Source organism: Cutibacterium sp. KBN10P07758 (genome assembly GCF_050286205.1).
Lineage (GTDB): Bacteria > Actinomycetota > Actinomycetes > Propionibacteriales > Propionibacteriaceae > Cutibacterium > Cutibacterium acnes.
In genome coordinates this window covers 2120307-2176458 of record NZ_JBNNQV010000001.1, presented here as the reverse complement: position 1 = coordinate 2176458, position 56152 = coordinate 2120307, and the positions used below count along the sequence as shown (strand labels likewise).

Genomic DNA, 56152 nt, shown 5'->3' with positions numbered 1-56152 from the left:
GGCGGTCGTGCGATAGGCACCCTCTGCGACATATCGCTGGGCCGACGAGGCATCGACGATCTCCCCGCGGTGTCGTCCGTAGGCGATACCGCGAGCATTGACGACCATTTCGGTCCCCGAACCGTTGACGCCGAGAAGGACATTGTTGTTGTAAATCTTCTTGACGATGACGTGCCCGGGTCTGAGCGATCCCTGCTTCGTCGTTGCGTACCGTGAGCGATCCGGGCGTTGCACCGGGTCATCCTGCGGTGACTGAGAGCACTGACGCCGGATCATTGCTGCGTTCCGAGATGGTGAACCCGGCCGCGTTGGTCACGACCACGGGGGAGATCAGCGACGGTACGCGTGGCCGTATGCTGTCCAGGTCGACGCTCAGGAGCGGATCGCCGGTCCTGACCCTGTCGCCCTCGTTGACGTGGGCAGTGAAACCTTCGCCCTTCAGCTCAACGGTGTCGACGCCGACGTGGACCAGAACCTCCGCCCCATTGTCTGCGCGCAGGCTGACGGCGTGGAGGGTCGGCGCGACAAGCATGACGAGGCCGTCGATGGGCGAGGTGAAGTCGCCCGAGACCGGGGCGACCGCAAAGCCTGGGCCCATGTGCTTGCCTGCGAATACCGGGTCCGGTACGTCAGCAATATCGATGATCTCGCCCGAGACCGGTGCTGCGATGGTCAGGGGTGTGGCCTTGCGGCGCTTGCGGAAAATGGACATGTCGACACCTTTCAGTCGTCGATTCCGAGTTGGGCGTTGATGGCGTTCTTGTAGAGGATGGCTTTGGCTCCGTAGACGGCCTGGACTCCGCCGCCGACCTCGAAGACCTCGGTCGCTCCGAGATTCTTGAGGCTGGCTTTGCTGACCTGATCAGGCGCTTTTACTGACACACGCAGACGCGTGATGCACGCGTCGACGTCCTCGATGTTCTCGGCACCGCCCAAGGCAGTGATGATTTCCGCCGCTGTCTCGTCGATCCCGTCGTTCCTCCGCTCGGACTTTTCCTGGGACCTTCTATCGGTGGGTGTGGCGGCAGTCATGGTGTCCTCGAGATGGCCCGGGGTGGCGATCCGGAATTTCTTGATGAAAAAGGTGAAGGAGAAATAGTAGATGACGAACCAGAGCGCGCCGACAGGCAACACATACAGCCAGTGGGTCTTGGCCTCACCTTGCAGCACACCGAACAGGAGGTAGTCGATAGCACCACCCGAGAAGGTATTGCCAATACGAATGTTGATGAGGTCCGCCACCAGGAAGGAGACGCCATCGAGGACCGAATGGAACACGTAGAGCAGCGGGGCCACGAAGAGGAACATGTATTCGATGGGTTCGGTGATTCCGGTCAGGAAGGACGTGAAGGCGACGGAGGCGAACAATCCGGTGTACTTGGCGCGACGCCCCTTGGGAACGCAGCGCCACATCGCCAGACAGGCCCCAGGCAGTCCAAACATCATGGTGGCGAAGCGACCGGCAAAGTACTTGGTGGAATGGGTGAACAGTCCGACATGGTTGGGATCAGCCAGCTGGGCGAAGAAAATCTTCTGTGCGCCTACAACCGTTTTGCCGGCGACTGCCTCGGTACCGCCGAGGGGTGTGTACCAGAACATCGGATAGATCATGTGGTGAAGGCCGACGGCGCCGGCTAGCCGCATGAGGAAGCCATAGAAGAACGTACCAATGACACCCCAGTCTGCGATCGCAGTGCCGGCTGACACCATCCCGGCCTGGATTGGTGGCCAGACGACAAAGAAGAATGCGCCAATGATGATTCCCGCGAAAGCCGTAACAATGGGAACGAAGCGTGAGCCTCCGAAGAACCCGAGGAAAGCGGGGAGCTCGATGTTGTGATAGCGGTTGTGAAGCCATACGGCGACGGCACCGATGACGAGCGAACCGACGACACCGGTGTCAATTGTCCGATCGGGGTGACGGGAGAGAACGACAAGCGCCTTCGTGGTGGCTGTCATGACCAGGAAACCGGTGATGCCGGCGAGTGCCGCGGTTCCCTTGTCACGTTTTGCCAGGCCGATGCACAAGCCGATGGACAGTAGCAGGGCAAGGTTTTCGAAGATGACATTTCCAGCTGCGCTCATTACCTGGAAGATGTCTTGGAGGATGGGATTGTCGAGAACTGGGTAGCTCTTGACGGTGGTGGGGTTGGACAGCGCACCACCGATCCCTAGCAGCAGACCTGCGGCAGGGAGGATGGCGATCGGTAGCATGAACGCCTTACCGATCTTCTGCAGAGTCTTGAACATGTCAGTTCTCCAACGACGTGTGGGGGATGCGGGCGCGAATCGCGTCGATGAATTGGGTGCAGATTTGGGCGGGACGGGTGATTGTGCCACCAACGGCAACGATGTCGGCTCCGGTGGACAGGATTGTCTTGATGTCGCGAACCGAGTTGGCACGGATATCGACGGCCCCGGACTGCGCAGCTGCCGTCGTGAATAGGGGCGTGACACCACCGCTCTTGGAATATATGGGTTCATCAGGCAATGTCTGGCACGGCACGATGAGTCCCTTCGCTAGGGACTGAACGACTGAATTCATGCGAACCTCCGGCAACGTGGGGTATACCGGCCTGAACACGCTCGTGCCCGCCGGTGGATCAGGTATTGCCGAAAGTTACAAGCCTGAGATCCATGAACTGCTATTGAGACGCTAGCACAGCCTCTGTCGGTGACGTTTGGGTGGGGGAGTCGCAGTACGAGTGTGGTCAGATTTACAGCCGTGTTTACCAGTGAGCTGGGATGATGACGTAGCTTGTGTAACCTCTTCGGTACCGTCTTTAAGCTAGTAACCAATAAAGGATTCGTCACGAACCGGTGTTGATCGTAAGGGGTACTACGAGGTCTCGGGCCACGTGACGGGATTTGTGCCACAGATCCTAGTGAGGTCAAGACCGTGAAATCCAAGGACTTGACTGAAATCTGAGGTTTCTATGTGGAGTTCAGTCAATTTGACCGTGAGTACTCGTCCAAATTGACGGAAATTCCGGGTATGGGTCACATTGAGCCCGTCCAGGAAAGGGTCGACGCGAATAACAGGGCGGGTCCTGGGGCAGATGCGAGTGGAGTTTCGACGGAACCTTACGGTGCTGTCCGAGTGATCTTCGGCTTGATGACGACCCATGCGAGGGCTGCGCCGACGACGAGCGCGACGGCACTGATGGCGAGCGGGACATGAGTCCCTTGACCACGGGGGGGAAGCCACAGGGTGTAACCATAGAAACCGCCCATGAAACACACGTAGATGGCAATGAGTTGCCACACGTGTGCGCTGCGGGCGGCGGCTAGGTACCCACCGTCGCCATCGATGATGGGTTTGTTGGCCTCGTCGGCAGCCAGTTCGGCCTCGATGTATTCGCGTTCGGCGCCGGATGCCCATTTCGCATCATGAGGGTGGTCGGTCCAAGAATATCTCGGGTCACAGGCTAATGAGGCTACCTCGTCGGTGCACTAGACCGTCATCGAGTAAGGATTCCAGGCACCTCGATGCCTGATCGGGCTCGGGCCAGGCGGAAAGAGCCATCTGGACCTTCACCCCGCGAGGGCTGTTGCGCACCACGTCCATAATCACGCCGCGGCACTGGCGGTCCGTGCCCTTCCATGGCTGTCCTCGACGGGCCGGGGCATTGTCCGGCTTGCCGTCGATCACCCACCTGCAGCTATCCCGGATCGGGCAGACCTCACACTGCGGAGACCGCGCCGTGCATACCAGTGCCCCCAATTCCATCGACGCCACCGCCCACTTGGCCGCTCGGACGTCTTCGTCGGGAACCAACGCGTCGGCGACTACCCGCTCAGCCCTCGTCACCGAGGTTGGACAGTTTGCGATCCCAGACTCTGCTCTAGCGATGAGGCGACGTACATTGGTGTCAAGCACTGTGGCGCGGCCGCCAAACGCAAAGGAGACGACTGCGCTAGCGGTGTAGTCGCCAATACCCGGGAGGGCGACGAGCTCGTCGTAACTGTTGGGCACAACCCCGTCGTGCTCGGTGGCGATCGCGACGGCACAGGAATGCAGGCGTAAGGCCCGGCGCGGGTAACCCAGGCGCCCCCACGCGGCAACCGCTTCCCCAGAGTCCTCCTCCGCCAAATCATCAGGGGTGGGCCAGCGGTTCATCCACTCGTGCCACGGCCCGATCACCCGGGACATCGGGGTCTGTTGGCTCATGACCTCGCTAACAAGCACGCCCCACGCGGAGGTGCCGGGTCGGCGCCACGGCAGATCGCGTCCGTTGGCGTCGAACCAGGCACAGATTGCCTCGATGACCTGCGAAGTCAGCCCGGTGTCAGGCACTGATCACCTGGGAAGCCGCCTGGGCAGCCTTCGGCAGGGCGGCGCGGAAAACCTCGAAAGCTTCGTCGTCGTGAGCGTCAGAGAGGAACCAGGCCTCAAAGCACGATGGCGGCAGGTTGACCCCGGCATCTAGCATCGCGTGGAAGAACGCGGTGTAAGCCTCGGCATTCTGAGACTTGGCGTTGTCGTAATTGCGCACCGGAGAGTCGACGCCGAGGAATACGCTGAAGAGATTTCCGGCGTTCTGCAGGCGGTACGTGACGCCGGCTGCGTCAAGCGCGGATACGAGCTCACTGCGCCATTTCTCAGAGCGCGCATCGAGGCGCTGGTACGCCCCGGCGTCGGCCAGCTGCAGGGTTTTGACACCCGCGACGGTGGCCAGCGGGTTACCGGACAAAGTGCCGGCCTGGTAGACGGGGCCGGTAGGAGCCAGCAAATCCATGACCTCGGCGCGCCCACCTAGGGCAGCCAGCGGCATACCACCGCCGACGACCTTGCCGAACGTGAAAATATCGGGAGCGAAGTCCTCGCCGGCCTGCTGTTGCAAACCCCAGAATCCCGACGGGCTGCACCGGAATCCGGTGAGTACTTCGTCGGTGATCATGAGGGCACCGTGCTCGGTTGTGAGGCGACGAATCGCGGCATTGAAGCCGGGTTCGGGGGGAACAACTCCCATATTGGCCGGGCAGGACTCCACGATCACTGCAGCAATCTGGTCGCCACGCTCGGAGAACACCGCGTCGAGGGCGGCGACGTCGTTGTAATCCACCACAATAGTGTCGGCCGTCGAGGCGGCTGGCACACCGGCCGAACCGGGCAGGCCAGCCGTCGCCACGCCGGAACCGGCGGCGGCGAGCAGGACGTCAGAATGGCCGTGGTAGTTACCGGCAAACTTGACGATGACGTCACGCCCAGTGGCGCCACGGGCTAAACGGACCGCAGTCATTGTCGCCTCAGTGCCTGTTGAGACGAAACGCACCTTCTCGACCGGAGCCATCCGCTCGATGATGGCATCCGCTAGTTCGGTTTCGGTGCGGGTCGGGGCGCCAAAGGACAGCCCTTTCGACGCGGCCACCTGAACCGCAGAGACGACCTCGGGACGGGCGTGCCCAAGCAAAGCCGGACCCCAGGTGCACACCAGATCGACGTAGCGCGTGCCCTCGGCGTCCCAGATCCACGGGCCTTGGGCCTTCTCAATGAAGCGAGGAACCCCGCCCACCGAGCCGTAAGCCCGCACCGGGGAATCAACCCCGCCGGGAATGACGGCCTGGGCGGCGGAGAACAGTTCGGCGTTGGAGGTCATTTCTTCCTTCCGGTGTGGGGGTTTGTGGTGAGCATGATCACGACGGGTCAGAGGTCCTCGCGAAACATCTGCGCCGCCTCGATTGCCCAGTAGGTCAAGACAAGATCGGCACCGGCACGCACGATCGAGGTCAGGGACTCTCCGATGCAACGTCGGCGATCGATCCAACCGTTTGCGGCAGCGGCCTCGAGCATGGCGTATTCTCCAGAGACCTGGTAAGCGGCAACCGGTACCTGCGACACCTCGGCGACATCGGACAACACGTCGAGGTAGTGGGAGGCGGGCTTCACCATGACCAGGTCGGCTCCCTCGGCGAGGTCGAGAAGGGTTTCGCGCAGGCCTTCCCGGCGGTTCGGTGGATCCTGCTGGTAAGTCTTGCGATCACCCTTAAGGGAACAGTTGACGGCGTCGCGGAAGGGGCCAAAGAAGGCTGAAGCGTACTTAGCTGAATAGGCCATGATGGACACATCGGTGAATCCCTCGCGATCCAGAGCATCGCGAATGACAGCGATCTGACCGTCCATCATCCCCGACGGGGAGACCATGTGGGCTCCGGCGCGCGCTTGGGAGACCGCCATCGCGGCATATAGCGGCACAGTGGAGTCATTATCGACGCGACCATCAGGGGTCAGAGCTCCGCAGTGTCCATGATCGGTGAACTCGTCTAGACAGGTGTCGGCACAGATCACCAGATCGTCGCCGACGGCCTCGCGCACCGCGGAGATGCCGGCGTTGAGGATGCCTTTCAGGTCCCAGGCCTGAGAACCGATCTCGTCTTTGTGCTCCGGGATACCAAACAGGTCAATACCACCAATACCGGCCTCGGCAGCTTGGGTGGCGAGCTCCTTGATCGACTCGGTGGAGTGCTGGAATTGGCCGGGCAGGCTGGTGATCTCGACGGGGGAATCGATCCCCTCTTTGACGAACGCCGGCAGCATTAACTGGGCGGGGGCGACGCGGGTTTCGGCGACCATCCGGCGCATCGCAGGAGTGGTGCGTAGTCGACGCGGACGAGAAACAGGACGCAGCCCCTCGGGCAATGGCTTGACCCCAGCCATGCGGGGATCACTGGCATCAGGCAGGTACGGGTTCATGATCAACTTCCTTCGCGAACGGCCGTCGGTCAGGCGACCAAGGACTCAACCGCCTCAAGGACGGCTTCAGGAGTGGGGGAGGAGGCCACCGCATGCGCTGGGTGACCGAGTACTTCGAGTGTTCTTGCAGTGGGCTTACCGAGGGCGACGAGCTTCTGACGACGCCATCCCAGCGGCTCTACCAGCTCGACGAGGGCACGTCCCACCGAGGAGGCAGTGACGACGACGACCCCGACAGACGGCCACGACTGGGCGATGACCTCAGGCAGTTTCTCGACGGCAGCGGTGGTATAGATCTCCAATCGGTTTACCGTGCAGCCGACCTTCGTCAGCCCCAGCGGTACGGTATCGGCGGTTAACTGGGACGCTGGTAGGAGGATACTGGCGACTCCACCTGGCCACTCGGCGACCAGACCAGCGCCGCTGTGATTCTCGGGGACGAAGTCGACGTCAATCCCACGTGTGCGCAGCGCAGCAGAGGTAGCGGCGCCGACCGCAGCTACTTTGATGTTGGGATTCGGCAACGGGGTAGGGAGCAGTCCGACGGTGGTCTTCGAGGTGACGACCAGCCAGTCGGCCTGCCACAGGTCAGGGGCAGTAAGCCTCTCCGCATCCGGCAAGGTGACGGTGCGCGTCAGCGCTGTGTGGATCACTCCATAACCGGCCTGCTTCAAAGTCGTCACGAATTTGTCGTGGGAGTCGTCACGGGGAACAACAACTGGGGGCTTGACGAGATCGGCAGGATTTGTGGTCATCGAGTGCTTCCTGAAGCTTTGAGATCTGCAACGTCGGCGGCACCATCGTCCAGTAACTCTTCGGCAGCCGTCACCCCCAGCGTATGCGCCGCCGCCAGCGCTGGTTCGACCTCCGCGGGTAATTCGACGCTGACCTGTTCCCGAACGGTGCGGGAACCGTCGACAGCAGCCACTACAACATCCAGGGTTAACACTTGTAGGGATTTTCCCGAAACAGGCTTGAGTTGAGCTAATGCTCCGATGGGGGCAGCGCACCCCGCCTCTAGATGGGAGAGCACCGCACGTTCGGCGGTGGCGGCCAGCCTGGTTCTGCGGTCGTCAATCCGTGCCAGCGCTTTGGCGAGCTTGCCATGACGTGAATCAGCGGTCCGGCATTCGACGGCTAGCGCTCCCTGAGCAGGGGCAGGCAGTACTACCGACGGGTCGAGGAACTCAGTGACGGCGCCGCTATGACCTAGTCGAGCTAGTCCGGAGGCTGCGAGCACGACGGCGTCGAGGTCCTCCTTGCCACCGTTTTTGGCGTAGCGGCCGAGTCCTTTGACGCGACCCAGCCGGGTGTCGACATTTCCACGGATATCGACGATCGTCAGGTCCGGTCTAACCGCCAACAACTGTGCGGCCCGACGTGGCGAGCCCGTCCCGACGCTAGCTTCTTGCGGGAGGTCGTGAAGGGTGAGCCCATCGCGGGCCACCAAAGCGTCACGCGGGTCCGCTCGAGCTGGAACGGCACCGATCGCCAGTCCTAACGGACGTCCTGTCGGTAGATCTTTGAAGGAGTGGACGGCAATGTCGGCTTCTCCCTCGAGGAGGGCCGCACGGATCGCCGAGGCGAACACCCCGATTCCTCCCATGGCCGCTAACGAGGCCGTCGAGGTGTCCCCGTGAGTAGTGATCGTCGTCAGATTGACGTCCAGCCCCTCCGACCTGAGCAGCCCCGCAACCATCTCTGATTGAGTAGTGGCCAGAGTGCTGGCACGGGTTCCCAGACGGATCGCAGACATATTGCCTATTGTGGCACTCAGTACCGACGCCGATTCCAGCCTGCAATCAGACAAGTTGACGGACAGTTCGGCGGGCCTGCGGCACCAGAGCGGCAATGCCCGAACCCGATGCCCACGACCCCACTAAGCCGATCCGTCCCTGTCCAGACTGGTTCAATACCTCTAGCTGGCGGTGCAGACCATCGCGCCATGCTCGGGCCTGTGGAGTCGTCGGTGCGAGGGAACCTGTCCAGTGAATGATCTGGGAGTCTACGACCTGCTCCGCCGAGAGGTCCACGCCGAGTAGGACGGAAGCGTCCGTTAGAGCCTGATCGACGCTCAAAGCGACATTCGCTTCACCAGATCGACCATAGGAAACCCGTAGCAAGTGGAGACCTTCGGGACACGATTCTCTCAAGCTGGGCCACTTCGCCGACATGTGAGTAAGTGCCTTGGCAGTAACGGTGGTCGTTCCGGGGGCCACCAGCATGCCGTTTCCGCGTGGGCTCGAGTCCAGCGCGGGTGCCTGCAAGGCGAGATTGACGTGGCCGATCGGCGCGCCCGGTGCCAACTCGGGCCCAACGGTGTCGATGACATTGCTGAGCAGTTTTGTGGCAGGTCCAGCCGAACAGGCCACGACGACCCGAGGGGTCAGGAAGGAACGAATCTCGCCGTCGGTGACGGGGGGCAAAGATGGATCCGGATTGCGGGAGGTACCAGCGGTCTCCACTAGCCACTGATCTCCGTGGCGGGTTAGCCCGCGAGCTCCTACTCGGGTCATGGTCGTCGCGCCGGCCTGTTCTGCCTGACGACGCAGCTCGGCCGGCATGATGAACATGCCACCGGCTACCGACGCGACTGCAGGCCCCGCTGGCATCCGTGAGCGGCACAGCGCAACTCCCGCTGCTAGCGATCCGGTGGCCTGGGTGGCGGCCCTCAGACCGGGGGAGACGACGTCGACTGACAGTAGATGTGGGTCGGCGGCGTGGATTCCCCCGGCGATCGGGGTGACGAGACGCCGCAATACCTCTGACCCCATCCGGGAGGCAACGAGCGTACCCAGGTCGCGAGGGAGATCCTCAGGCATGGGTGCGCGATCAAGTTCGGCGGCGCGGGCAGCCTCTTCCGCTCCCAGGGCGATGATGACGGCTGGGTCCGACAAGTTCGCCGGGATGCCAAGAATGGCATTATCGGGCATCGCGAAGCAGGCGTCATCGAAGTACACCCAAGACGGGGCGATGGTCGGCTTCTCAACCGTCAATCCCAACTCGGTGGCCAGTTCAGCGGTGTCTGGTAGACGGACCGCCCACCCCTCGGCCCCGATGTCGTAGCTGATTCCGGCCAGCGTCGACCTGGCAATCAGCCCGCCGGTGTACCCGCGGGATTCGACAAGTACCGGGTGCAGACCTTCCTGGGTGAACTGCCAGGCGGCCACGAGGCCAGCCATGCCCCCGCCAATGACGACGGCGTCGACGTGCTGCGGATCAGAAATGTTCATCGTCGCTACTCGGCTCACAGGGAGTGCACCAGCTCCACCAGCCGTGTCAAGACGTTGGGGTCGGTGTTGGAGGGCACACCGTGACCCAGATTGACGACGTGTCCAGGGGCCTGACGTCCTGCCGCGACGATATCGCGGGTGGCGGACTCCAGCGGTTCCCATCCGGCGAAGAGCAAGGCGGGATCGATGTTGCCCTGAACCGGCATCTCCATCCCGGAGACCATAAGAGTGGCGCAGGCCTCATCAAGGCTAGTCCGGTGGTCGACACCAAGTACTGGGTACCGTGACGCAGTAGCTGCCACCTGCGCAAACTCAGATAGCAGATGGGTGGCATTGATGCCAAAGTGAACCACCGGGATGTTCGGATCGACGGTAGCCAGAGCCCGCTGAGAGAAAGGTGCGACGCTGGCTCTATAATCGCTTGCGCTCAGCGACCCAGCCCAGGAATCAAAGAGCTGGAAGGCACGCGCCCCGCCGCGCAGCTGAGCAGCCAGGAAGGCAGCATCCAAGTCGGCAACCCACTCCATCAGCCTTGCCCAGGTCTGTGGGTCTGAGTGCATCATCGCTCGGGCAGACAGATGGTCGCGGGAAGGGCCGCCCTCGACGAGGTAGGCGGCGATAGTAAACGGGGCACCCGCGAAACCGATGAGCGGTGTGGCGTCGCCTAACTCGGTGATCGCCAGGCGTGCAGCCTCCTCGATAACCGAGGGGTCCTCGACATGACGTCGAGTAATGCGGTCAACGTCGGAGGCAGTGCGGACGGGTTCGTCGAGAACGGGCCCGACTCCTGGCTCAATGCGCACCTCTGCCCCCGCCAGAGCTAGCGGCACCATGATGTCGGAGTAGAGAACGGCCCCGTCGACGTGGTGGCGGCGCACAGGTTGGCAGGTAATCTCGGCGGCGAGCTCAGGGTTGAGGCAAGACTCGAGCATCGTGGTGCCCTCTCGGGCTTCGCGGTACTCCGGTAGCGAACGGCCTGCCTGGCGCATAAACCACACCGGGGTGACGGTAGGGCGGTGCCCAGTCATGGCTTGCAGAAGCGGTGAATCTGCCATGAAGGTAGTGGTCTCAGTCATCACCCCGATTGTGCCCCACCACGTGCAGATGCCGCCCACAGGACGGTTATTGGGCGAGTTATGAGCTTAGTATGTACTGGGGTTCGTCGTTACAGCATGGTTGAATAACGCTTCGTGGGATTGTGTGTCTTGACCGTGGATCATGCCGAGCAGGGGCTTGGCGTCGTTTCCGAGGCGGCCGCGCAGGTTGACGGACTTGGCCTGGCATTGACCGATCATCCCCAGATCCGGAGCGCCCTTGTGCTGTCAACGTGCAACCGGGTGTGCCTGATCGTTGAAACCTCCCCTGAAGCCGTCGCGCAAGGGTTCGACGAGGCCGCGTTACGCAGGTGCATTGCCGATCACGGAGCAAACGTGTTAGCTGAATCTGCCCAGCTCGTCTGTGAGAACGACGCCGTTTGGCGTTTGTTCCGTGTGGCTGCGGGCATGGAGTCGATGGTTTTTGGGGAACGTGAGGTCGCCGGACAGATGAAGCGTGCTCTCAGTGAGGCGCGCCGTGAACAGACCGTCTCCTACACCATTGGTCACGTCGTTGAGGAAGCTCTCAAGACGTCACGTCATGTCGCTACCGAGACTGCGTTGGCTGCTGAGGGACGCACCGTTGTCGCGGTCGGGCTTGACCTCGTTGCCCAGCGGATGGACTTGGATGGCGCTCGGGTGCTCGTTATGGGGACTGGCTCCTATGCCGGTGCGTCGTGCGCCCAGCTGAGTTCTCGGGGAGTCGCCGAGATTCAAGTCCATTCAGCTTCCGGACGTGCCGCCGGATTCGCTCGACGCCACCGGGTCAGTGAGGCTCTCGACATCGACGCCGCGCTGGCACAAGCTGATCTTGTCGTCACCTGCCGTGGGTCGGGAGTTCCTGCGTTGTCTGCTGAGGCTGCTCGGCGCGCGGTCGACGCTCGAAGGGGCCGCGATCTCATGGTGCTCGATTTAGCAATCAGCGGGGACGTTGAGGAGCCTGTCCCCGCTGGGGTAGAGGTCATCGACCTTGAGACGATCCGGCAGGCTGTTCCCGCCTCTGCGGAAGCTGAGCGGGCCGCCGCCGAACACATCATCGCTACGGGAGTCCGTCACTTTGCCGTAGACCTCGAACGTCGTCGGATGGCCCCGGCTGTCGTCGCTCTGCGCGACGTCATTTCAGATCTCGTTACTGCTGAACTGGAGCGTCTGCCCGAAGAAGGCTCGGTCCCTGTCTATGAGGTAGCGGCGTCTCTTCGACGACTCGCTGCATCTATGGCGCACATCCCGTCGGCTCGAGCCAGGATGGCCTCTGAGCAGGGCTTGGGCGATCGCTGGCTTAACTCATTGTCGGATGTATTGGGGATTGACGTGGATATCGCGGCACCCGTCATCGACATGTCCAGCTTCGCCAATGCTGACTGCATGACGTGTCCGGTTACCGGCCTGCGGGTGGAGGACCTTGCCACAGATGCGGCCCCCGAGGTGAGGAGAGGACATCGTGACCGCTAATCCCTACGCTGCTCCCACGGACCCGTTGGCCCCTTATAGCGCCGTGCTTGTCGTTTCTTTTGGCGGTCCGCGTTCCCCTGAAGAGGTCATGCCTTTTCTGAGAAGGGTCTCCCACGGTCGCATCCCTGAAGAACGCTTGGCTGATGTCGCCCGACACTATGACCGTTTCGGCGGTGTCAGCCCGATTAACGATGCGACGGACGTTTTCGTCAACGCGATTGGGAATGAACTGCGCCGTCACGGAGTACGAGTTCCAGTGCTGTTAGGGAACCGCAACGGCACCCCCTTCCTTGAGGAAGCGCTGACTGACATGCACGCGCACGGGGTGCGTCGGGTGTTAGCGGTTGTCACCTCTGCCTACGCCAGTTACTCCGGGTGCCGTCAGTATCGCGAGGAGATCGCGACTGCCCTGGCTCACGCCAGTATCACCGATATGCAGGTCGACAAGGTACCTCCCTTTAACGAGGCGCCGGGATTCATTCGCGCTAACGCGGAAGCTCTGATGCAGGCGTTTATGCGGATCCCGCCTACTCCTCTTGAGGCTACCCGCGTCGTTTTCGTCACTCACTCCATCCCTGACTCTATGCAGGACGCATCTGGCGCTGGGCAGCCGGGGACGGATTACATTTCTCAGCACAAGGCGGTTTGTGAGAGGGTCGCTGGTCAGGTGCGCCAGGTCTTCGGGAATATGCCGCAGTGGGACTTGGCCTATTGCTCGAGGTCGGGGCGACCCAGCGACCCGTGGCTTGAACCGGACATTATCGATCACCTCCGCAGTCTTCCCGAACAGGGCGTGCAATCTGTTGTCGTCGCTCCAATTGGCTTCGTTGCTGACCACATGGAGGTCGTTAATGACCTTGATTACGAGGCCGCCGAGGCAGCTAAGGAGTCCGGGCTCGCCTTCACGCGGGCGGCGACCGCTGGCACCCATCCCGCCTTTATCGCTGATCTCGCCGGGCTCATCTTGTCCCAGGCCGCGGCGGCTCGTGGTGAGGGTGGCAATCTAACGTCGTGGCCGGCTCCTTGCGTCGCCGGTTGTTGCCGACGCTACCCGGACGCTCAGGACATTCCAGCCGTCTCCGGTGGTGATGTCGAGTCCGTAGCTGCCGGTGCCGATGTAGTCGATGCTGAACCAGGAGGTGTGGATTTTGTGCCAAGCGGCTCAGCGAGTGCAGTCGATCGCCCGGGGCCAGAGGCGGTCGAACTGGAGACTCCTCCTTCCCCCTACAACCCGTTGACTAAGGAGACCCCCATGTCTGATCATTCGAGTGCTGATTCGGTGATTGAGGGACCACGCGACGACGAAGTTCCCGCCGGCTCCTACACCGCACCGACCGATCCCCGCGATACCCCGGTCATTCCCGAGGAGGTCAACGCCTCCAGCAAGTGGGCGATGTACTCGGTATTCCGCGTCGCGACCGCGCTTCCTGCCGAGGATGACGAGCGTCGCCGCCTTGTTGAGGGCTCCGACGAGTGGGCGGGACAGTCCGGTGTCGACACCCGAGGATGGTACGACCTGTCGGGCCTGCGCGCTAACGCCGACCTGCTGGTGTGGTGGGTTAGCGACGATCCGGCGGTGCTGCAGGATTCCTACCATCGTTTCCGCGCATCTGGGCTGGGGCGCCACCTGGAACCGGTGTGGTCGAACGTAGGAGTTCATCGTCCTGCGGAGTTCAACAAGTCTCACCTGCCCTCATGCTTTGCCGGCATCGCCCCGAGGCGTTGGGCTGCGTTCTACCCCTTCATTCGCTCCAAGGAGTGGTACCTCCTTCCGGCGGCTGATCGTTCCCGCATGCTGCGCGAACACGGCATCGTCGGCGCGGCCAGCTCCGACGTCAAAGCGTCGACGTTGGCGGCATTCGCGCTCGGGGACTACGAGTGGATTCTCGCGTTGGAGGGTGACGACCTCGCCCGTATTGTCGATGTCATGAAGGACCTTCGTTACGTTGAAGCCCGTCGTTATGTCGACGTGGATACCCCCCTTCTTCACCGGCGAGCGCGTTTCTCCGGTGGTGTGGGCCGACCGTCAGATGAGAGCCTGATGACGTCATTGCGTGGTCTGACTGACCCAGTGGGGCCAGAATCTCCGCAAACATATTGGGTGCGCCGACTGATGTTGTTGGTTGTCGTGGTCGTCGTCGTGGCGTTGGTAATTGCCGGAATTGCCAAGCTGGCAGGGGGGTCGAAAGAGTCGGCTGCTCCAGCGGCTTCGTCGTTCACACCGGACCCGTCGTGGACGGACACTGCGTGGGCGTCGGCGACTCCTTCAGCAAGTTCATCCGCAGTGAGCCCAAGTAGGTCTGCGCCCCGGACGGAATCCCCATCGCCGTCGGCCTTGGCATCGACTCCGTCGGCGTCGTCAACGATGTGTGAGGGTTCGCAGCTGTCGGTGAAGGTGACCGGAGATACCAAAAAGCCCCATGTGGGTGACACCGAGACTTTCACCGTAGAGGTGAGTAGCTCAACTAGTTGCCACTGGGACACCCAGAAGGTGAAACAGACCCTCACCGTCACGTCTGGGTCGGATCGCATCTGGTCGACCGATGATTGCGGTTCCTGGGGGCCGAAGGGTGTGCACGAGATCAAGTCCAAGAACCCTTGGACCTACAAGATCTCATGGCCGACGAAGCGTTCTACGGGTAAGTGCAAGCTGTCTCAGGAGTCCCTAGGTGCGGGGTACTATGTCGCCACTGTAAATCTCGGTGGCGGCCCTAGCGGCCGCTTCGTTATGCGGATGGGTACCTGAACCCTGTCGACACACGTGTCAATGCATATGCGGATCTAATGATGATGGGTGCGCTGATCGCCTTCAAAGATCGACTCTAACCCTTGGCGAATTTCACGGGCCCGTCTGAGGCCGACCCCCTTAATATCGCCGAGCTCGGAGGTGGATGCTGACACCAGGCTTTGCAGATCGCTGAAGTGGTCAATAATCCGCTGGATTGTGCGTGACGACAGGTCCGTCATGAGTGTCAGCTGTCGATGACCGCGTGCCCGAATGGGGGAATCCAGCGGGTGTTCAGCAGGACCGAGGTTGATGGTCTCGGCCACCATGGTCACATTGAGCAGATCTTCCCAGGACAGTTTCTGTAATCCTGACAGGGAAAACCCGCCAGGAGCGACGGAATTGGGACGATAGTCATCAGTGAGCAACCGGCCTAGGTCTTCTACGCCTAGGGACAGTTCGTTGCGTTGTAATTGGACAAGGCGTCCCTCCACACCCAGAGCAGAGACATATCCACGGACCTCGGCATCGATACGACGCCACATTTCGACCCGCTGGGCGACAGCGGCGACGTCACGCACCTGGACTTGGTCGCGAATCTCTAAGGTGGTGAGGTTCTCGGCCTCGTCGATCAGACGCCCGCGGTAGCTTGCCAGGGTGGCAAGGGCCTGATTGGCTCGAGCGAGCAACTGTTCAGGCCTCTCGATCAGGTACCGACGGCCGTTAAGGAAGAGCGACATCACTGACATCGACGCCGAGACGACTACCACCGGCACACCGGTTTGTTGGGAGAGCCGATCTGCCGTGCGGTGACGGGTACCAGTCTCCAACGTGGGCAGGCTACCGTCGGGGACGAAGTGGACCGCAGCTGCTTTGATGCGCTCGTGATCACTCGAGACCACTAGCCCACCGTCCATCTTGGATAGCTCGCGCAGAGCCTGCGGGGTGAGTCTGACGTCAAGGGGGAATCCGCCGGAACAAACCCCGTTGATCTCTGGCCCATCACCGAGCACGATGAGACCACCAGTGCGTCCGTTAACGATGCGATCTAGTCCTTCCCGGATGGGCGTGCCAGGGGCCAAGAGGGCCATTAGATGGCGCACCTGTTCCGCCTGCATCTCCCGGGACGTCTCGGGATCGGGCTGGACGTCGTTCATGAGTCGACTCTAGTTCGCTGTGCCGCGGTTCTCACCTCAGATGTCCTTACTATCACTGGTTTACTTTCCGCTGTCGGCGCAGGTTAAGCACCGAAAGAGCTTCGGCCACACTCCCGACTTCGATGACGTGCAACCCGTGCATCGTCGGGATCTTGGTATGTGCCTCCCGAGAGTTGCGTGGCACCACTGCCAGGTCGAACCCCAACCGTGCCGCCTCACCCACTCGTCTCTCTAGTCCTGGAACGCGGCGCAAATCTCCCGCCAGACCGACTTCTCCCAGAGCAACGACTCGGGTCGGGAAATTGGTATCAAGAACTGCGGAGGCGACCGAGACCGCGATCGCTAGGTCAGCTGACGGGTCGGACACCCGGGCGCCACCCACCGTCGAGACGTAGACGTCTCGGTTGCTCAACGGCAAACCTGCTTTACGTTCCAGCACGGCCAGAATCATGGCCACCCGACCGCCCTCGACCCCATGGGTGATGCGACGCGGGTATTTCTCGGAAGCTGACGGAGCTACCAACGCCTGCACCTCTGAGAGTAGGGGACGGCGTCCCTCTATCGTCACCGTCACACAGGTGCCCGGCTGAGGATCGGCGTTGTCTGAGGTGAATAGGCCAGACGGGTCCGGAACCTCCATGATTCCGGCGTCGGTCATCTCGAAGCAGCCCACCTCGTCGGCTGGGCCGTAGCGGTTTTTCGTGGCGCGGACCATACGGAATCCGGAATGGCGGTCACCCTCGAAGTTGAGGACGACGTCAACGAGATGTTCCATGGTGCGCGGGCCAGCGATCGACCCTTCTTTGGTGACATGGCCGACGATGATGACTGCCATCCCGCGTCTCTTCGCCACCCGCACCAGGGCCCCGGTGACCTCCCTAACCTGTGAAACGCCGCCGGGGGAGCCGTCAGCCTGGCTGGTGCCAACCGTTTGTACGGAGTCCAACACCATGAGGGAGGGCTCGGTTTGCTCGATATGTCCAAGCACCGTACCCAGATCGGTCTCAGAAGCTAGGTAGAGTTCGTCGGCTAGCGACTTCGTGCGACCAGCCCGCAGCCTTACCTGGGCAGCCGACTCCTCCCCAGTGACGTAAAGGGTGCGCCTGCCCGCTTTAGCCCATTTGGCCGCAACGTCGAGCAACAGGGTCGATTTTCCGACTCCTGGCTCTCCGGCGAGCAAAACCACGACTCCAGGCACTAGACCACCACCCAGTACCCGGTCGAGTTCGCTGATCCCGGTGAGATGACGATTAGCGGCTTGTTCACTGACTTGACCGATGGGCACAGCCTTCGACGTGGGCGTCGATGAGGTGACCTCAGTGAGCTTCGGTGCCCCCTTTTCAACTACCGAACCCCAGGTTTGACACTCGCCGCATCGGCCAACCCATTTGGTCGTCGTCCAGCCGCACTCGGTGCATACCCACGTCGGAGTTTGCGTCTTCCTCGCCATGGCGTTTACCCTGCCAGCAGGAACCGACAGGTTCGACTACGACGGTGTTCCACGCTGTGTCCCGGTCAGCCCACCGGCGGGTAATGCGGCCACCACATGGCATCTTGCACTGCCTGGACGACGTTGCTGGGCTTTTTGGTGGCAAGGCCCTCCTCGATGGCAGCTTGCACGACCGCCACTGCAACGGTGGCCGAGGAGGCACGTAGGTTCTCCACCGCCGGTAGCAGGGATGACCCAGCCGGACGCGGGTCAACTTGGGAGGCCACCGCTTCGGCGGCGGCACGGATCATGCGGGCGCTCACCCGTTCGGCTCCCGAGACGATAACTCCTAGTCCTAGGCCCGGGTAGAGGAGGGCGTTATTGCCCTGCCCAATCTCGTAACGGGTGCCTTCATAATGGAAGGGCGCTACCGGAATTCCAACGGAAACCAGAGCTTTCCCCTTTGACCACGCAATAACGTCGGCAGGCATCGCCTCGATCTTCTCAGTCGGATTCGACAGCGGCATGATGATGGGGCGCTCGACTTCTCGGCACATTTCCTCGACGACCTGCTGGGTAAAAGCGTCGTGGTCAGTGGAGGTCCCGATGAGGATCGTCGGGTGAATTCGTCGGATCGTCTCGGTAAGACCAATGTGTCGATTCGTGTGAGCCCAATGACGAGTTTTCTCAACTGGCTTAGCGTAGGGCTCTTGGTAGTCGGGTAGGCCCTTCATATCGTCAGTGACCAGGCCATTGCGGTCGACGAGCCAAATCCGATCGACTGCCTCCTGCTGGCTTAACCCGTCACTGATCATGGCTGCGCGGATTTGGTCAGCAATTCCGGTGCCAGCGGTACCTGCCCCGTATACGATCAGGCGCTGATCAGCGAAGGATTGCCGGGTCACCTTAAGCCCGGAGATGACGGCTGCCAACACGATGGCTGCTGTGCCTTGCATGTCGTCATTAAAGATGCGGTGGTTTGCGGCATTCTGTACCAGAATGCGGCGAGCATTAGAAGCACCGAAGTCCTCGAAATGTAACAGTGCGTGTGGGTACAGCTCGCTTGCAACTTCGAGGTACTCGTGGATCAACTCGTCGTAGCGTTCCCCGCGCACCCTGGCGTGACGATTGCCAAGATAAGACGGGTCGTTGAGCAAATATGCGTTGTCGGTGCCGACGTCCAGATTGACGGCGATAGTGCGTTCCGGCCGAATACCGGCGGCCGCAGTGTAGACGGCGAGCTTGCCGATGGAGATATCGGTTCCGTTGACGCCCCAGTCTCCAATTCCCAGGATTTGTTCGGAATCGGAAACGACGAGCAAGTCGACGTCATCAGGCCCCAGCTCGAGAGTCTCGAAGGAGGGGCGGACGTCCTCGATATGGTCTACTGACAAATAGACCGCCCGGGAGCGTCGGTAGGCGTGGCTCCACTTCTTAATAGCCTCACCGACGGTGGGATCATAGATTACCGGCAACAGCTCGACGAGGTGATCGACGAGGAGTTTGTAGTAGAGGGTCTCGTTACGGTTTTGGAGCTCCTCCAGGAAGACGTAGCGATCAATATTGCAGCCCAATCCCTGAAGCTGGCGGTAACAGCGTTGGGCCTGTTGCTCCAAGGTTTCGACGGCCGCCGGAAGGCGTCCGATCATGCCGTGCTCCAACCGTTCAGCTCGGGTAAAGGCCGTCCCCCGATTCGTGATCGGGTTGGTCATGGGCTCAGGTTTTCGTGACACGGCTATCTCCCGGTGGTGGCTTCTCTTCTCACACTACCGGGAGGATCTGTCAGTGCTGAAACGTCAGATGCGAACACATCCGCGTGAGGGGGTGTCGAAGGTTACAGCGTCAATGCCAGGGTGGCCGTTCGGACTGGCGAAATTGAAGGTGATTCCCTCGACCTCGTCCGGGATCGTCTCCCCCAGCCAATCCTCTACACGCTGACGCGATCCGGACATCTCGACGGAGGTCAGGGTGACGTTGCCGCTCAGGCTGGAAGGCAACAGTTCGGTCGGAGAAGTCCACTTGATGAAGAAGGGTAACTGCGGGTCTGCCATCAGGCCCTTAATCCCGATTTGACGCCATTCGAGGTGACGACCGTCGGGGAAAGTACGCTTACCGGGCACCGACTGGCGCTCAAGGCGCTTCTCATAAGGAGCGAGATCGTCGACGGAGACGGCCCACCCCATCCAGCCGCCGCCCTGCTCTTGGCGTGCACGCACTGCCTGTCCGAAGACCGCTTTTTCTGCGGCTGGGTGATCGAGGACCTCCACAATCTCGATGTAACGCGGGCCGGACAGCGGCAAGATGCGATTGCGGGTGCCGAAGCTGGGATGGATTCCGCCGTTGATGAAGGAGGTTCCCAAGATTTCGCCGAGGCGAGCGGCGTCCTCATCGAGACCTGCGGGGCCAGCGGCGAACATGAGATGGTCGACATGCATGGCAATATTGTCCCCTTTGTGCTTCCCATGATGAAATCGGCCCTCGGCTGGCTGTCGTAATGGGGTCTAGCATCACGATTCATTGTGACGTGAGCGCAGCGCATCCGGTGCCTCCGTCACGGTATCGGTTTGGGCACGGTAGGTTGAGCATGTGCCTGACTGTTTCGGACTTTCTGAAACGACGACCACGTCTGCCTCAGTCGCCCCCCGTGTGACGTTGTCGACGACCTCGGTCTACCCTGAGTCGACCGCCGACGCTTTCGCTCGCGCTAAGGCTATCGGTTATGACGGAGTCGAGTTGATGGTCGGTATCGATCCAGTCGCCGCAGACGTTGACCGGATCGTCGATTTGTCGGCTGAGTATGGCGTCACAGTGTCGTCGATCCATGCGCCGTGTCTGCTCGTTACGCCAAATGTGTGGGGTAGTGACCCGTGGGGCAAGTTGGATAACGCCGCCGAAGCTGCTGGACGGCTCGGCTCCAAGCTCATTGTCGTTCACCCTCCCTTCCGCTGGCAGCGTGACTATGCGGGTAGATTTGAAGAAGGTATTGCCAAATTCAACGAGAAGTACTTCCCGCTCGTCTTTGCCGTAGAAAACATGTATCCGTGGCGTACTCCAGCGGGTCGCTTTGCTGCTTATTCGCCGGGGTTTGACCCCACAAACCTCAGTTACGACCACCTCGTCTTGGACCTCTCTCACGCCGCAACCGCCCAGATGAACTCTCGTACCCTGGTTGATCTGTGGGGTTCACGATTGCGTCACATCCACCTGACGGACGGCTCTGGTACCTTTAAGGACGAGCATCTTTTACCCGGCCAGGGAAACCAGCATGCCTGGGAGGTCATCGAGCGAGCGGTAACGGGTGGATTTGACGGGGACATTGTGTTAGAGGTCAACACTCGTAAGTTCTCTGGCGAGGGTGCGGGCCAAGGTGCTCGCTTCGAAGCATTGTCTGAAACTCTGACGCAGACCAGGTTGGCGATTGATCGTGGCATCTTTGCTCGCCGATCTGGCCAGGCGTGGGAAGGGGCCCGGTAGTGACGGAGAGTCGACATGATTTCCGGGGCAGAGCTCTGCTGGCATCGGGTCGACGTCTTGCGATGCGATTGGCGATGGACCCCACGATCGCTCACAAGGTGTCCCGATCTCGAATCGCTCGTGAGATTGCTGTGACGTACGTTGCGGGGGAAGACGTCGCATCGGCGGTCGATAAGGCTGCTGATCAGGTGTCTAAGGGCCTAGACGTCAGCCTGCACCCCCTTGATCCCGATCCCGCTGACCTAGCCCAGGCCCGACGAGCAATGGTCAGGCTGTGCGGGGTTATCGAGAGACTCGGCGCTGATCCGTCCTTTAATGGTCATGCTGAAGTGTCGATTAGCTTGGCGGCTCTGGGGCTGAAAGTCAGCGACGATCTGGCCCGGGACCACGCCCGACAGGTCTGCCAGGTTGCTCGCGACAACCACGTTGCTGTGACCGTTGACGACGAAGGCCCCGACATCCATGACCGCTCGCATCGCATTGTGATGGATCTGCTGAGCGAATACGAAAACACCGGCATCGTCATCCAGGCTGCACGCCACGATTCCCTCATGCAGGTTCGAGAACTGGCTGCTCCGGGACGCCGCATCAGGCTGTGCAAAGGCTCGTACACCGGCCCTCGTTCCGTTACTTTGATCCGTCCACACGACGTCGATCTGAGAATGGCGGCTTGTCTGCGCGCTCTCATGACCGGTCCTTCGACGGTGATGTTAGCCAGCCATGATCCCGTCTTTGTGGCGCTCGGTGAGCAACTTATGGCAAGTCTGGATCGTCAGCTGGAGTTCCAAATGCTGCAAGGAATCCGTCCCTTAGAGCAGCGGAGACTGGTGGACATTGGCCATCGGATGAGGGTTTATCTGCCCTATGGCCATGACTGGTACCGGTACTGCACTCGACGAATCGTCGAGAGGCCGGGCAATATTTGGCTGTTTGGGCGATCGCTGGTGGAGAGGCGTTGATGATGCGGAATAACACGAGCACCCTCGGCCCCCGCCGGTGCCTGGATGAGAGGCCTCGTCGGGGGATGATGAGGGATCGCGCGGCGGATCGGCGCCTGCTCTGGGAGACGATGTTCGTGCTGGCTGTCAGCTTGGGGCAGTCAGCGTGGTACTCAATTCTGCGGATGATCGAGCGCCTCACTCGAGGTGTGCCGATGAACCAGCAGACCTCCACGCTCAACTCCTCCGTGACTCCGGGGCGTCCATGGCTCGATCTGCTGTATCAACTGTCTGACATCGCTTTCGGAGTCGTGCCAGCCTTGCTGGCGGTCCTCCTGCTTGCCCAGGTCAAGCCGCCGCGACAGGGCGTCCGTCGCGCTTTGGGGCTGGAAGCGCCAGGATGGGGACGTGACGTCGGAGCTGGGGCGATGCTGGCTGCCATTATTGGTATCCCCGGGCTTGGTTTCTACTGGGCGGCGCATGCTCTCGGCTTCAACACCACTGTTCGGGCCGCTGACCTGCAGCATGTGTGGTGGACGGCCCCGGTTCTCATCGGGCTGGCAGGGATGAACGCAGTCCTTGAGGAAACTGTCATGATCGGCTACCTCTTTACGAGGTGGGGTCAGATCGGATGGTCGACGACGATGGTTATCTTCACCTCGGCCATCATCCGCGCCACCTACCACCTCTACCAGGGCTGGGACGACTTCATCGGCAACATCGTCATGGGCCTATTCCTGGGCTGGGTTTTCTCTCGTCGCTGTCGGCTCTTACCCCTCATCGTGGCGCACGCCTTCCTCGACATTGTCTCCTTCCTGGGATACGCCTATCTGGCTGGTCGCGTCAGCTGGTTATAAGGCAATTCGGACACTCAGCGAACCTGTCGTCCCCTGCCCGTACCATGGGGATCATGAAGCTTGGAGTCTTCGGAGCCACTGGACAGGTTGGCCGGGTGATGCGCACCCTGCTAGCCGAGCGTCATTTTCCCGCCGATGAAGTGCGGTTCTTCGCTTCCGCCCGTTCGGCTGGTCAGAAGTTGTCGTGGAATAACGGTTCGGGTGACAGCGAAGTCGTCGTTGAGGACACCGCGACGGCTGACTTTGCTGGACTTGATATTGCGATCTTTTCTGCGGGTGGCGGAACCTCCCGCGAGTTTGCCCCTCGCGTGGCGGCTGCCGGGGCTGTCGTTATCGACAACTCCTCCGCCTGGCGACGCGATCCTGACGTCCCGCTGGTTGTCAGCGAGGTCAATCCCGAAGATGTCGCTAAGCGTCCCAAAGGGATCATTGCTAACCCCAACTGCACGACGATGGCCGCAATGCCGGTGCTCAAACCGCTACATGACGCTGCCGGTCTGACTCGCCTTGTCGTCGCTACGTACCAGGCTGTTTCGGGGTCTGGGGTGGCCGGAGTACGAGCCCTCACCGACCAAACCACGGCTATTGACGATCCGGCAGGCCTGGCGCTGGACGGCCGTGGTGTGCCGGTGGCGGACCTTGGGCCTTACGTCGCACCGATCGCGTTCAACGCTCTTCCGGTGGCGGGAAACTTTGTTGACGATGGCAGCGGCGAGACTGACGAGGAACAGAAACTTCGCAATGAGTCTCGCAAGATCCTTCATATTCCTGATTTGCTGGTTGCGGGGACCTGCGTGCGGATTCCGGTGTATAGCGGTCATGGGCTTGTCGTCCATGCTGAGTTCCGTGAGAGCCTCAGCCCTGAGAAGGCCACTGAGCTATTGACGCAGGCACCTGGAGTCAGGGTCGTCGACGTCCCGGATCCCCGGTCGGCAGCCGGAATTGACCCCTCGTTGGTTGGTCGTATTCGTGCTGACCAGTCCGCACCGGCTGGCAAAGGTCTGGTGTTCTTCTGCGCTGCGGACAATTTGCGCAAGGGCGCGGCCCTCAACGCGGTGCAGCTCGCTGAGCTGGTGGCTGCCGAATGAGCGGGAAGATTGCCGTCCTGGGCTGTGGAACGATGGCTGGGGCGCTTGTTGGTGGACTCATTGACGCTGGACAAATGAAGGCCGAGGACGTCGTGGCAACCGCGCGATCGGCGTCCCATCGCGACGAAATCGCCAACACTTTGGGTGTAACTACGAGCGGTGACAACACCACAGCTGTGCGGGACGCCGACCTCGTCATCCTCGGCGTCAAGCCTTACGCGGCCGTTGACGTGCTGGAAGAAGTCTCGGGTGCTCTGAAAGCTGATGCGGTGGTTGTCTCCATTGCTGCCGGTGTCACTACTGAGAAGTTGCTCATGGCATGGCAGGGAAAGATCGTCCGTGTAATGCCAAACACCCCAGTTCGGGTGGGCAAAGGGGCGTTCATTGTGAGTTCCGCTCCCGGCTCCGAGGATGCGGCTAAGAAGGTGGGTGACCTACTCGAATCGGTGGGAGTCGTCGTCACTGTGCCTGAGGAGCTGCATAATGCTGCCACAGCCGTGTCGGGATCGGGTCCGGCGTACGTTTTCTTGGTAGCAGAGGCCATGATCGATGCTGCCGTCGCGCTGGGTGTGCCGCGCGACCAGGCTAGCCAACTTACTGTAGCGACGTTAGCCGGTTCGGCTGAGTTGTTGGCAGGAGGCGAGCACCCTGCGGTCCTGCGATCCAAGGTGACGAGCCCGGGTGGTACCACTGCGGCTGCCGTAGCCGCATTGGAGGCCGGAGGTGTGCGCTCCGTTTTCGCCGATGCGATGACGGCATGTCGGGACCGCGCCGCTGGCCTGTCCTGATGAGTTGGTGCGGCGATTTTGGATCCCATGGTCGACACAGCGTAGAGTACCCCTCTGTCCGCCTTGTCGGTGGGCCAAGAACTTCGCACCTACCTGGGTGCACCAAGCTTTCAGTTTCAACGAAAGAGGTTGACCGTGGGATCCGTGATCAAAAAGCGTCGCAAGCGCATGGCGAAGAAGAAGCACCGCAAGTTGCTCAAGAAGACGCGCATCCAGCGTCGTCGCGCCGGCAAGTGACACTTCGGGCGGTTGTGACATGTGGCGGCATCAACATGGCATGGCTGCCCTCCGCAGCGGTGAATTACGGCCCCTCGACCCGCTGGTCGAGGGGCGCGTCATTATTGTCACCCGACAGGGCTGTCATTTGTGCGATGAGGTCATCGGCCTCGTTGCACGTTTGAGACAGGAACATCGCGATCTCGTGCCTGAACCGATGATCGTTGACGTCGATGCCAATGAGGACTTTCGCTCCCGCTGGGGCGATCATGTCCCGGTAATTTTCGTTGATGGCACGCTTATCTCCTATTGGACCCTTGACGCTGACACCTTCCTGTCAGCCTTACGTGATGGCCCCTCGCTCCCGGCAGTGTTGCCCTGATAGCCGGGACGTCCAGTTGACGGGCAGGTTTGCGCCTTTCCTCACAGACCAGCACTATTGACCTCGATGCCCGATGCCGGAGCACACCGCCTGGCATGACGACAGACACCGGAAGGACTCCAGATGACTGACGAGGCTCACCAGCCGACGCCGCAGCCGGCCGGTGATCTGGGCACTGCGTCGTCTCAGGCCAGGGTGCAGTTTGTGGGTACCGGTCCAGGAGATCCGAATCTGTTGACCCTTGGAGCTGTTGACGCCATCAATCGCGCTCAGGTCATCGTCATTTCGTGCGCTGAGCACCGCATGCTGCTGGGCAGTGATTTTCTTGGACTTCGCCCCGACGTCAGAATCGTGTTGGCGGGTGGTGTTGATGAAGAAGCCGCCGTCCTACCCAGTCAGCCAGGGACTGGCGCTCCGACTCCCGTCGACGTGGACGAACACTGCGCTGACGTTACTGCCACCGTTATTGATGCCGCCTCCCAAGGCCTTGAAGTCGTTCGTCTCGTTTCTGGGGATCCTTTCCTTGATGGCGATATTGGCGCGGAGGCTGCCGCTGTGGCTCGCGCTGATTATGACGTCGACGTTGTTCCCGGTGTCACTGGCATGACCGCTGTCCCGGAGTACGCCGGACTGACCTTGCATGGCCATGACGTCCAGCTCATCGGGGACGCTGCATGTCAGCGCGATATTGCTGGACATGGTTCGAACTGGTCAGATCAGGGGCTTGTCGTCGTCAATACCGAGGCAGGCAAGCTTAAAGAAGTCGTCAAACACGCGATTGAATCTGGACGCGGTGAGGATGAGCCCGCGGCCCTTATCTGCCATGGCGCGACGACCCAGCAGACCACTCATACCGTCACCCTCGGTGAGTTACCACAGACCGCTAAGACAGCGCGCCTGGGTGACGCTGAGCCGGTTCACGTCGCCATCGGCAAAGTTGTCGAAGCCCCCGAACGTGAGCAGCTCGATTGGTACGAGTCCAAGCCGTTATTTGGCTGGAACATTCTCATCCCGCGCACCCGTGACCACTCCGCGACCCTGCCCTCGCGACTACAGAGTTACGGTGCTCATTCCCTTGATGTTCCCACGATTTCGATGGAGCCTCCGCGTACTCCTCAGCAGATGGATAAAGCTATTCGCGGTCTTGTTGAGGGACGTTACGAGTGGGTCGTCTTTACTTCTGCCAACGCGGTACGTGCCGTTTCGGAGAAGCTAGAGCAGATCGGTCTGGACGCTCGCGCGTACTCAGGCTTGCGGATTGCCGCGATCTTCGACTCGACTATCAACGCTTTGGCTGAATGGGGTGTTCGACCCGATTTCGTGCCATCGGGCGAGCAGTCCACCCGAGCTCTGGCCGCGGTATTCCCGGCCTTTGACGAGGCCCTCGACCCCATTAACCGCGTTTTCGTGCCGCGTGCCGACATCGCCACTGAGTCCCTGTCGGCCGACCTATCTGAACTGGGATGGGAGGTCGAAGACGTCGTCGGGTATCGCACCGTGCGAGCTGCCCCGCCGCCAGCTGAGACCCGTGAAGCCATTAAGACCGGCAAATTCGACGCCGTCGTGTTTACCTCCTCGACGACTGTGCGCAACCTCGTCGGTATTGCCGGAAAACCACATAAGCACACCGTGGTCGCCGCCGTTGGTATGCGCACCGCTGAAACCTGCCGTGAGCACGGCCTGACCGTCGATGTCATAGCCCCCGAGCCGACTGCGTTGAGCTTGGCTGACGCCTTGGCGGATTTCGCTGCGAAGCGCCGTGACGACATGGTTGCCAAGGGCCTGCCGGTAGTTCGGCCCTCCCAGCGCAAGCGTCGTGGCCGTCATCCGTCACGCTGACACAGCCCCATGACGTAAGGTCATGGGCAGGGCGGGGTTCGCCGCCCGCGAGGTATCGGAAAGGGAGACGATGGGCGCCACGACGACTGTCCACCTGCTGCGCCACGGTGAAGTCGATAACCCGACTGGGGTTTTGTACGGCTGTATGCCTGGGTACCACCTATCTCCGTTGGGGCGAAGGATGGCTGCCCGTGCAGCTGAGCACTTTGCCGGTGCCGAGCTATCGGCCTTGGTGAGTTCCCCTTTGGAGCGCGCCAGGGAGACGATGGCCCCCATCGCCGCGCTGCATCCTGGACTTGAGGTGCGCATCGATTCTGACGTCATTGAAGCGGCCAACGTCTTCGAAGGCCAGGTCTTTGGCAAAGGCAACAAGGCCCTGCGCAGTCCTCGTAATTGGCGCTATCTGTCGAATCCCTTGACTCCTAGCTGGGGTGAGCCTTACGTTGAGATCGCCGAGCGAATGACCCGGGCTATCATGCGAGCGGCGGAAGAGGTCCCCGCAGGCGGTCAGGCTCTCATCGTCTCCCACCAACTGCCGATCTGGATTGCGCGCTGCGCAGCCGAGGGACGACGCCTTCCTCACGATCCGCGCTTTCGTAAGTGCACCCTAGCCTCGGTCACGAGTTTTGGGGTGCTACATGGTCGCATCGTCCGCGTTGACTATTGCGAGCCGGCACGTGACCTCATTCCGGCGAAGGATCGTCGGGCCAATATCTCTGCAGGTGGTGCCCAGGGGTGAAGACTCGGCTCATCGCCACCCTTGCTGCGGCGACTCTTGTGGTGACCGGAGTTTCAGCATGTTCGTCAACCTCGGCCAGTGATGACAAGGGATTCGCAGCCGGAGACGGATCCTGGTCAAAACTTCCAGCCGATAAGCGGGAGCCTGCCGCGGTCCTCACCGGGACCGATCTGAACGGTAAGAAGATCAGCACCGCTGACGCCAAGGGCAAGGTCATCGTCGTCAATGTGTGGGGATCATGGTGCGCGCCGTGCCGTCATGAGGCTCCTGCCTTGGTGAAAGCGGCTGATAGCACCAAGAACGTCGCAGCCTTTTATGGGATCAATACGCGCGATCTTGACCCTGGACCGCCGCAGGCCTTCTCCCGAACGTTCCATATCTCCTATCCGAGTTTCTATGACCCCGATGGGGCATTGCTGCTCAAGTTCACCGAATTGCCTCCCAAAGCGATTCCGTCCACCCTCGTCATCGATCGCAAGGGCCGCTCGGCCGCCCGATTCGTGGGAGAGGTGAGCACCGCCACCCTGGTCCAGGCGATTAATGATGTTGCCAAGGAGAGCCAGTGACGCCACTCGACCTGGGATCGTGGGCAGCCGGGGCACTGACTGGATCGATGGCCGGAGCGATCCCGGTGGCGGTATTTGCCGGTTTGTTGTCCTTCTTTTCCCCTTGCGTCTTGCCTCTCATCCCTGGCTATCTCAGCTATGTGACAGGCCTGGGGGCCGCAGACGTCATTGAAGGACAGCGTCGGGCACGTACTGTGGTGGGCACAGTCCTTTTCGTGGTGGGTTTCACCGTCGTCTTCGTCGCTACTGGGACGATTATTGGCACCCTCGGCAAGGTACTCGTGGGCCATCGTCGCGCCATCGAGATCATCGTTGGAGCGCTGACCGTCGTACTCGGGGCGATGTTTGCTGGGCTTGTTCCGCTAGGTCGGCGCGAACTGCGGATCCATCGTCTGCCCCGAGCAGGGTTGGCCGCCGCACCGATTTTAGGAATCGTCTTCGGGCTGGGCTGGACCCCATGCATTGGGCCGGCGCTGTCGGTGGTTTATGGGCTGTCCTTGACCCAGGGATCAGCGGTACGAGGTGCGGTACTGGCCATTTGCTACTCGTTGGGTTTGGGAATTCCGTTTATTGCGGCGGCTGCTGCTGTGGTGTGGATGGGTCGCACGATTGACGCGATGCGGACCCACCAGCACGGTGTACAGCGCTTCGGGGGAATACTCCTGATGACTGTTGGTGTGCTGTTGGTCACCGGATGGTGGGAATCGATTATGGCGATGCTACGAGCCTGGGCAGCTAAGTTCGGGGCGGTGATCTGATGGGCGATTCCGTGACGGATTCGAAAGTGACGACGGCCTCACCGTCTGGGAACAGCGGGCTGGGTTTTCGCCCATTCATGCGTTGGGTGTGGGGCCAGTTGACGAGCATGAGGACGGCCCTCATTTTGCTCTTTTTGCTTGCGCTAGCTGCCATCCCAGGCTCGGTGGTGCCGCAGAGCGCTCAGAGCGCGATGAAGGTTTCTGACTTCGCCGCCAACCATCCGACTCTGGACCGCATATGTCGTCCGCTGGGGATGTACCACGTCTACACCTCGGTGTGGTTCTCGGCGATCTACCTCCTGTTGTTGATAAGCCTTATCGGCTGCATTGTTCCGCGCATCGTCAGCCACGCGAAGGCCCTGCGCCGTCAACCTCCCCGCGTTCCGGCCAGGCTGGACCGGCTAGCAGCCCACGCCTCGATGATCACCTCCGCTTCCGCAGCGGAGGTTAGTCAACGCGCTCAGCAGTGGTTGACATCACACCGGTATCGGTTCGTTGTTGACGACGACGGCTCCCTTCGCGCCGAGGCCGGACGTCATCGCGAGACGGGCAACCTCGTATTCCATATTTTCTTGGTCTTTGTCCTTGTTGGCGTCGGCTGGAACACTTTATGGGGGTTCAAGGGAACTTCTGTCGTTGTGGAGGGTCAGGGTTTTTCTAACAGCATCACTCAGTACGACGAATTCAAGGCTGGGGCGATGGTCGATACCGATAATCTCACCCCGTTTTCCATGAAGCTGCGCAAATTCGTGGTCTCTTTTGAGACTGGTACGGTGCAGCGCGGCGCCGCCCGTTCCTTCGACGCCACTGTCGACCTCACCATGGGCGGCAAGACGCAGACCCGAGATTTGCAGGTCAACCACCCACTGCGGATTGGATCAACAAAGGTACACCTGCTTGGGCACGGATACGCCGCGGATGTCGTCGTCCGTGACGGTGATGGCAAGGTGGCTTATTCCGGACCGGTTGTCTTTTTGCCACAGGACGCCAACTTCAAGTCTGTCGGCGTCATCAAAGTTCCCGACGCCCGTCCGGATCGTCTGGCCTTTCAAGGGTTCTTTCTACCGACTGGCGCCATCACGGCCGGTGGTCCGACGTCCCTTTTCCCCGACGCCCTTAACCCGCAGCTGTATCTGACCGCCTGGTATGGCAAACCGACTGTGGAGACGGGGGTGCCGTCAAATATTTACACCCTCGACACCACGGGACTGACCCAGGTGACGAACGGTAAGGACAAGGCCCGCTTTGTGCTATCCCCAGGTCAGAGGTACAAACTGCCCGACGGCAAGGGGTCGATCCAGTTCAATGGCTGGCAGAGGTGGGCCAAGATCCAGGTGTCCCAGAACCCGGGGCTCCCGTTGACGTTCTTGTCGGTGGTGCTGTCAGTGGCAGGGCTATGTGTGAGCTTGTTTTCGCGGTCCCGGCGGGTGTGGGTGAGGACTATTCCTGGTGATGACGGCTTGAGAGTAGAGATTGGTGGCCTAGATCGCAGTGACTCCCGATCCGGGGCTGTGGACGACGTAAACTCTCTGCTGGCTGCACTACATGGGGATAGCATGTCTGGCGATGTCGGGGAGGAGCACTCGTGAGTGTGGAGAATCTGTCTGCCGTTGGGATCGTCACCGCGGCGGTGCTCTATATGCTTGCCTTCCTCGCCCACGCCGTGGAGTGGGCCAGTGTGCGGGGGACCGAACATCCCAGCCACGAGGAGCGTCTGCGCTCGGAAACGTGGGGTCGTATGGGGCTCAACCTCACCGTGCTGGGTGCGGCTTGCGCAGCAATCGGTGTCGTCTGCCGTGGTATTGCTGCTCATCGGTTGCCCTGGGGCAACATGTACGAATTCGTTACCTCGGCGCTGTTCTTCGTCGTCATCGCCTACCTTGTGCTCGTCGCCATCCACCACGTCAGATGGATGGGTATCGCCGTCACCCTGCTGCTAGCAGTTGGTAACGGGCTGGCAGCAACGGTGTTCTACGTGGCCGTAGCGCCGCTCGTGCCGGCTCTGCATTCCGTGTGGTTCGTTATTCACATCGTTGCCGCTTGTATCGCTGCAGCCGCCCTCAACGTCGGGGCTATCGCCTCAATCATGTACCTCATCGCCACGAACGCCCAGGCAAAGGCCCAACGGACCGGAGTTCCCGTCAAGGGTTTGGTGGCAAAATTGCCTCCCCTGGAATCCATGGACGCTCTGGCATATCGCGCCCACGCGATCGGCTTCCCGATCTGGACCTTCACTATCGCTGCTGGTTCAGTGTGGGCTGACTACGCCTGGGGACGCTTCTGGGGATGGGATCCCAAGGAGACGTGGTCTTTGGTGACCTGGGTGGTCTACGCGGCTTATCTCCACGCCCGGTCCACTGCCGGATGGCGCGGTCGCCGGGCCGCCCTGATAGCGATCGTTGGTGCGGCCTGTTTCTGGTTTAATTTCGTCGGTGTCAATTTGATCTTTAACGGTCTTCACTCGTATGCCGGAATCTGACATGACAGGTTCCTTTTCTGAATCCCGCGACGATTGGCTTCCCCAGCTCTACCAAGAGAGGTGGGACGCCTTCGTGCGGTTGGCCACCTTGCTGTTGGCGGACCAGCAAGTAGCTGAGGATGCGGTGATCGCGGCCTTCGCCACAAGTTACTTGCGTGATCCGAAACTACATTCGTATGAGCATGCCGTGTCGTATGTGCGCACTGCTGTCGTGAACAAGGCGAGGAGCCGTCAGCCAGCTGAGCGGGATGCCACCCCACCCGAAACTCCTGAAGACCTGGCCTATTGGTGCCTGAGGGGTCTGCTGGCTCGTCAGCGCGAGGTGCTCGTTCTTAAGTTGGCTACGCCGGACCTCTCCGACGATGACATCGCTGAGACCCTTGGCATGAGCGTCAGCGCAGTGCGCAATAACGAGACCAAGGGCCTTATTGCCATTGGAGAGAGGCTGCGTCCGGGATCGCAAACGAATCCGGGCCACGCCGACCCCCGAGTCGAAGCAGTCGTGCGTTCTGCGTTAGAAACCTTCGCGGAGTCGATCCATCCGATGTCGCGTTATGACGCCATCATATCCCAGATCGCGTGCCGCCCCCATCGTGGCAGGCCTACCACCTGGGTGATTGTGCTCGCCTGTGGGCTAGCCTTCCTGGTCGGTGTGCTTTTGCCGTTGCTGGGGTCGGGCAACGGCTCGACGATGGGGGATCCGGAGGCTTTACCGTCTATCCGGACCCCAGAGTCCAGTAGTCAGTCACTGTCGACTCTGCAGACTGGTCTCGACGTGTTTTACCTGGGTCGCGACGACGGCCTCATCCACCGTGAGCTGCGTGATCTTCCCACCTCTGGTGACCGGCTAGGAACGGCCGTCGGCGCCGTCCTCAATGTTGCACCTCTAGACCCGAATTACACCTCGGGTTGGGCAGCTGGGCAGGTGAAACGGGCTACGGTGAAGGGTAACCGGATCACTCTCGACCTCTCCGCCTCAGCCTTCAGTCAATTCAAGAACGGTGAGCAGGTGCAACGCGCTATTCAGCAGCTCGTCGCCACGGCTACGGCTGCCGTCGGTGACCGTACCGGCGACAAATCAGTGCGCATCCTTGTTGACGGCTCTCCGAATCTGCCCATTATCGGCAAGCCGGCGACGGACTTCGTCGACGAGGGGTTTGCTCGGTGCGCCCGGGTGTGGGTGGACTCGCCTCAAGCTGGTGCCGACATGTCGGCTGGCACGATCACCATTAGTGGTGTGGCACAGCCGACGGTATCCGTCATGAGCTATGAAGTAAGGCCCCCTCAGAGTAGCCGGATCATCACGAGCGGACAGATCAATCTATCGGCTAACGATGGTGACAAGTGGCGGCCGTGGCACGCCACCTTCACCATGCCGAAAGGGGAATACGACTTAATCATCCGCGAGGGAACCCACATCGCCGACGAGAAGGTCATCACGGCCAAGTAGGTGCGTTGGCTTCAGACCTGGAGGTATTTCTCGGCTTGAGTCATCACCAGCCGCGCCGGTAGATGTGGCGCCAGCCGCGCGACGGTGCGGTTAACGAAACCGTCAACGGCGTAGGGGCGATGACGGGCTAGAGCGTCGAAGGCGGTACGGACCACGTCGTCTGGGTCACGCCGAGCACCGGCCGCCATACGCGGTACCCCGGCGACGTCGAAGAACCCGGTTTCGGTGGGACCAGGGCAGATCGCGGTGGCGCGCACCCCGGTGCCATTGGTCTCAGCCCATAGGGCACGGGTGAAGGACAGCACGAAGGACTTCGATGCCGCGTAGGTGGCGAACTGTGGAATGGGCTGGAAAGCCGCAGTAGAGGCGACATTGATAATCGACCCACGTTTGGCTGTGATCATGCCAGGCAGCAGTAACCCACACAGGTGCACGACAGCCTCGCAGTTGACCTCTACCTGGGAGGTTTGACGCTCCGGGTCGGTCTCAGCGATGCGGCCAGCAGCACCGAATCCAGCATTGTTGACGAGGGTGTCGATGATGATCCCGCGTCCCGCAATCTCGTTGACAAGGGCTAACCGCTCTGATGCCGAGGAGATGTCGCAGGGATGAACGATAGTTTGGATTCCGTACCTGGTGGTGAGCTGGTCGGCGAGGTCGTCGAGGACGTCATGCCGCCGTCCGGTCACAACGAGGTTGACGCCGCAGCTGGCCAGATGGCGGCTAAATGCCTGCCCTAGACCACCACTGGCCCCGCTCACCAGTGCCCACGGGCGTTCGTCGCGAGTCGCCTCCATGTCATTCATGTTTCAAGTCTTCCACGCTGTCACCGGAGTGCATGCTGCGCAGGTGAGTTCGGGGTGCCCAATCGTCTGTAGTGCGCGTGGGTCTTGGTAGGGCTGTCTGGGGGATTGGCAGTCAAACTGGTTGTACGCGGGCATGCCAGCCTGGGAACGAGTTGGCAGCCAGCTTTGCGTCTAAATGTCTGGATCTGTGGGGTGGCTGGTCGGTTCCTGAGACCGTTAGAAACGTGGACGTTGAAATGGATTAATGACCATTCCCAGGAGTCGGAGGCGGGACGATTCCTTCGGGGCATGTCCAACTGTGTCTGGCTCTACTATTTGTTGCGGCTCCGACATTCTCAACGTCTGAAGCTGATCTTGCAGGTCGCGGATATGATCTTGCTGAGAGACGACTTCATTGGCCTTATTATGAGTGATAAGCCACATAATAAAAATGGCAACAATGAGCCAAATATCTACCATCAGATATGGCGTCGATGCTGATGTCATTTTTGAAGCTTGGAACTGATATACTATCAGGAATGAAAATACTGAAAACAGAACCTCAAGGAATTTGGTTGACAACTTGTTGACTCTAAGCCATTGGGTTGTCACTGGGAGAAAAATAAAAACGAAGTCTGCGGTAAATAGTGCAGTGGCAATGATAAACCCTATGCTTTCTATAATTGATAGAGATTTTATGACGCGTGGCAGATCGCAGACTAAGCACATGAGGGTTATAAAAATTACTGAAAGTAGAAGCCGGATCCAATAGTTTGGCTTTGTGTAGTCGAGGCTATTCCTTACGGCTCTAAGACTGTGGGACATGTATTGTTCCGCTGCTGCCCAGACGGCATGCGGGGTGGCATTGCATCTAGCTGCGGTGTCGCACAGGCATGAGCGGAGCTCGGTGACGCTTGTTGTTGGCCTGGCGTTTTGCTTGTAGGTTGAGCATATATCGTAGAATATCTTTTGATCTACTGTCTTGGCTCTATTGTAGTAATATGAGTTAAATCTATCGCAGAGGTCTCCTATTTGGAGACGAAATCTATTAAAAAGATTATAGTTCTGTCGCTCTATCGTTCTTTGTTCTATTTTCTTTTCGTGTAGCATCTCGCACACATCAAAAATACTTTTGTTGTATTTTACGGCTACTCTCCCCAATGCTACTGCTTGTTCGGCGACATTTTACCCGGCCTGCCTGTTCTATGGGGTGATTTTGGCTTGGTGATGTCACTGTATAGATCGAATATTTCTGTTTTTATTGCTTGAGCGTCTTTGGATTCTGTTGTGCTTTGGTTGCTGGTGCTCATGTGATGATATTCTAGAAGTTAGATGATGTGATAGTTAGCCCTGCAATGGTGGAACGTCGGCCATGGGGTTCGTGTCGATGGGTTAACCGTCGCTGCCGACCGATCTGTTTCGGTCGACTCTGCTTGTCCGGTGATGTGCCCGCGTATGGACCTGATGGTCTGGGGGCTTTGCTGCTTGCCAGTATCGACCGGTGGCCTCCACGTCACAGGTCAGGGGTGGAGGTGTGCCGTGAAAGGCATGACAGGGGATAACAGTCCGGTGCTCATCCACGCCATGCCGAAGGCCATGGCGAAGTCAGCGAGTCCGGAGAGCCGGATTGCGAGGGGCTCGGTAGCGACTACGTGGCAGGTGGGCGCCTTGCCTGGGTTTTCCGCGCGGCCGCTGATGGCCCGCCATAGCCCGGCGACGGCCATGGCTAGCAGGGCGACCATAAGCGGAACACCGACCACGGCGTAGTCGTGCATGGCAGCATTCATAGCCGTCTGCATGCCGGGACCATGCATGCCACTGTGCGTGTGATTCATCTGGCCCATGCCAGAATCCCGGGGGGCAGTCATGAGCGAGGACATCTTGCGCATCGCGGCCAGGTGCCAGACCATCGCTGCGAACATCGCGGCGTGACCCCATGACGACCACGAGGATCGCCACGCGGCCATGAACACCATCCATGCGGTGCATATAGCGAAGATGATGACAGGGGTAATGGGGCCGCCGATGGCAGGGACAATGGGTTTCCACCATGACTTCGGCACCATGAGGATCATGGTCACGGCCATGACGACGTGGACCCAGGTGGAAATTCGTGTCACGACAGTGGGGGCTTTGATGGCATCTCGTACTGACCATACGAGTGACCAGGCAAAGAGGATCAATAGCCCGATGAAGGTGACGGGCGTTGAGGTGAGGGTGAACATTCCGCTCCTGTGAAACCGGCTGGGGCTGGCGATCACCCTACATGGCATTGCTCGACATCACTGGATCCGCGCCTGCAGCAGGTTGACGGGATCCGCGTGGGCCCGGGATGACACACTGGTGACATGGAGCATTACGACATCGTCGTCATCGGTTCGGGGTCGGGAAACACGATCCTGGATGAAGACTTCGCAGATCGACGCGCCGCGATCATCGATTCTGGTGCGTTTGGGGGCACCTGCCTCAACGTCGGCTGCATACCTACGAAGATGTTCGTGCTCCCGGCGGACTTTGCGTCCTCGCCGTCCGAGGCTGTCCGAGTGGGAGTCGACCTGCAGTTCCGCGGAGCATCCTTTGCCTCGATCCGTGACCGGATCTTTGGCCGAATCGACTCCATATCTAAGGCCGGGCTTTCGTACCGACAGGGACTAGACAATATTGACGTTTATACCGGCGAGGCGGCATTTATCGATGCACACACCCTTGAGGTGGGAGGCAGGTGTATTACTGCTGACCAGATTGTCCTGGCGGCTGGATCGCGTCCGCGAGTGCCTGATGTGCCTGGTCTCGACGATCCCAGCATGGCTGGGTTGATTCACACTTCCGACACCATCATGAGGCTAGCGGAGCTTCCGCAGCGTCTGGTGATCCTTGGTGGCGGGCTTATCGCGGCGGAGTTCGCTCACATCTTCTCTGGGCTCGGGTCCCAGGTGACCGTTATCAACCGTTCTGGCCGGATGCTGCGTCACGAGGATCGCGAGATCTCGCAGCGCTTCACTGAACAGATGGGACGTCGGGTGCGTCTGCGGATGGCGGAGGGGCTGGTGGGTGTTGACCGTGACCCCGGCGGTCACCTGGTGGTGCTGACCGTCGACGGTGATGGGGTCGACTACGACTATCCGGCAGATGTCGTTCTCAATGCCACCGGTCGGGTCTCCAACGGGGATCGCCTTAACCTGCCGGCGGCCGGTGTTGACGTTGACGACGACGGGTTCGTGGTGGTCGATAAGCACCAGCGCACCAACGTTGAGCATATCTGGGCCCTAGGCGACGTGTGCTCCCCCTGGGAGCTCAAACACGTGGCCAATCATGAGGCGCGTGTGGTCCGTCACAACCTGTTGCATCCTGACGATCTGGCTAGTTCTAATCATTGCTTCGTGCCGCACGCGGTGTTTTCGAATCCGCAGGTGGCGTCGGTTGGTGCCACGGAGCAGGGACTGTTGCAATCCGACACTCCTTACGCGGCGTACCTTCAGGAGTACGCGGACGTCGCCTATGGGTGGGCCATGGAGGACGAGGGGCACTGCGTCAAGCTGCTGGGAGATCCGCAGACGAGGACTTTGCTGGGGGCGCACATCATTGGGCCCCAAGCGTCCACCCTCATTCAGACCTGTATTCAGGGGATGAGCGTTGGGCAGACGGTCGACGAAATGGCGCGTGGGCAGTACTGGATCCATCCTGCCCTCTCTGAAGTCGTCGAAAGTGCCCTGCTGGGGCTTGGCAAGGAAATGGATACCACGAGGTGACGGGTCGCCGCCCGCATCCCCGAATGCTCCGCTGCGGGCACTCGGGGATGAGAGACGGTGCGCCCTCATGAACTCATCGTGGTCACTTCTTGTCCTTGATGAGATCGTGCAGCTTCTCGGTGCCGGTGATCGTCAGCGGGGTCGGGGGATCGGTCAGCGAAAAGGACATCGTCACCACGTGACCTTTCTTGACGGCCTTAAGCTCCTTGGCTCCTTTGAAGGATAGGAAGGTCGGTTCCACCTTCGACATCGCGCCATCACCGGCCAACAGCACAATCCACTCCGGGTTCTTATGCAGGAGGTCCTCCATGTCGGCGTCGAAGACCCGCGTGGTGTTTGAGTGGTACATATTGCGCAGACCGTTGGCGGCAAACATCGGTTCAATCATGCTCGAAGAACCGTAGGTGTAAAACTCGGTGCTACCCGGGGTGATGTACAGGGCGACGGCATTGGCTTTGGCCCCAGAAGCGGTCTGCTTCTGGATTGTGGAGATCTTGGCGTCGAGCTCTTTGTTGACCTGTTTTGCCTTATCCGGAACGTCAAAAATCTGTCCGACCTTGGTCACCTCGTCCTTGACCTGGGAGAAGGTGGCGGGAGCCGGCGGTTTCTTGTCGGTGCACATGGCGTCGGTGCTGTACATCTTGACGCCGGACTTGCGCAGGGCGTCGCGGTCGACCCCGGTGTCGTAACCGATGACGAGGTCAGCGTGTTGGTCCAGGATCGTCTCGGTGGACACTTTGACACCGCCGGTGTTCAGCTCCTGCGAGGCGATTGTTGGGATGGCCTTGAGCTTGGCAAGGGTCTTGGCGTCGTAGGCCCCCTCCTTGATCCGACCGGCCCGTGCGACAACATGATCGAGCACCCCGAGAGCATTCATGGTGGAGGCGTCGGTGTCGCCGAGCATGATGACTCGTTTGGGAACACTGGTGAAGGTGAGCTTCTCGTTGCAGCTCATGACGGTGCGGGCTGGCCCCGAGCTGGACGAGGACGACTTCTCGGTCGATGATCCGGCGCAGGCGCTCATAGATATCGCGCACAGGCCGGTGAGGACTGCTGCCGTGACACGAGTCGCGCGACGGCGAGTGTGAGGGGTGGACATGATGTTCTCCTTCATCGTGGTGGGTTAAACAAAAGATGGATGTGGCCGTTGTGGGTGATCCGTTCGACGTTCACCTCATAGACCTTCGAAAGCAGATCGGGCTGCAGGACGTCTTCGCAGGAGCCGGTGGCGACCAGATGCTTCTCGGCGAGGAGCACCAGCTGGTCGCATACCCGGGCAGCCAGATTGAGGTCATGTAGCACGATGACGGTGGTTGCCTTGATGGTTCGGACGAGGTCGAGCAGGGCGAACTGATGGCCGATGTCAAGGTGATTGGTGGGTTCGTCAAGAAGGAGATGGCCGGCTTGTTGGGCAATGGCCCGAGCGACGAGCACCCGCTGACGCTCCCCGCCAGACAGTTGGGTGACGAGTCGGTCAGCCAGGTCGGTGAGGTCGGTACGGGTTAGGGCCTCTTCGACGATGTTGCGATCTGCAGCGTCCCCGTATCCCATGAGGGACCGGTGCGGCAGTCGACCGAGGGCAACGGTGTCTCGAACTGTCAGTGGCAAGGATGGATCGGGGGTCTGGGAGACGACGGCCACCTCGCGGGCGATCTCCCGTCGACTCATCGAGGCTAGATCGTGGTCACTGACCGTGACCTGCCCCGAGGCGATCGAGACGTTGCGATAGAGGGCCGACAGCAACGTGGACTTTCCGGCACCGTTGGGGCCGACGACCCCCACCGTCACCCCTTGGCCTGCGGAAAAATCGATGTTCTCTAAAACGATTCGTTGCCCGCGTCGGACTACCAGCTGAGAGGCATTGATCATGCCAACGTCTCCCTCTTTACGAGTACGAGCAGGAAGGGTGCGCCGAGTAGACCGGTGATGACGCCGATCGGCAGCTCCGCCGGGCTGAAGACTGTGCGGGAAAACGTGTCCGCCCACACCAGGAAGGTCGCTGCTGCAATTGCTGAGGAGACGACCAGACGGCGGTGGCCGTGTCCGATGAAGGAACGCATGAGGTGGGGGATCACCAACCCGACGAAACCGATCCCGCCCGAAATCGCGACGGCGATCGCGACCCCGGCCGAAACGGGGACGAGGAGCAGGACGCGGATCATCGCCGGGTCGATTCCCACTGCAGTGGCTGTGGAATCACCGGAGGCCAGGGCGTCGAGCCACGGAGCACAGATCCACAAGAGTATAGAGAGCACGACCGCCACGACGATGCTCGTCCACCCTTGGGCCCAGCTGGCCCGGGACAGATCGCCGAGGGTCCAGAACATTACCGCCCGGGCGGTCTCGGGAGAGTCGGACGAGAAGATAATGAAGTTGGTGAGAGCTTGGAACACGAATCCCACTGCGAGTCCGGCCAGGATGAGGCGAAGGGTCGACGAGTTGCGCCCGCCGCCCATGAACAACACGATGGCGGTTGAGGCAAGAGCTCCCAGAAACGCCATGCCGGCCACTCCGAAAGTTGAGGAGATACCGACGAGGATGATTGCTGTGGCAGCCCCCGACGACGCTCCGGCGCTGACTCCCAACACATACGGCTCAGCGAGCGGATTGCGTACCACCGCTTGCAGGGTCACCCCGGCCGCTCCCAGGATCGCTCCTACCCCCAGCCCAGTGACTATCCGTGGCATTCGGTTCTGCCAGACGATGGCATCGGTGATGGAGTCCCAGGAGAGGTGGACTGGTAGTCCGCAGTGATCGGCTAAGACCCCGAGCACCTGGCCTATGGGCACTGGGGCGGCGCCGAAGGCGATAGACAGCACTGGGGTGAGGACGAGCAACGCCACCAGCAGAATGAATCGCACTGGTGTGCGGCGATGCAGGGATCGAACCAAGAAAGCCATCCTCGTTGGGGCCGAGTCGCGTGGCCGTCGGGTAAGTGTGGTCCGGGAGGTTTTCGGACTTGGCATCATCCGAACGAGCGCCTTCCCGGGTTGTTCCCAGTGGCTTGCTACTCGCCCGTCTGCGTTACCGCTGCGCGTCAGTCCCCGATTCTCACGGGGTTCCCTGCGTCGGACGGCGGTACTTTAGCACAACCTTTAGTACTACCTCATCTGGCTGAACCGGCGCACTCACATCCCCGCGCTGCCGTGTCTCCAATAGCCCATGAAGGCGATGTGACGACGATCGACGCCGTGATCGTTGACGAGGATCCGTCGCAGGCGTCGCACCATTGTGGACTCGCCGGCAATCCACGAGTAAAACTCTTGCGGCGGGCTAGCAGGGGTGTCCCACAACAGATCGTCGGGTCCCTCCTCAGGAGAGTCCTGTTGGCAGCGCGGCAATGGGAACCGATGCAGGTGGTCCTCGATGGCCTCGGCCAGACGGTCCCCTCGCTCGCTTAACCGCTCCTGCCACCTAATGTTGATCCGATTGCCGCGCGAGTCGGTCCAGTGGCCGTCCGGGCCGGCTTCGATCTTCCGGGCCAGCTGTGGTACCTCCACCACGGCCTCGACCTCTGCCGCATGGGTGGGCAGTTGCTCCAGGATCGAGCACACTGCGGGTGCAGCAGCGTCGTCACCCAGGATCAGCAGCCGTTTAGCATCCCCGGGGTGGAAATCGATACCGGTCTGCTCTGCTCCTGGGGCGGTGGCGTCCAACCCGATGACGAGTACCTGACTGCCCAACGGAGCACTGGTGGCAAACCTGTGCCCCGGGCCGTCCCCGTCGTGGCAGGCGACATCAATGACGATGCCGTTCTCTATCACCCGGCGCACGGTGTACGTGCGCATCTCGGGCCGGGCGGGATCGTCGAGCCAGAGCTGGTACCAGCCGTCTCCGACCTTGGGATCGGTGAGCGCCGGGTTTGGATGCTCCCCGATGAACAGCAGTTTGATCCGCCGATCAAGGCACGGCTGGGGGAATCGCACCTCGTCGCCGGTGAGAATGAGTCGGATGAAATTGGGCTCGACGAGGCTTCGCGACGACAACCTCATGAGGTAGGGACGGTACTCAGCCATGGTGGGTCTCCAGGATTTCGAGGGGAATGACGATCGGTGAGGCGGTCTCCGGATCGTTAATGATCCTGGGGCAGCGGTGTTCAGCGAGCAGCTCCGGTGAGTGCTGGCGCTGTTAGTCAACCCTAAGATTAGGAATCGAGCAAGGGGAAGCCGGTCAGGTCAGCGCGGAGACATTCGTTGCCATGCTGGTTGAAACGCAGCGGTGTGATGGAGCTGTCGAGGTCTCTCAGCCGAAGCGGCCCGAGATGTAATCCTCAGTGGCTTTTTCCTTTGGGTTGGAGAAAATTCGCTCGGTGGTGTCGATCTCGACGAGACGACCGGGCTCTCCCTGAGCTTTCAGGTTAAAGAAGGCGGTCTGATCAGAAACCCGGGCAGCCTGCTGCATGTTGTGGGTTACGATCACCACGGTGAAGCGCTCCTTGAGCTCACTGACAAGATCCTCGATGGCTAGGGTTGAGATCGGGTCCAGGGCCGAGCAGGGCTCGTCCATGAGTAGGACCTCGGGCTCGACGGCAATGGCTCGGGCGATGCACAGTCGTTGCTGCTGGCCACCCGAAAGGGAAGCGCCGGAGCGCTCCAGGCGGTCCTTGACCTCGTCCCACAGGTTGGCGCCGCGTAGCGACTTCTCACAAGCCTCATCGAGTAATTTGTTGTCACGTACGCCGTTGAGCTTCAGCCCTGCTACGACGTTATCTCGGATGGACATTGCCGGGAAGGGGTTGGCTCGCTGGAAGACCATGCCAACATTGCGTCGCACGGCCACCGGGTCGACGCCTTTGCCGTACAGGTCAACCCCGTCGAGCTCCACCTTGCCGGTGCAGTAGGCACCTGGAATGACCTCGTGCATGCGATTGAGGGTCCGCAGCACCGTCGACTTGCCACACCCGGACGGGCCAATGAAGGCCGTCACAGTGCGAGGCTCGACGATCAGGTTTACCGACTCGACGGCGTGGAAGGACCCGTAGTAAATGTCGAGGTCTTTGGTCTCGATGCGCTTTGCCATATGCAGCTCACTTTCATGTCACTTGCCCATGCGGCGCATGTAGCGGCGGGAGATCCGACGGGCAATGAGGTTGAGTCCCATGACCAGGATGATGAGGGTAATAGCGGCTCCCCACACCACCGGGGTATCGACGCCGCCCTGGGTGTAAGCGTTAGTGATGACGGTCGGCAGCGTCGCGAAGTTTGGTGTTGACGGATTAAAGGTCAACTCGGTGTTGAACTGCAGCAACACGATCAGCGGAGCCGTTTCGCCCATAACTCGAGCTAAGCCCAGCACGATACCGGTGAGGATGCCAGTCATGGAGGTTGGCAAGACGACCTTCATGATCGTCTTCCATTGAGAGACGCCCAGGGCGAAGGAGGCCTCACGCAAAGAGTCTGGCACGAGCTTGAGCATTTCCTCGGTTGATCGCAGCACCGTCGGAACCATGAGGATCATGAGGGCCAACGAGGAGGCCCACGCGGATTGGGTGCCACCGAAGGTGGTAACGACTACGGCGAAGACGAAGAGGGCCGCGACGATTGAAGGTACACCGGTTAGCACGTCGACGGCGAAGCTAATGACCTTGGCGATCTTAGTTCCGCGGGCGTACTCGACTAGGAAGATCGCGGTCATCAGAGCGATCGGTACCGAGATAATCGATGTAATAAGGCCAATTTCAAGGGTTCCGACGATAGCGTGGATGGCGCCCTGCTCGGCCAAGTCGAAGGAGGGATCCATCGAGTGGGTCCACCACGACGCGTGGAATAGTGATCCGATGCCGCGCCGGACGGCCGCGAAGAGCAGCCAGGCCAGTGGGATAACAGCCAGTACGGTGGCCACGATCATGAATGCTGAGGCGCAGCCGCTCTTGATAGTCCGTTTACCAGACGGGCGGGAGAGATCTAGCTGTCCGGGCGTGTTGTCGCCATGGTGGGTGATGTGGTCAGGGGTGGTGGCGCTCATCGCTTAACCCCCTTCGCCGCAATCAACCGGGCAGTCGCGTTGACCACGAAGGTAATGACGAACAGGGCCAGGGCCGACGCCACGAGGGCACCCAGCGAGGTGGGATCGCTAATGGCCTCGGAGAAGTTACCGGCAATCTTCGACGCGAATGTCTCACCACCGACGAAGATCGACAGGTTGAGGTTCTGTTTGAGCGCCATGGTGCTCATCGTCTGCAGGATGAGGGTGACAGCCAGGGTCTCGCCGAGGGCGCGTCCTAGACCCAACATGGATCCGGAAATGATGCCGGACCGCGAGTGGGGGAGCACTGCAAGCTTGATGACCTCCCAGCGCGTCGATCCGAGGGCGAGCGCGGCCTCGACTTGATCATGGGGCGTCTGGGCCATGACGTCGCGGCTAACAGCAGTGATAATTGGCAGGATCATGATGGCCAGGACGAGACTGGCAAGGTAGACCGTGCCAGTAGCCGAGGACCACGACGGATCCTCGGAAAAGATCGGAATCCAGCCGAGCGCTTTGATTATGGCCCCGCGTAAACCGTTGATGATTCCCGACGATCCGAAGACGATGCCGCCCCACAGACCGAAGACGATCGAGGGGACTGCCGCCAGCAAATCGACGACGAACGCGACCGGGCTAGCGAGCTTCCTGGGTGCGAGTTGGGTGATAAACAGAGCGATGCCCACCGAGAGTGGCACTGCGATGAGCAGGGCAAGCAGGGATGAGATGACTGTCGTCCATAGCAGGGCCTGGATACCAAAGGCCGGCGGGTTCTGATCCGTTGTCCAAGCCCGGGACGTGAAAAAGTTATCGGTGTTAGCCAACAATGTTGGGGCTGCCGTCTTCATGAGGAAGACGAACATCAGGATGACGATGATGGCCAGGGCTATGGCAATAACCGACGAGGCGCCAGCGAAAATCGTGTCCCCGACCCGCGACACCGGCTTCATGCGGGATGCCGCCGTGAGTTTCCGCTGTGCCGGCGATGTGGTTTCAGCCATGGGCTTCCTTCGTCGCGATCATGGTCGTGTTGTGGTGAGGGGCGGGAAGACGACTGGCGTCCTCCCGCCCCGGCGCGCCGGGGCGCTTGTCCCCGGGCAGAGAGTCAATCAGGAGAGGGCCTGGGCGGAACCCAGAACCTTCGAAGCAACGTCGGAGGGTAGCGGAGCGTAACCAAGGTCCTGGATCTTCTTCTGCTCCCTCTCAGAAGCGTAGAAGGACAGGAAGTCCTTCAAGAGCGCGGCCTTGCCGGAGTCCTGGCCCTTGGAACAAGCGATCTCGTAGGTTACGAGAACGGCCGGATACACGCCCGCCGGGGTGTTCTTGTACTGGAGCTCGAGCTGCAGGTCATGGCCCTGTCCGACGACCTTAGCGGCCGAGACGGCCTTACCGGCAGACTCACCGGTCAGCTTGACCGGACCGTTTCCGTTATCGATGGCGGCCATGTCGAGGCTGTTCTTTGTAGCGTAGGACCACTCGTCGTACGAGATCGAGTTCTTGGTGCTCTTGACAGCCTGGGCGATGCCGGCCGACTTATCGGCGCCCTTGCCCGCACCTTTCCATGTCTTGGAGTGCTTCTCAGTCCAGATGTCACCGGCCGCCTTGTTGAGGAACTTGGTGAAGTTGTCGGTGGTGCCCGACTCGTCCTTGCGGTAAAACACCTCGATCTGGGCCGACGGCAACGCGGCTTTCGGGTTCTCCTTCTTGATGGCGTCGTCGTTCCAGTTTGTGATGGCGCCGGAGAAAATCTTGGCGAGGGTCGCGGTGGAGAGGGTTAGATCTTTGACGCCGTCGACGTTGTAGACCACGGCAATCGGGCCAGCAGCCATCGGGAGGTGCCATGGGTCGGCGTTGCAGCGCTGCTTGGCCTTATCAGGCTCCCCCTTGTCAGCGTTGAGGACGGAGTCAGAACCGGCCCAGTCGGTTTGCCTACCGATGAAGGACTTCACGCCAGCGCCGGAGCCGGTGGGGGAGTAGTTGACGGTTGCTGAGGAACAGGCAGCCTTGTAGTCGGAAATAACTTGGTTGATGGCGTTCAGCTGAGCCGAGGAACCAGCACCGGAGATGCTGCCACCAGGGCAGGCGGGCTTGAACGAGACAGCGTCAGCCGAGGAATCGCTGGGCTGGGCGGCGGAGCTGGCAGTCGAGGTGGTCTTGGAGGACGAGGCAGAACTGGAACCCTTGTCACCATTGGCACCACAAGCGGTGAGGGAGATGGCGCTGATAGCAGCCAGGGCAGTGATTTTGGCGAAACGATTCACGGCACATCCTTCTTCGAGTGATGTACTGGGGCCGCCGTTGCGGTCCTTGGTACAGGGATGACGTTAGGGTTTGGAAATGTCGCAGGGATCGCGTCAAGGTGAACGCAACGTGAACACCGTCGCCACTTTGACCGAAGGAAATCGCCTAAGACGCAGTTTGTGACCTGCTGGTTTAGTACCGTGATGAGTGCCACTCTTGGCGGATTGTGCGTCCCGTTTCATCGAGGTGAACAATCAGGCACTCCGCAGTTGACATAGGGCGATTCGCCCCGCCAAGGGCGTCTCGCATCGTCGGCAGTACCGGACGATGGCCACAAATGGCAATTGGTTGGTTGGGGTCTGCCAACGCGCGGCCAATAATTTTTCTCATAGCTGACGTCGCCTTGTGGGGGTCGGCTTCGTGTGTCTCCTCGCTCAGAGCATCAAGCCCGGTGATCTGCGCTCCAATGGTGTCGGCATATGGCTGAAGAGTTTGCATACATCGCGTCGATGATGAGCTTGCAAGGCGGGCCACCCCAAAGGCGCTCAGCAAGTCGGCCAAGGCCTTGGCCTGACGGCGACCGCGCCTTTCCAACGGGCGTGTGGCGTCTTTACCGTGTCTCTTACGGGAGTTCCACTCTTTGCGTGAGACAGCTTTGCCATGTCGTACCAGGATGATTGTTGACGTCGACGGCAAGTCGAGGGCCTCCTCGAGCACCTGGACGTCGGTGGGATAGGTGAGGCGCTCAAGAGCCTGGTCGGTTGGCATCCAGAAGGCGCCATCGATCTCCTCAGGACTGGCTGTCGCATTCTCAATGGACCCTCCGATGGCGACCCCTAGCCACCAGGAGACGACTTTGGCGCGCGACTTTGGCTTGCCGTCACGTGTGGAGTATTTGACGGTGTACTCGATGGGTTGCAGAGGCATCGTCAACCGGATATTAATGCCGGTTTCCTCGGCCACTTCGCGCACTGCAGTGGTGGGAAGATCCTCGCCAGGTTCGAGTTTTCCCTTAGGTAGGGAAAGGTCGTCGTAACTGGGACGATGGACGACGAGTACTTCACGAGCCCCGTCATCAATGTCGCGTAGTACGACGGCGCCAGCTGCCTGGATAGGCCCCTTGTGTCCCCCCATCTCGGTTTCACCGCCTCCTGTCGCGGGTGCGTCGGATGAGTTCTTCTTGTAAGTCAGTTAGGGGGATGTCGTCCGGTCCGCGTGACACCTCGGTCCAAGTGCGATCCTGCAGGTGCCACGACACCGTACCTGGGTCGAAGGCCATGTCGAACATCTCTTCAACCTCCGCCACGTGCTGCTTGTTGGACAAGCCGACAAGGGCTTCTACCCGGCGGTCCAGGTTGCGGTGCATGAGATCGGCTGAGCCGATTGCCACCATCGGGCGACCACCGTTGGCGAACCAGAAGATGCGGGAGTGTTCTAGGAACCGGCCCAGGATAGAGATGACCCGGATGTTCTCACTGAGCCCGGGAACCCCCGGTCTGATAGAGCAAATACCACGTACCCACAGGTCTACTGGAACACCGGCGCGGGAGGCGCGGTAAAGGGCGTCGATGACGCGCTCATCGACGATGGAGTTGACCTTGATCCTCACTCCGGCAGGCAACCCAGCCTTCTTATTGTCGATCTCGCGCTCAATCGCGTCGATGATGCCGCTCCGGATGCTTTCAGGGGCTACCAGGAGACGGCGGTAACGTTTCTCAGCCGTCATCCCGGATAGGTGATTAAACAGCCTCGCGACGTCTTCGGTAATGATCGGGTTGGAGGTTAGTAGACCGAGGTCCTCGTACTGGCGAGCCGTCTTGGGATTGTAGTTTCCGGTGCCGATGTGGGCGTAGCGGCGCAACCCTTCGCCCTCGTCGCGGATTACCATGGCCAACTTGCAGTGGGTCTTGAGGCCCACCATGCCGTAAACGACGTGGACTCCGGCCCGTTCCAGCAGTCGGGCCCAGGTGATGTTGGCCTGTTCGTCGAACCTCGCCTTAATCTCCACGACCGCCAGCACCTGCTTGCCAGCCTCGGCGGCATCGACGAGGGCGTCAATGATGGGGGAGTCGCCGGAAGTGCGGTACAGGGTTTGTTTGATGGCCAGCACCTGGGGGTCTTGAGCAGCTTGCTCGATGAACCGCTGCACGCTGGTGGCGAAGGAGTCGTAGGGGTGATGGACGAGCACGTCGCGACGACGGATCGCGGCAAACATGTCGGCTGGGCGAGCCGTCTCCACCTCGGCCAAGTGCGGATGCGTGATGGGCAGGAAGTTCGGGTAGGACAGATCGTCGCGGTCGACGTCGGCCAGCGAGAACAGGCCGGTCAGGTCCAGTGGGGCCGGCAGCCGGAAGACCTCCTTGTCTCTGATGTCAAGTTCACGGGTGAGTAGCTCGAGCATCTCCGCGGAAATGTCGTCCTGGACCTCCAATCGCACCGGAGGGCGGCCCACCTTGCGGCGCAGCAGCTCCTTCTCGAGAGCGAACAGCAGGTTCTCGGCGTCATCCTCCTCGACCTCGAGGTCTTCGTTTCGAGTGACGCGGAAGGTGGTGTGTTGCAGCACGTGCATGCCGGTGAACAGTTGGTCGAGGTGACGACTGATGATTTCCTCTAGCGGAAGGAATCGTCCCTCGCCCAGGTTGACCAGCCGAGGCAGCACCGACGGCACTTTGACCCGAGCGAACTGCTCTGCGCCAGTAATGGGATTTGCCAGCATGACGGCCAGGTTGATCGATAGGCCGCGAATGTACGGGAAGGGGTGGGATGGGTCGACGGCTAAGGGGGTAAGAATGGGGAAAATCCGTTCCGAGAACAAGGTGCGCATGCGGCCCTTTTCATCATCGGACAGCTCGGCCCAACGCAGGATCTCAATGCCTTCATCTACCAGCCCGGGGCGCACCTCCTCAGCGAATACCCGAGATTGTTCAGAAACTAGGTCATGGGTGCGGGCCAGAATGGCATCGTGGAGCTCACGGGGTAGCATCCCAGCGACGGAAGGCACGGCGACTCCAGCGTCGATACGGCGTTTGAGACCGGCGACTCGCACCATGAAAAATTCGTCGAGGTTGGACGAGAAAATGGCCAGAAACTTCGCTCTCTCGAGCAGAGGGATGCGTTCGGTATCGCGCGCAAGATCCAGCACCCGTTCGTTGAAGGCGAGCCACGATAGCTCACGATCGCTGTAGCGACCCTCCGGCAGCTCGTCGGGAGAAGACGGGGAAGTCCCGGGGGTGGGCTTCTTGGCCATGGACACACTCCTTGGAGATTCGTCCGCTCACCATCGGGTGAGCGCAGCTGCATTCAATCTATCGGACGGAGCCCGCTTGCAGGGCGTGCAACTTTCAGTTGGCCCTACCGTCCGAGCGAATTTAACGTTCCGCCTGGAATCGGTAGCCCACCGACCGCACCGTTTGGATGTGGCCTTCGTACTCTGGGCCGACTTTGGCGCGCAGACGACGGATATGGACGTCTACGGTCCGGGTACCACCGTAGTAGTCGTAACCCCACACGTCTGACAACAGGAGGTCTCGGGTAAGTACTCTACCGGGGTGTCCGACGAGGTACTTCAGCAGCTCGAACTCGGTGTAGGTGAGATCAAGGTCCTTGTCCCCGACACTTGCTGTGTACCCGTCCTCGTCGACGGTGAACGGTCCGGCCACGAGCTGGTTGGTGACCTGGATCGTAAACAGACAGCGAAGCCGGGTCTCGGCTTCCGATGGGGTTGCCGAATCGCACAGAAAGTCGTCCATTCCCCAGTCGGGGCTGATGACCGAGAGAGTGTCGGAGCCGACCAACAGCAGGACCGGCACTCGTCTCTCGTGACAGGACAGCCGCAGACAAGCCTCGCGCGCCTTGGCCGGTTCGTCGTGGCAGTCGACGAGCACGACGTCGACCCCTTCCAGATGAGACATGCATTCCTTCAGGTCGTCGTAGCGAGAGATGCTGTGCGGTAACAGTTCCAAGGCCTGAGGTAGCGGGGCATCTAACGGACCCAGCAAGGACAGTCGTGCCATCCGGATGCCCTCCCATGCTGAAATCGCGTTGTTCGAGATCATGTCGTCAACGATGTCGCATCCCATCATCCCACGGGGGACCGAGCCGTCTCACAATATCGGCACTACGATTTGTGTCGTGACGAGGATGCCTGACGAGTGGTTCCGTCCGGATGAGGAGGAGTCCGGGCCGGGCGAACCCTGTCCGGCGGAGAGCGTTGAGGGGCCTCAAGAAAACGAAAATCCGCCTTCTCGTCATGCGGACTCCGAGGAGACTCCGATCTCCTCAACGACTAGCGGCACAATTCGCGTCCTGACCGATGACACCGGGCCGAGTGTGGTGGTTGGTCACGCCCGTGCTACTGGCGCCTCGGCGTCCTCACATCACCGGCATTTCCCGATCTGGATCCTGGGGGTGGCGGCTGCGCTAGTCGTCGGATTGGTGCTAGGTACCTTCATCACCCAGTCCCGTGACAGCACCGGCGCGGCGCAAATCGCCCCTAGGGCCTTGGTGCCTGCGTCGACCTCCACAGCAGACATGCCATACCAAGGGAAGGTCAAGGCGATTGGCGGTGTGAAAGCCACGGCATCGTGCGTGTCCGACCCTGCGGTTGGCTCTCGGCATGAATTGGTTCGCTATGACGCTAAGTACGTGGTCGACGACAAGCCGGAGACGGCGTGGCGGTGCAACGGTTCGGGCGAGGGTCAGCAGATCACCCTCACTCTGCCCCACCCCTCCCGGATTGTTGGTGTGGGGATGATCAACGGCTATGCGAAGGTGTTCGGAAACGTCGACCTCTATCCGCAATACCGCCGCGTGCGCACGGTGCGTTGGACGATGCCTGACGGGACGTGGTTCAACCAGGATTTCACCGATGACGATCAAGATCTGCAGAAGGTCATGATCGCCCCACGTACTGTCAAGGGGGACATCACCCTCACCATCATCGCGTCGACCCAACCCGGTTCGCTCGGCGAGCCCACCCGGGACTCGGTGCTCATCTCATCGGTGCAGTTGTACGAGGAATCTTGAGTTGTACGGATTGTTCAGTGCCAATCATCGGTGTCGATGAGAATCGTCATCGGGCCGTCGTTGACTAGACCCACCTTCATATCGGCACCGAAGATTCCGGTCTCGACGTGGGCTCCCAAGCTGCGCAGGTGGGTTACGAAGTGGTCCACCAGCGGCTCGGACACCGGCCCGGGTGCCGCAGCACTCCACGACGGGCGGCGCCCCTTACGGGTACTGGCGTAGAGGGTGAACTGGCTGACGACGAGCAGCGGGGCATTAAGGTCGCTGGCAGATTTCTCCTCGGACAGGATGCGCAGCCCCCACACTTTCTCGGCCAGTTTTTCGGCCGTGGTGGCGGTGTCGGTACCGGTGACCCCGACGAGCACCACCAGCCCGGGAGTCGTCAGTGACCCGACCGTCCGGCCCTCGACGACGACCTCGGCACTGGTTGCTCTCTGTATGACGACCCGCATGGAATCGAGTCTACGCAGCTGACCTCGTAGAATCGTGACGTGGCTGAAGCTGATCTTGTGGTTCTGGTGACCGTTGCGGTGGTGGGTGCCGTGTTACCGCTGGTTGCTGTGACCAGGGCTCTGATCGCAGCTTGGCGAGGCTGAGCACGGCCATCGCTCCGTCTTTCCCGAAAATCTACGACGACACGAGGACCCATGCCTTTCCAGATTCCTGACGACCTGAATCGTGATCTCATGCCCTTGGCCTGGATGATCGGCCACTGGGAGGGGGAGGGACACGGAAACACTCCAGACGACGGTGAGTTCAGTTTCGGGTGCCAGGTCGACTTCACTGACAATGGTGGGGACTACTTGCACTACATCTGCCAAACGTTCACCATGAATCCCGACGGCACCCCGGCCGCACCGTTGCGTATGGAGACCGGTTTCTGGCGTCCCAACGTCGACACTCGCAAGGTCGATGTCCTGATGGCTGCCCCGGAGGGCTGGGCCGAGGTGTGGACCGGGAACATCGACGGCGCCAAGATCGAGCTGGTCACCGACGCGGTGGCTCGTACTGAGGAGGCCCTGGTGCCCTACACCGGCGGGCAGCGTCTCTATGGTCAGGTCGAAGGCGATCTGTTATGGACCTTCGACCGGGCCACCGTCGATGCCCCCCTGCAGCCCTACATGTGGGCTCGCCTCAAGAGGTCTTGAGATGTCTGATCCGGTATTGCTGACCGACGGTCCGGACACCGGTCTGGTCTCCCACATGAGGAACCCGATCGCTGAGCAGCGCCTGATGGTCGACGGAGGTGGGAGCGTCGAGCTATCCAATCGCGAGGTGCTGGCAATCTCCGGTGTCGACCGGCTGGGCTGGCTGCACTCTTTGACGTCACAGTTTCTTGACGGCATGGAACCGGGGCGCACTACGACGAGCCTCGTATTATCGCCGACCGGCCATGTTGAGCACGTCTTGCACGGCGTTGATGATGGCCAGACCTTTTGGGCCTGGACGGAGCCGGGTCGCGGGGCTGATCTGGCGGCGTGGCTGGACTCCATGTGCTTCATGATGAGGGTCGAAGTTGCGTTGCGCCCGGACATGACCGTCCGATGGTTCGGCCATGACTTCGCCGTTTCCGATGGCGTGGTCCTCGACTCGGAGGTGGCCGGTGGACACGAGGTGATCCTGCCCGTTGACGCCGAGATCCCTGGGGATGCCGATCCGGTCGGGGTGCTGGCCTGGGAGGCGTTACGGATTGCTGCCGGCATTCCGCGGATTGGGCTGGATACCGACGATCGAACCATCCCTAATGAGATTGGTCTCTACGGCACTCATATGGATAAAGGGTGTTACCGCGGCCAGGAGACGGTTGCCCGGGTGTACAACCTGGGGCGCCCGCCGCGTCGGTTGACTCTGCTGCAGCTCGACGGCTCGCGCGCCGAACTTCCCGAGGTCGGTGCCGACATCCACGCTGGTGGGCGTCGGGTCGGGGCCATGGGGTCGTCCGCCAACCATGGCGTCGACGGTCCGATCGGTTTGGCCCTAGTGCGTCGTGGTGTCGATGTCGGTCTGGAGCTGGAAGTCGACGGGATCGCGGCGGGTCAGCAGCCCCTCGTCGATCCTGAAGTTGGCTTGCACGTCTGCCCGGTAGTGTGAGTCTGTGCCCCTGTGCCCACCAGGGTCGAGGAGGAAGTACGTGAAGAAGGATTATTTCAACCGCACCCAGAAATTGGTGACGGTCCTCATTGACGCCATCGTCTTTGCGGTCGGCATCTTTTTGTCATTCTGGATGCGTTTCGGAATGGTCATTCCGCAGCGAAATCTAGATGACGGAAAAGCCGCGCTCATGGCGTCGGTTATTGCGTTCCTTATTATCAATGTCTTGTCTGGTGTTTACGTCCTGTATAACAAGACATTGTTAGATATAGGAATTATCGCGGTTGTCGACCAGGTCATGGTGACTATCGTGATTATGGCGTTGACCTTCTTTGGGCGATGGTTTGCCTTCCCGCGGTCGGTCCTTCTCATCAACTTGGTGGTCGGCATCGTCTTGCTCCTTGTGTGGCGCAGTGTCGAGGTCGTAGCCTATCGCCATCTACGAGGGGCTAAGCGGGTGATGTTGCTCGGTCCTCCTGAGATGCTTAACCGGGCCGTCATGAACTACATGGCGAATAAGGCGACCCGTCATCGCCTTACTCATGTGGTGCGTGGCCACTACTTGGAGCAGATTCGATCTCATATCAACGAGTTTGATACTGCCCACGTTTCTGACGATATTCCTTCCTCTGAGCGAGTCGCTATTTATGATCTGCTGCTGAGTGAGGATAAGGAAATCTTCATGTCCACCTCGTTTGAGCATATGATGCTCATCAATCCGACAATAATGTCGATTGAAGATGAGACGATCATTGCTGCGAGCCCATTTAAGATTCCGGCAGAAATGGATATTGTCAAGAGGTTCTTTGACATTTTACTGTCGCTAATCGCCCTGGTTGTCGCGTCGCCAATTATGTTCGTCACCGCGATCCTGGTGAAAGCCAGCTCTCCCGGTCCGGTTTTCTACCGTCAGACCCGCATCACTAAGGACGGGCGCGAGTTCAAGATCCTCAAATTCCGTTCTATGGGTGTGATGGCCGAAAAAGAGTCCGGCCCCATGTTGGCCACTACCAACGACCCGCGCGTGACCACGGTGGGCAAATACTTGCGTAGCTTGCGCATCGACGAGATCCCGCAGCTCATTAACGTGCTCATCGGCGACATGTCGATCGTCGGTCCTCGCCCCGAACGACCCTTCTTCGTCGACCAGTTCCAAGAGCAGAACGCCCACTACACATTGCGGCACAACGTGCGCGCTGGCATCACCGGGTACGCGCAGGTCTACGGTAAATACGCTTCAGACTTCGCCGCCAAACTCAACTTCGATCTTATTTACATCAAGCAGTACTCACTTGTTCTGGACGTCAAGATCATGATCCAGACCATCAAGATCCTCTTCGACAAGGTCTCTTCGCGAGGTGTTGACGAGACAGCTGAGCCCGACGAGAACATCCACCTGCCCGCGGAGGTCCAGCAGCTGAACTGACGGGCAGGGGAGTCCTCCTGAATCAGGATTCGCGTGCCACCTTGTACTGGGCGGCCTGGGCGCGAGGACGGACGATCATTCGATCAATGTTGACGTGGCTGGGCAGCCCAGAGATCCAACGTACGCATTCGGCAATGTCAGCGGCGACCAGGGGAGAGTCGACCCCCTGGTAAACCTTGTCAGCTTTGGCCTGGTCGCCGTGGAAACGCACCAGGGAGAACTCCTCGGTGTGCACCATGCCGGGGCTCACCTCGCACACCCGCACCGGATGGCCACATAGTTCTAGGCGCAGGGCTTCGACAACAGCTCTCTCGCCAGATTTAGCAGCACAGTATCCGGCACCGCCCTCGTAGCCCCATTCAGCGGCGGTGGAGGTGATGGTGATGATGGTGCCTTCAGCAATTTCGAGCGCGGGCAGGAGAGCCTTGGTGACCTGCCCCATGCCTAGCACGTTGGTTTGGTACATCGTCGTCCAGGCATTGAGGTCAGCCTCAGTGACGGGTTCTTGACCGACGGCGCCACCAGCATTGTTGACGAGGAGATCGACCTTGCCGCCGACAGTCTTGACGAGGTTGGTGACAGACTCGTCGCTCGTCACGTCGCATACTACGGCTTGCCCACCGATCTCGGCGGAGAGTGGCTCGATGCGCTCGACTCGGCGGGCTGCACAGATGACGTGCCAGCTATCGCCCGCTAGAGCGCGGGCCGTGGCCGCGCCGATTCCCGAACTCGCTCCTGTGACCACTGCAGTTTTAGTCATGGCCCTATTGTCCTCCCCCTGCGGAGCATGCTAAAGCCCCCTCTGCGGGGGCTTTAGCGGATTGAGGATCGTGTATCAGCTGACAAGAACCTCGACACTCGGGTCAGCTAGCTTCAGGGCGGCCGTGCGGGCCTCTTCTGGGCTGCAAGCGGCCAGAGCGGCGTCGGCAATTCGGCGGCACTGCTCTAGGTTATGACGAGATAGGGCCGCCTTGACGGCGGTGATCTTGCCGGCGGCCATCGAGAGCGAACGAATTCCGACGCCCACGAGGACCAAGGCCAGCAGAGGATCACCAGCAGCCTCTCCGCACACGCCAATAAGCCGCTCGCCGGCTCCATCACAAGTGGCTTTAACCAGCTGAATGACGGCGGGCTGCCACGGCGTCAAAAGTTCGGCCAACTCGCCTTGCAGGCGGTCAGCGGCCATTGCGTACTGGGTGAGGTCGTTAGTGCCAATGGAGGCAAAATCTACCGGTTCCAGTACCTGGGACGACCGTAGAGCCGTCGAGGGCACCTCGACCATGATGCCTACGGTCTTGATACCTGCGGCACGGGCACGGGAGGAGAACCACTCGGCTTCTGCCTTCGTGGCGACCATCGGGGCCATCACGTACGGGTCACGACCTGTCTGCTCAGCAGCCTTGGCGAGTGCCTCCAGCTGGGCGTCGATGAGGTCGGTGCGCACCTGGGACAGACGCAGCCCACGACGTCCTAGGGCCGGGTTTTCCTCAGCGCCCAGGTTGGCAAACGCCAA

57 protein-coding genes, 1 pseudogene and 1 riboswitch (2 of these 59 only partly in view) are annotated in these 56152 nt (G+C 60.6%); of the genes and pseudogenes, 25 read left to right on the top strand and 33 right to left on the bottom strand.

Annotated features, from left to right (window positions below; genetic code table 11):
• The 4 genes in view from ACOYO3_RS10770 to ACOYO3_RS10755 are tightly spaced (at most 11 nt apart) and all read right to left on the bottom strand, a layout consistent with a single transcriptional unit that may run on beyond the window.
• Positions 1–234: the start of a PRD domain-containing protein gene (locus tag ACOYO3_RS10770; RefSeq protein ID WP_002517240.1), read on the bottom strand. The gene continues 678 nt to the left of window position 1, outside the view; 234 of the gene's 912 nt are visible here — the first part of the coding sequence; its start codon is at positions 232–234; the stop codon falls past the left edge of the window.
• Positions 235–238: 4 nt separating this feature from the next.
• Complete coding sequence (locus ACOYO3_RS10765) at positions 239–712, bottom strand: PTS sugar transporter subunit IIA (protein WP_002517155.1); 474 nt, start codon at positions 710–712, stop codon at positions 239–241.
• Positions 713–723: 11 nt separating this feature from the next.
• Complete coding sequence (locus tag ACOYO3_RS10760; RefSeq protein WP_002517125.1) at positions 724–2250, bottom strand: PTS transporter subunit EIIC; 1527 nt, start codon at positions 2248–2250, stop codon at positions 724–726.
• Between the two features lies 1 nt (position 2251).
• Positions 2252–2545: an N-acetylmannosamine-6-phosphate 2-epimerase gene (locus ACOYO3_RS10755; RefSeq protein WP_002517172.1), complete on the bottom strand. Its 294-nt coding sequence runs from the start codon at positions 2543–2545 to the stop codon at positions 2252–2254.
• Between the two features lie 393 nt (positions 2546–2938).
• Here ACOYO3_RS10755 and ACOYO3_RS10750 point away from each other — a divergent pair, with 393 nt between their 5' ends.
• On the top strand, positions 2939–3181 hold the full coding sequence (locus ACOYO3_RS10750; protein WP_002524678.1) for a hypothetical protein: 243 nt from the start codon (positions 2939–2941) through the stop codon (positions 3179–3181).
• 240 nt (positions 3182–3421) lie between these two features.
• Here ACOYO3_RS10750 and ACOYO3_RS10745 read toward each other — a convergent pair whose 3' ends face one another.
• Genes ACOYO3_RS10745 through hemE form a run of 7 tightly spaced genes read right to left on the bottom strand, consistent with a single transcriptional unit; the run spans position 3422 to position 11003 of the window.
• Positions 3422–4297: an A/G-specific adenine glycosylase gene (locus ACOYO3_RS10745; protein ID WP_002517053.1), complete on the bottom strand. Its 876-nt coding sequence runs from the start codon at positions 4295–4297 to the stop codon at positions 3422–3424.
• Positions 4290–5600 carry a glutamate-1-semialdehyde 2,1-aminomutase gene (gene hemL, locus ACOYO3_RS10740; RefSeq protein ID WP_002524679.1) on the bottom strand — a complete coding sequence of 437 codons (1311 nt, stop codon included), beginning with the start codon at positions 5598–5600 and terminating at the stop codon, positions 4290–4292. The genes ACOYO3_RS10745 and hemL overlap by 8 nt, the downstream gene beginning before the upstream one ends.
• Positions 5601–5647: 47 nt before the next feature.
• A complete protein-coding gene (gene hemB / locus ACOYO3_RS10735; RefSeq protein WP_002548154.1) occupies positions 5648–6694 on the bottom strand; it encodes a porphobilinogen synthase in 1047 nt (348 codons plus the stop codon).
• 29 nt (positions 6695–6723) lie between these two features.
• Positions 6724–7449, bottom strand: a complete 726-nt coding sequence (locus ACOYO3_RS10730) for a uroporphyrinogen-III synthase (protein WP_002517184.1) — start codon at positions 7447–7449, stop codon at positions 6724–6726.
• Entirely contained in the window at positions 7446–8450 is a 1005-nt protein-coding gene (gene hemC, locus ACOYO3_RS10725) for a hydroxymethylbilane synthase (protein ID WP_002518712.1), read from the bottom strand. Before hemC ends, ACOYO3_RS10730 begins: the two co-directional genes overlap by 4 nt.
• 46 nt (positions 8451–8496) lie before the next feature.
• Positions 8497–9927, bottom strand: a complete 1431-nt coding sequence (locus tag ACOYO3_RS10720) for a protoporphyrinogen/coproporphyrinogen oxidase (protein ID WP_002523018.1) — start codon at positions 9925–9927, stop codon at positions 8497–8499.
• 14 nt (positions 9928–9941) lie between these two features.
• Positions 9942–11003: a uroporphyrinogen decarboxylase gene (gene hemE, locus ACOYO3_RS10715; protein WP_002519989.1), complete on the bottom strand. Its 1062-nt coding sequence runs from the start codon at positions 11001–11003 to the stop codon at positions 9942–9944.
• A gap of 129 nt (positions 11004–11132) precedes the next feature.
• Here hemE and ACOYO3_RS10710 point away from each other — a divergent pair, with 129 nt between their 5' ends.
• The 3 genes and pseudogenes from ACOYO3_RS10710 to ACOYO3_RS10700 all read left to right on the top strand — a co-directional run bounded on the left by ACOYO3_RS10710 (position 11133) and on the right by ACOYO3_RS10700 (position 15219).
• Entirely contained in the window at positions 11133–12473 is a 1341-nt protein-coding gene (locus ACOYO3_RS10710; RefSeq protein ID WP_002524680.1) for a glutamyl-tRNA reductase, read from the top strand.
• 88 nt (positions 12474–12561) lie between these two features.
• A pseudogene (gene hemQ / locus ACOYO3_RS10705) lies at positions 12562–14515 on the top strand (hydrogen peroxide-dependent heme synthase).
• A 323-nt stretch (positions 14516–14838) separates the two neighbouring features.
• Positions 14839–15219 carry a hypothetical protein gene (locus tag ACOYO3_RS10700; protein WP_002519992.1) on the top strand — a complete coding sequence of 127 codons (381 nt, stop codon included), beginning with the start codon at positions 14839–14841 and terminating at the stop codon, positions 15217–15219.
• A gap of 35 nt (positions 15220–15254) precedes the next feature.
• Here ACOYO3_RS10700 and disA read toward each other — a convergent pair whose 3' ends face one another.
• From disA to ACOYO3_RS10680, 4 genes are all read right to left on the bottom strand, one after another.
• Positions 15255–16355 (bottom strand): DNA integrity scanning diadenylate cyclase DisA, encoded by a 1101-nt coding sequence (gene disA / locus ACOYO3_RS10695; RefSeq protein WP_002524682.1) that lies wholly within the window; start codon positions 16353–16355, stop codon positions 15255–15257.
• Positions 16356–16407: 52 nt separating this feature from the next.
• Positions 16408–17805 carry a DNA repair protein RadA gene (gene radA, locus ACOYO3_RS10690; RefSeq protein WP_002517527.1) on the bottom strand — a complete coding sequence of 466 codons (1398 nt, stop codon included), beginning with the start codon at positions 17803–17805 and terminating at the stop codon, positions 16408–16410.
• A gap of 65 nt (positions 17806–17870) precedes the next feature.
• A complete protein-coding gene (locus ACOYO3_RS10685; RefSeq protein ID WP_002517195.1) occupies positions 17871–19517 on the bottom strand; it encodes an NAD-dependent malic enzyme in 1647 nt (548 codons plus the stop codon).
• 63 nt (positions 19518–19580) lie between these two features.
• On the bottom strand, positions 19581–20219 hold the full coding sequence (locus tag ACOYO3_RS10680; RefSeq protein WP_002524683.1) for a VOC family protein: 639 nt from the start codon (positions 20217–20219) through the stop codon (positions 19581–19583).
• Positions 20220–20430: 211 nt separating this feature from the next.
• Between ACOYO3_RS10680 and ACOYO3_RS10675 the strand changes: the two genes are divergently transcribed.
• From ACOYO3_RS10675 to ACOYO3_RS10610, 14 genes are all read left to right on the top strand, one after another.
• Positions 20431–21258 carry a sugar phosphate isomerase/epimerase family protein gene (locus tag ACOYO3_RS10675; RefSeq protein ID WP_002518719.1) on the top strand — a complete coding sequence of 276 codons (828 nt, stop codon included), beginning with the start codon at positions 20431–20433 and terminating at the stop codon, positions 21256–21258.
• Between the two features lie 62 nt (positions 21259–21320).
• On the top strand, positions 21321–22217 hold the full coding sequence (locus ACOYO3_RS10670; RefSeq protein ID WP_002518720.1) for a proline dehydrogenase family protein: 897 nt from the start codon (positions 21321–21323) through the stop codon (positions 22215–22217).
• 65 nt (positions 22218–22282) lie between these two features.
• On the top strand, positions 22283–23053 hold the full coding sequence (locus ACOYO3_RS10665; protein ID WP_002525514.1) for a CPBP family intramembrane glutamic endopeptidase: 771 nt from the start codon (positions 22283–22285) through the stop codon (positions 23051–23053).
• A 44-nt stretch (positions 23054–23097) separates the two neighbouring features.
• Positions 23098–24141 (top strand): aspartate-semialdehyde dehydrogenase, encoded by a 1044-nt coding sequence (locus tag ACOYO3_RS10660; RefSeq protein WP_002517116.1) that lies wholly within the window; start codon positions 23098–23100, stop codon positions 24139–24141.
• Positions 24138–24929, top strand: a complete 792-nt coding sequence (proC, locus tag ACOYO3_RS10655) for a pyrroline-5-carboxylate reductase (protein ID WP_002517422.1) — start codon at positions 24138–24140, stop codon at positions 24927–24929. The genes ACOYO3_RS10660 and proC overlap by 4 nt, the downstream gene beginning before the upstream one ends.
• 135 nt (positions 24930–25064) lie before the next feature.
• Positions 25065–25166, top strand: coding sequence for a 30S ribosomal protein bS22 (locus tag ACOYO3_RS10650; protein WP_002550589.1), 102 nt, complete (start codon positions 25065–25067; stop codon positions 25164–25166).
• A gap of 19 nt (positions 25167–25185) precedes the next feature.
• The gene (locus tag ACOYO3_RS10645; protein WP_011183652.1) at positions 25186–25527 is read left to right on the top strand and encodes a glutaredoxin family protein; all 342 of its coding nucleotides are present in this window, start codon (positions 25186–25188) and stop codon (positions 25525–25527) included.
• Positions 25528–25650: 123 nt separating this feature from the next.
• Positions 25651–27366, top strand: a complete 1716-nt coding sequence (locus tag ACOYO3_RS10640; RefSeq protein ID WP_002517192.1) for a uroporphyrinogen-III synthase — start codon at positions 25651–25653, stop codon at positions 27364–27366.
• 22 nt (positions 27367–27388) lie between these two features.
• Complete coding sequence (locus tag ACOYO3_RS10635) at positions 27389–28105, top strand: histidine phosphatase family protein (RefSeq protein ID WP_002517064.1); 717 nt, start codon at positions 27389–27391, stop codon at positions 28103–28105.
• Positions 28102–28671 (top strand): TlpA family protein disulfide reductase, encoded by a 570-nt coding sequence (locus ACOYO3_RS10630; RefSeq protein ID WP_002517223.1) that lies wholly within the window; start codon positions 28102–28104, stop codon positions 28669–28671. Before ACOYO3_RS10635 ends, ACOYO3_RS10630 begins: the two co-directional genes overlap by 4 nt.
• A gap of 47 nt (positions 28672–28718) precedes the next feature.
• Positions 28719–29429, top strand: a complete 711-nt coding sequence (locus ACOYO3_RS10625; protein ID WP_002519998.1) for a cytochrome c biogenesis CcdA family protein — start codon at positions 28719–28721, stop codon at positions 29427–29429.
• On the top strand, positions 29429–31018 hold the full coding sequence (gene resB / locus ACOYO3_RS10620; RefSeq protein ID WP_002525513.1) for a cytochrome c biogenesis protein ResB: 1590 nt from the start codon (positions 29429–29431) through the stop codon (positions 31016–31018). Before ACOYO3_RS10625 ends, resB begins: the two co-directional genes overlap by 1 nt.
• Positions 31015–31908 carry a c-type cytochrome biogenesis protein CcsB gene (ccsB, locus tag ACOYO3_RS10615; RefSeq protein WP_002520000.1) on the top strand — a complete coding sequence of 298 codons (894 nt, stop codon included), beginning with the start codon at positions 31015–31017 and terminating at the stop codon, positions 31906–31908. Before resB ends, ccsB begins: the two co-directional genes overlap by 4 nt.
• Positions 31895–33358 carry a GerMN domain-containing protein gene (locus tag ACOYO3_RS10610; RefSeq protein ID WP_002524686.1) on the top strand — a complete coding sequence of 488 codons (1464 nt, stop codon included), beginning with the start codon at positions 31895–31897 and terminating at the stop codon, positions 33356–33358. Before ccsB ends, ACOYO3_RS10610 begins: the two co-directional genes overlap by 14 nt.
• Before the next feature lie 11 nt (positions 33359–33369).
• On the opposite strand, the gene ACOYO3_RS10605 is transcribed toward ACOYO3_RS10610, so the two are convergent.
• The 4 genes from ACOYO3_RS10605 to ACOYO3_RS10590 all read right to left on the bottom strand — a co-directional run bounded on the left by ACOYO3_RS10605 (position 33370) and on the right by ACOYO3_RS10590 (position 36209).
• Entirely contained in the window at positions 33370–34164 is a 795-nt protein-coding gene (locus tag ACOYO3_RS10605) for an SDR family NAD(P)-dependent oxidoreductase (RefSeq protein ID WP_002517548.1), read from the bottom strand.
• A 216-nt stretch (positions 34165–34380) separates the two neighbouring features.
• Positions 34381–34968: a hypothetical protein gene (locus ACOYO3_RS10600; RefSeq protein ID WP_002520002.1), complete on the bottom strand. Its 588-nt coding sequence runs from the start codon at positions 34966–34968 to the stop codon at positions 34381–34383.
• Between the two features lie 503 nt (positions 34969–35471).
• Positions 35472–35660 (bottom strand): hypothetical protein, encoded by a 189-nt coding sequence (locus tag ACOYO3_RS10595; RefSeq protein WP_002525213.1) that lies wholly within the window; start codon positions 35658–35660, stop codon positions 35472–35474.
• 3 nt (positions 35661–35663) lie between these two features.
• Positions 35664–36209: a DUF5134 domain-containing protein gene (locus tag ACOYO3_RS10590; protein ID WP_230606515.1), complete on the bottom strand. Its 546-nt coding sequence runs from the start codon at positions 36207–36209 to the stop codon at positions 35664–35666.
• Here ACOYO3_RS10590 and ACOYO3_RS10585 point away from each other — a divergent pair.
• Positions 36109–36381 carry a hypothetical protein gene (locus tag ACOYO3_RS10585; protein WP_002518729.1) on the top strand — a complete coding sequence of 91 codons (273 nt, stop codon included), beginning with the start codon at positions 36109–36111 and terminating at the stop codon, positions 36379–36381. The genes ACOYO3_RS10590 and ACOYO3_RS10585 overlap by 101 nt on opposite strands.
• A gap of 110 nt (positions 36382–36491) precedes the next feature.
• Positions 36492–37892: a mycothione reductase gene (locus ACOYO3_RS10580; protein WP_002524688.1), complete on the top strand. Its 1401-nt coding sequence runs from the start codon at positions 36492–36494 to the stop codon at positions 37890–37892.
• Between the two features lie 82 nt (positions 37893–37974).
• Here ACOYO3_RS10580 and ACOYO3_RS10575 read toward each other — a convergent pair whose 3' ends face one another.
• On the bottom strand, positions 37975–38796 hold the full coding sequence (locus ACOYO3_RS10575) for an ABC transporter substrate-binding protein (RefSeq protein ID WP_002524689.1): 822 nt from the start codon (positions 38794–38796) through the stop codon (positions 37975–37977).
• On the opposite strand from ACOYO3_RS10575, the gene ACOYO3_RS10570 reads away from it, so the two are divergent.
• The gene (locus ACOYO3_RS10570; protein ID WP_002520007.1) at positions 38795–38980 is read left to right on the top strand and encodes a hypothetical protein; all 186 of its coding nucleotides are present in this window, start codon (positions 38795–38797) and stop codon (positions 38978–38980) included. The two genes, ACOYO3_RS10575 and ACOYO3_RS10570, sit on opposite strands and share 2 nt — an antisense overlap.
• Positions 38981–39002: 22 nt before the next feature.
• Here ACOYO3_RS10570 and ACOYO3_RS10565 read toward each other — a convergent pair whose 3' ends face one another.
• From ACOYO3_RS10565 to ACOYO3_RS10520, 10 genes are all read right to left on the bottom strand, one after another.
• The gene (locus ACOYO3_RS10565; protein ID WP_002517171.1) at positions 39003–39761 is read right to left on the bottom strand and encodes an ABC transporter ATP-binding protein; all 759 of its coding nucleotides are present in this window, start codon (positions 39759–39761) and stop codon (positions 39003–39005) included.
• Entirely contained in the window at positions 39758–40792 is a 1035-nt protein-coding gene (locus ACOYO3_RS10560) for a FecCD family ABC transporter permease (RefSeq protein ID WP_427305883.1), read from the bottom strand. Before ACOYO3_RS10560 ends, ACOYO3_RS10565 begins: the two co-directional genes overlap by 4 nt.
• A 47-nt stretch (positions 40793–40839) precedes the next feature.
• Positions 40840–40957: riboswitch (cobalamin riboswitch) on the bottom strand.
• Positions 40958–41020: 63 nt separating this feature from the next.
• Positions 41021–41908: a siderophore-interacting protein gene (locus ACOYO3_RS10555; RefSeq protein WP_002524690.1), complete on the bottom strand. Its 888-nt coding sequence runs from the start codon at positions 41906–41908 to the stop codon at positions 41021–41023.
• 226 nt (positions 41909–42134) lie between these two features.
• Entirely contained in the window at positions 42135–42911 is a 777-nt protein-coding gene (pstB, locus tag ACOYO3_RS10550; RefSeq protein ID WP_002513066.1) for a phosphate ABC transporter ATP-binding protein PstB, read from the bottom strand.
• Between the two features lie 18 nt (positions 42912–42929).
• Entirely contained in the window at positions 42930–43856 is a 927-nt protein-coding gene (gene pstA / locus ACOYO3_RS10545) for a phosphate ABC transporter permease PstA (protein WP_002517290.1), read from the bottom strand.
• Positions 43853–44857 (bottom strand): phosphate ABC transporter permease subunit PstC, encoded by a 1005-nt coding sequence (pstC, locus tag ACOYO3_RS10540; RefSeq protein ID WP_002524691.1) that lies wholly within the window; start codon positions 44855–44857, stop codon positions 43853–43855. Before pstC ends, pstA begins: the two co-directional genes overlap by 4 nt.
• Positions 44858–44965: 108 nt before the next feature.
• Positions 44966–46117 (bottom strand): phosphate ABC transporter substrate-binding protein PstS, encoded by a 1152-nt coding sequence (gene pstS / locus ACOYO3_RS10535; protein WP_002517294.1) that lies wholly within the window; start codon positions 46115–46117, stop codon positions 44966–44968.
• Positions 46118–46289: 172 nt separating this feature from the next.
• Entirely contained in the window at positions 46290–47231 is a 942-nt protein-coding gene (locus ACOYO3_RS10530) for an NUDIX hydrolase (protein WP_002517143.1), read from the bottom strand.
• Between the two features lie 7 nt (positions 47232–47238).
• Positions 47239–49344, bottom strand: a complete 2106-nt coding sequence (locus ACOYO3_RS10525) for an RNA degradosome polyphosphate kinase (protein ID WP_002517234.1) — start codon at positions 49342–49344, stop codon at positions 47239–47241.
• Positions 49345–49465: 121 nt separating this feature from the next.
• Positions 49466–50179, bottom strand: coding sequence for a winged helix-turn-helix transcriptional regulator (locus ACOYO3_RS10520; RefSeq protein ID WP_002517181.1), 714 nt, complete (start codon positions 50177–50179; stop codon positions 49466–49468).
• A gap of 58 nt (positions 50180–50237) precedes the next feature.
• On the opposite strand from ACOYO3_RS10520, the gene ACOYO3_RS10515 reads away from it, so the two are divergent.
• Complete coding sequence (locus tag ACOYO3_RS10515) at positions 50238–51122, top strand: NADase-type glycan-binding domain-containing protein (RefSeq protein ID WP_002518733.1); 885 nt, start codon at positions 50238–50240, stop codon at positions 51120–51122.
• A 14-nt stretch (positions 51123–51136) separates the two neighbouring features.
• Here ACOYO3_RS10515 and dtd read toward each other — a convergent pair whose 3' ends face one another.
• Complete coding sequence (gene dtd / locus ACOYO3_RS10510; RefSeq protein WP_002517054.1) at positions 51137–51574, bottom strand: D-aminoacyl-tRNA deacylase; 438 nt, start codon at positions 51572–51574, stop codon at positions 51137–51139.
• Between the two features lie 195 nt (positions 51575–51769).
• Between dtd and ACOYO3_RS10505 the strand changes: the two genes are divergently transcribed.
• Genes ACOYO3_RS10505 through ACOYO3_RS10495 form a run of 3 tightly spaced genes read left to right on the top strand, consistent with a single transcriptional unit; the run spans position 51770 to position 54639 of the window.
• Positions 51770–52270, top strand: coding sequence for an FABP family protein (locus tag ACOYO3_RS10505; protein ID WP_002517150.1), 501 nt, complete (start codon positions 51770–51772; stop codon positions 52268–52270).
• Between the two features lies 1 nt (position 52271).
• A complete protein-coding gene (locus ACOYO3_RS10500; RefSeq protein WP_002524692.1) occupies positions 52272–53213 on the top strand; it encodes a YgfZ/GcvT domain-containing protein in 942 nt (313 codons plus the stop codon).
• Positions 53214–53253: 40 nt separating this feature from the next.
• Positions 53254–54639 (top strand): sugar transferase, encoded by a 1386-nt coding sequence (locus tag ACOYO3_RS10495; protein ID WP_002524693.1) that lies wholly within the window; start codon positions 53254–53256, stop codon positions 54637–54639.
• Positions 54640–54661: 22 nt separating this feature from the next.
• Here ACOYO3_RS10495 and ACOYO3_RS10490 read toward each other — a convergent pair whose 3' ends face one another.
• Both ACOYO3_RS10490 and ptsP read right to left on the bottom strand, forming a co-directional pair.
• Positions 54662–55399 (bottom strand): SDR family NAD(P)-dependent oxidoreductase, encoded by a 738-nt coding sequence (locus ACOYO3_RS10490; protein ID WP_002517239.1) that lies wholly within the window; start codon positions 55397–55399, stop codon positions 54662–54664.
• Between the two features lie 75 nt (positions 55400–55474).
• Positions 55475–56152, bottom strand: the final stretch of a protein-coding gene (gene ptsP / locus ACOYO3_RS10485; protein ID WP_002517095.1) for a phosphoenolpyruvate--protein phosphotransferase. 996 nt of this gene lie beyond the right edge of the window; only the last 678 of its 1674 coding nucleotides appear in the window; its start codon lies beyond the right edge, outside the window; its stop codon occupies positions 55475–55477.

Excerpts from the sequence above, each read along its gene's own strand:
- pstA (WP_002517290.1), bottom strand. The coding sequence starts at position 43,856 with ATGAGCGCCACCACCCCTGACCACATCACCCACCATGGCGACAACACG.
- pstC (WP_002524691.1), bottom strand. The coding sequence starts at position 44,857 with ATGGCTGAAACCACATCGCCGGCACAGCGGAAACTCACGGCGGCATCC.
- ACOYO3_RS10755 (WP_002517172.1), bottom strand. The coding sequence starts at position 2,545 with ATGAATTCAGTCGTTCAGTCCCTAGCGAAGGGACTCATCGTGCCGTGC.
- disA (WP_002524682.1), bottom strand. The coding sequence starts at position 16,355 with ATGAACGACGTCCAGCCCGATCCCGAGACGTCCCGGGAGATGCAGGCG.
- ACOYO3_RS10645 (WP_011183652.1), top strand. The coding sequence starts at position 25,186 with ATGTGGCGGCATCAACATGGCATGGCTGCCCTCCGCAGCGGTGAATTA.
- ACOYO3_RS10500 (WP_002524692.1), top strand. The coding sequence starts at position 52,272 with ATGTCTGATCCGGTATTGCTGACCGACGGTCCGGACACCGGTCTGGTC.
- hemE (WP_002519989.1), bottom strand. The coding sequence starts at position 11,003 with ATGACTGAGACCACTACCTTCATGGCAGATTCACCGCTTCTGCAAGCC.
- ACOYO3_RS10490 (WP_002517239.1), bottom strand. The coding sequence starts at position 55,399 with ATGACTAAAACTGCAGTGGTCACAGGAGCGAGTTCGGGAATCGGCGCG.
- ACOYO3_RS10520 (WP_002517181.1), bottom strand. The coding sequence starts at position 50,179 with ATGATGGGATGCGACATCGTTGACGACATGATCTCGAACAACGCGATT.
- ACOYO3_RS10515 (WP_002518733.1), top strand. The coding sequence starts at position 50,238 with ATGCCTGACGAGTGGTTCCGTCCGGATGAGGAGGAGTCCGGGCCGGGC.
- proC (WP_002517422.1), top strand. The coding sequence starts at position 24,138 with ATGAGCGGGAAGATTGCCGTCCTGGGCTGTGGAACGATGGCTGGGGCG.
- ACOYO3_RS10600 (WP_002520002.1), bottom strand. The coding sequence starts at position 34,968 with ATGTCCCACAGTCTTAGAGCCGTAAGGAATAGCCTCGACTACACAAAG.
- ACOYO3_RS10590 (WP_230606515.1), bottom strand. The coding sequence starts at position 36,209 with ATGGTGCCGAAGTCATGGTGGAAACCCATTGTCCCTGCCATCGGCGGC.
- ACOYO3_RS10610 (WP_002524686.1), top strand. The coding sequence starts at position 31,895 with ATGCCGGAATCTGACATGACAGGTTCCTTTTCTGAATCCCGCGACGAT.
- ACOYO3_RS10765 (WP_002517155.1), bottom strand. The coding sequence starts at position 712 with ATGTCCATTTTCCGCAAGCGCCGCAAGGCCACACCCCTGACCATCGCA.
- ACOYO3_RS10525 (WP_002517234.1), bottom strand. The coding sequence starts at position 49,344 with ATGGCCAAGAAGCCCACCCCCGGGACTTCCCCGTCTTCTCCCGACGAG.
- ACOYO3_RS10680 (WP_002524683.1), bottom strand. The coding sequence starts at position 20,219 with ATGCATGTCGACCATCTCATGTTCGCCGCTGGCCCCGCAGGTCTCGAT.
- resB (WP_002525513.1), top strand. The coding sequence starts at position 29,429 with ATGGGCGATTCCGTGACGGATTCGAAAGTGACGACGGCCTCACCGTCT.
- hemB (WP_002548154.1), bottom strand. The coding sequence starts at position 6,694 with ATGAACCCGTACCTGCCTGATGCCAGTGATCCCCGCATGGCTGGGGTC.
- ACOYO3_RS10700 (WP_002519992.1), top strand. The coding sequence starts at position 14,839 with ATGTGTGAGGGTTCGCAGCTGTCGGTGAAGGTGACCGGAGATACCAAA.
- ACOYO3_RS10585 (WP_002518729.1), top strand. The coding sequence starts at position 36,109 with ATGAACACCATCCATGCGGTGCATATAGCGAAGATGATGACAGGGGTA.
- ACOYO3_RS10560 (WP_427305883.1), bottom strand. The coding sequence starts at position 40,792 with ATGGCTTTCTTGGTTCGATCCCTGCATCGCCGCACACCAGTGCGATTC.
- ACOYO3_RS10730 (WP_002517184.1), bottom strand. The coding sequence starts at position 7,449 with ATGACCACAAATCCTGCCGATCTCGTCAAGCCCCCAGTTGTTGTTCCC.
- ACOYO3_RS10635 (WP_002517064.1), top strand. The coding sequence starts at position 27,389 with ATGGGCAGGGCGGGGTTCGCCGCCCGCGAGGTATCGGAAAGGGAGACG.
- ACOYO3_RS10720 (WP_002523018.1), bottom strand. The coding sequence starts at position 9,927 with ATGAACATTTCTGATCCGCAGCACGTCGACGCCGTCGTCATTGGCGGG.
- ACOYO3_RS10555 (WP_002524690.1), bottom strand. The coding sequence starts at position 41,908 with ATGGCTGAGTACCGTCCCTACCTCATGAGGTTGTCGTCGCGAAGCCTC.
- ACOYO3_RS10580 (WP_002524688.1), top strand. The coding sequence starts at position 36,492 with ATGGAGCATTACGACATCGTCGTCATCGGTTCGGGGTCGGGAAACACG.
- hemC (WP_002518712.1), bottom strand. The coding sequence starts at position 8,450 with ATGTCTGCGATCCGTCTGGGAACCCGTGCCAGCACTCTGGCCACTACT.
- ACOYO3_RS10640 (WP_002517192.1), top strand. The coding sequence starts at position 25,651 with ATGACTGACGAGGCTCACCAGCCGACGCCGCAGCCGGCCGGTGATCTG.
- ACOYO3_RS10670 (WP_002518720.1), top strand. The coding sequence starts at position 21,321 with ATGCGATTGGCGATGGACCCCACGATCGCTCACAAGGTGTCCCGATCT.
- ACOYO3_RS10605 (WP_002517548.1), bottom strand. The coding sequence starts at position 34,164 with ATGAATGACATGGAGGCGACTCGCGACGAACGCCCGTGGGCACTGGTG.
- ACOYO3_RS10570 (WP_002520007.1), top strand. The coding sequence starts at position 38,795 with ATGATGACTCGTTTGGGAACACTGGTGAAGGTGAGCTTCTCGTTGCAG.
- ACOYO3_RS10665 (WP_002525514.1), top strand. The coding sequence starts at position 22,283 with ATGATGAGGGATCGCGCGGCGGATCGGCGCCTGCTCTGGGAGACGATG.
- dtd (WP_002517054.1), bottom strand. The coding sequence starts at position 51,574 with ATGCGGGTCGTCATACAGAGAGCAACCAGTGCCGAGGTCGTCGTCGAG.
- radA (WP_002517527.1), bottom strand. The coding sequence starts at position 17,805 with ATGGCGAGGAAGACGCAAACTCCGACGTGGGTATGCACCGAGTGCGGC.
- ACOYO3_RS10760 (WP_002517125.1), bottom strand. The coding sequence starts at position 2,250 with ATGTTCAAGACTCTGCAGAAGATCGGTAAGGCGTTCATGCTACCGATC.
- ACOYO3_RS10625 (WP_002519998.1), top strand. The coding sequence starts at position 28,719 with ATGGCCGGAGCGATCCCGGTGGCGGTATTTGCCGGTTTGTTGTCCTTC.
- ACOYO3_RS10660 (WP_002517116.1), top strand. The coding sequence starts at position 23,098 with ATGGGGATCATGAAGCTTGGAGTCTTCGGAGCCACTGGACAGGTTGGC.
- ACOYO3_RS10565 (WP_002517171.1), bottom strand. The coding sequence starts at position 39,761 with ATGATCAATGCCTCTCAGCTGGTAGTCCGACGCGGGCAACGAATCGTT.
- hemL (WP_002524679.1), bottom strand. The coding sequence starts at position 5,600 with ATGACCTCCAACGCCGAACTGTTCTCCGCCGCCCAGGCCGTCATTCCC.
- ACOYO3_RS10530 (WP_002517143.1), bottom strand. The coding sequence starts at position 47,231 with ATGGGGGGACACAAGGGGCCTATCCAGGCAGCTGGCGCCGTCGTACTA.
- ACOYO3_RS10575 (WP_002524689.1), bottom strand. The coding sequence starts at position 38,796 with ATGCTCGGCGACACCGACGCCTCCACCATGAATGCTCTCGGGGTGCTC.
- ACOYO3_RS10505 (WP_002517150.1), top strand. The coding sequence starts at position 51,770 with ATGCCTTTCCAGATTCCTGACGACCTGAATCGTGATCTCATGCCCTTG.
- pstB (WP_002513066.1), bottom strand. The coding sequence starts at position 42,911 with ATGGCAAAGCGCATCGAGACCAAAGACCTCGACATTTACTACGGGTCC.